Genomic DNA, 47210 nt, shown 5'->3' on the forward strand with positions numbered 1-47210 from the left:
TCGAGACGTTTGTGCTCAGTGCCTATTTACCGCATTACCAGGTGTATAATGCGCATTTCAGCTTTTTGTTTAATTCTTATTACAATGCAGTGGGTAGCCGGGTTATGCGCGACCAGCGCGGTACCTTAACGCGGCCGCCTTTAACCGAAATATATCTGTACCGTCAGTATGTAAACGAAAATATGCAGCGCCTGCTCCAGGATTTTCCGGAGCTGATTACGGAACAAATATGGCCGGTATTAGAATTAGGTTTACAGCACGAGCAGCAACACCAGGAACTGCTGATAACCGATATTAAATATATATTAAGCACCAATCCTTTGTTGCCGGCTTACGCGCCGCCCAAGCCACCTCTGGCTAAAGCGGCAATACCACCTTTAACCTTTTTAGAAGTACCGGCCGGTTTTTACGATATTGGTTTTGCGGGTTCTGGTTTTTGTTTTGATAATGAATTGCAAGCCCACCCCGTTTGGTTACCGGCTTACCAGGTGCAAAATCGTTTAGTAACCAACGCCGAATACCTGGCTTTTATCGAAGATGGCGGCTATACGGATTTCCGGTACTGGTTAGGCGAAGGTTTTGAATTGGCCAAGCAACTTAACTGGGAAGCTCCGTTGTATTGGGTTAAACAAGAAAATAAGTGGTATCGCTATACTTTACACGGCTTAGAACCCTTAAACCTACAGGCACCGGTCTGCCACGTAAGTTTTTACGAAGCAGCCGCTTACGCCCAGTGGGCGGGTAAACGGTTACTTACCGAAATAGAATGGGAAGCGGCAACGCAGGTTTTTAAACCCCAACTGAACGATCGTAGTTTTTTAGAAGCAGAAATCTATGATCCGCAGCCGGTCTTTAGTCAGGACGCTACTATATGCCACCAGTTATTGGGTGAGGTTTGGGAATGGACTTACAGCGCCTACACTCCTTACCCAGGCTTTAAAACGGCACCCGGTGCCCTGGGCGAATACAACGGCAAATTTATGATTAACCAAATGGTTTTGCGGGGTGGTTCCTGTGCCACGCCCATTAGCCACATCCGGACCACTTACCGTAACTTTTTTCACCCGGATAAACGCTGGCAATTTACCGGTATCCGGTTGGCAAATAACTAACGCATATAATATTACACAACTCCATGGTTTATACCCGCACCGAATCGTCGGATCGAGAAAAATTTGCCGCTGATATTATAACCGGCTTGCATAATCAACCCAAAAAGCTTTCATCTAAATATTTTTACGACGGAACCGGCAGCAAACTTTTTCAGAAAATAATGGAGTTGCCTGAGTATTACCTTACCCGGACCGAAACCCAAATTTTCCAAACCCAGCGCCAGGAGATTATCGCAAATTTAGGCAATTCACAGGGCTTTTTTAATTTGGTTGATTTAGGTGCCGGCGATGCTGCCAAAACCAAAATATTGCTCCAAGAACTGCAAAAACAAGCCTATGCCTTTAAATATATTCCGGTAGATATTTCGGCCGATGCCTTACACCAACTTTCCGAAACTTTAACCGCCAAATTACCAGCCATCCAGATCCAAACGGTCTCTTCGGAATATTTTGCCGCCCTTAAATATTTACAAAAGCATAATCCCGAACGGAAAGTAGTTTTATTTTTAGGGTCTAATATTGGCAATTTCGACCCGCCGGCTATCCGGGTATTTGCCCGTAAACTCCGGCGTTATCTCCAACCCACCGATCAGGTTTTAATTGGTTTCGATATCCGGAAAGATCCGCGCCTGATCCGGCAAGCTTACGACGATGCCTCCGGTACTACGGCCGCTTTTAATTTTAACCTGCTGCACCGCATCAATCAGGAATTTAACGGCAACTTTAATCCCGGCCAGTTTACCCATTTTGCGGAGTACAACCCCATTACCGGCGACATGAAAAGTTACTTAATCAGTACCCAGAAGCAAAAGGTGTTTTTAGCTGATTTACAAACCGAAATAGCTTTTGCAGCCTGGGAGCCCATCCATACCGAAACATCGCATAAATTTAACCTGACCGAAATAAAAGAGCTGGCCCAAACAGCCGGTTTAAAAATAAATAAGGTTTTTACCGATGATAAACATTATTTTGCCGATGTTTTATTTGATGTAGTATAAACTAAATGGAAAATATTAGCCTGGCTTCCGGGTCGACTTATTTTAATACGCCAGCACTGGCCAGCGAAGCGGCCATTAAAGCTATTCAGAACAACAAAACTTTTTACGGTGCTACCGAAGGCACATCAACTTTGCGGCAGGCCATTGCCCGACGTTACCAGAAAATAAACCAGACCAATGTAAATCCTGATCATATTTTAATTACTGCCGGTACTAAACAAGCACTTTTTAATATTTTAACCACGGTTCTTAAGCCCGGCGACGAGGTAATTATACCGGTACCCAATTGGTTTGGCCTACAACAAGTTTTAGAAGTAGTACAGGCCAAACTGGTTTTCTGGCCTACCTCGCCGGAGAACAATTATACCTTGCGGCCCACCGATTTAGAAAAACTGATTACACCTAAAACCCGGATGGTACTCCTGAGCAATCCGTGTAACCCAACGGGCCGCATTTACCAGAAAACCGAAATAGAGGCGCTGCTGCAAGTTCTGGCGCATCATCCTAAAATTTATTTCCTTTCCGATGAAATTTACGGATTAGTAACTTATACCCAGCCGGTTCCTTCGCTTACCGAGTTCCCGGACCCCTTCGGCCGGTATATTGTGGTAAATGGTTTTTCCAAAGCATTTGCCATGTCGGGTTGGCGAATTGGGTATATTATTATGCCAGAAGCCTTGTTCAAAGAAAGCCTGCAGTTTCAGCAAGCCACAGTGGCCGGCGTAAGTGAGTTTGTCCAGGATGCTGCGCAAGCTACGCTCGATAATTTAGAAACCGTATTGCCGCCTATGTTGTCCGAATTGCAGGAGCGCCGGGATTTGATGCTAAATTTTTTAAAACAACACCAGGTAACAGTTTTCTCCCCGGAGGCCGCTTATTTTGTTTTTCCGGATTTTACCTCGGTTTTAAACCAAACCGTAGCGACTACGGCAGCGCTTACCCAATATTTAAAAGAAAAACAGGCATTAGAAATATTGCCCGGCGAAAGTTTTGGTGCACCGGGTTTTGCACGGCTCTCTTTTGGCTTATCGGCCGAAAAGCTAAATACAGCCTTGAGTCGCTTGCAAGAAGCTATTCTGACATTAAGAAAGTAATATGCTCTTATATTAAGAACCTGTTTCGTATTTGAAAATGCCATAAACGTTTGCCCTTGCCGCATTTTATCACCGGCAAGTAGTCGGGCTAAAGCTAAAAGATTGGTGGTGATAGCACCAGCAATGGCAGCGGTTAGTCCATTTAGGAAAACACGAAACAAGTTTTAAGCTTATTTAATTACCTATCTAAATTTATTTACGCGAATAACTTGGGCTGAACACCGCCGGTTTTATTTAATTAAAATTAGCAGCATTCGCATTAAAGGTGTTACCTTTGCGGCCCCCAAATAATTCCGTACCATGTTTTCGATTGGCTCCAAAGAAGATTTCCGCGAAAATTTTTTACTTGCTTATCCGGTTGTATTAAGCCAGCTTGGCCACATTATGGTAAGCGTAGCCGATAGCGTAATGGTGGGCCAGATTGGTACGCTGCCCCTGGCTGCCGCTTCGCTGGGCAACAGCTTATTTACCGTTATAATGGTATTCGGGCTTGGCCTGTCGTTTAGTATAACCCCGCTGGTGGCTGGTGCCAATGGCCGTAAAGACAAAAAACGAATTTCTTTAATATTAATTAACGGTGTATTGGTAAGTAGCGGCGCCGGCATTTTGCTTTACCTGGTAGGTTATATAATTACCCCACTGCTGCCCTATTTGCAGCAACCGCAGCCTGTTGTTGTTTTAGCTACGCCCTACCTGCATATTCTTTGCTTTTCTATGGTGCCGCTCATGGTGTTCCAGGGTTTCCGGCAATTTGCCGAAGGGCTTTCTTTAACCCGGCAAGCCATGTATATTTCTGTAATTGCCAACTTACTTAATATTTTAGGCAATTATGTGCTCATTTACGGTAAGTGGGGCGCCCCCGCCTTAGGTTTAAACGGGGCGGCCTGGTCTACCTTAATCTCCCGGATTATTATGGCCTTCTTAATGGCCTATTACATTTTTCGATCAGATTTATTAAAACCTTACCGGCTGCGGTGGCAAAAAAAATTTATTTCTATGCGCCACATGACCCGCATTTTAAAACTAGGCTTGCCTATTTCCATGCAAATGATTTTTGAAGTGGGGGCCTTTAGTTTTTCGGCTTTAATGATTGGCTGGTTAGGTGCCAAAGAACTGGCCGCCCACCAAATTGCGATAAATATTGCCTCAGTAACTTACATGATGGCAGGTGGTATTGCGGCGGCGGCTACTATCCGGGTAGGTAATTTACTTGGCCAGGGAGATTTAATACGCATGCGCACCGCCGGTTTTAACAGCATGTTTATGACGGGTATATTTATGGGAACTGCCGCCTTGTTGCTTATTATTTTTAAATATTACATTCCGCAGTTTTATGTACAAGACCCCGAAGTGATTCAAATAGCCAGCGGCTTACTTTTAATTGCCGCTTTTTTTCAGCTTTCCGATGGCTTGCAAGTAGTAGGTTTAGGAGCTTTACGGGGTTTAGAAGATGTTAAAGTACCGAGTTTAGTTTCTTTACTAGCTTACTGGGTAGTGGCTTTACCCCTGGGCTACGTATTGGGTTTCCATTTTAACTTAGGCGCCAATGGCGTTTGGATTGGCCTGCTGTTTGGTTTAACGATAGCGGCTATATTGCTGTTTTTCCGTTTCCGGAAACTTAGTTTAATAAAATAATTTTTTCTAAATAAATTATTTTTTATCTTAAGGTGTCGAAAACTGAAACCGTGAAGATTGCATGCTGTTATATTTCTTGTCTTTCCTCTTCCTCTTAATTAATCCTGTTTTAACCAATTCTAACCCCCAACCTGCTGCAACCGTTAACGCCGGAGAAGAAGAAGGTATTATTTGGGTTGAAAATCGTCGCCTGACCTGGGACGACTTTAAATCGGAGGCGGATACCGACGAAGAGTTGCACGCCATGACTTCTACGAATATTGCCGTAAAAGCCCAGTGTGTAAACAACCTGATGCGTTTTGATGTGAAGTGTGTTTTTGTAACGAAAGACTCCTGGACCAAAAACCGGGCTTCACAAAGGTTATTAGAACACGAGCAAATGCATTTTGACCTGACCGAAATACATGCCCGCCTGCTCCGGCAAAAACTTAACCAAACCGTAGCTACCTGCGGCAACAACCGGGTTAAACTAGATGCGCTGGTGCAACACGCGTTCGACGAATGGAAAAGAGAACAAGACCAGTACGACCGGGAAACCAACCACGGCTTACTCGACGAAAAACAAAATGCCTGGGCCGAATTAATTTCCAGCCGCTTAGATAAATTAGAGGCTTTTAGCTACCGGACCTTTGCTTTGAAATAATTGCACGCGCTTTAGAAATATTTTATAGTTCAGAGATTTATATAATAAGATGAGCGGCCGCTACGTATTTTTTTAATAATACTTAGCGGCCGCTCATCTTATTATATAGGTAGGCTGAATTTAGCTTACTTAATATCTTTGCTGAGCCCGGTTAGCGCCGGACCGGCAAGTACCTCACCGGTCGCATCGAACCGCGAACCGTGGCACGGACAATCCCAAGACTTTTCTACGTTGTTCCAGTGCACAATACAACCCATGTGCGGGCAAACCGCCGACATCTCGTGTTTATTGCCTTGCAAATCGCAGTAAACGGCTACTTTGGCTAAACCCCGGCGCAACACATTACCGGTACCCGGCGCAACTTCGCCGGCGTCAGAAACCTCGCCGGGCGTAACGTAATCTTTGTATTGCGCCGCAACATTCAGGTTTTCTTTTAAAAACTCTGGTGCCGATTTTACCACAATCCGGCCCGGGTCGTATAAATCAGTCCAGGCGTTGGGCCGGTTCATAATTAAATCAGTTATTAATACACCGGCAATGGTTCCGTGGGTCATGCCCTGGCCTGAGTCGCCGGTAGCAATATATACGGTATCATCGCCGGGGTTGCGGCCAATATAGCCCACGTAATCGGTTGGTTCCATTACCTGCCCCGACCAGCGGTACACCACATCGCCCGCCATCGGGAATTTTTCGCGGACCCATTCTTCCAGGCAAGCCAGGCGCTCCTGCTCACTTTCTTCCTGACCTGTTTTGTGGTCTTCGCCGCCCACAATCATAACATTATACGTATCCTGTTCGGCATTTAAGCTGTCGGGGTGGCGGTCTTTTACCAAACGGATGTAATGATAAGGGTCGGAATTATCCCAGTACAAAGCATTCGGAACGGCATCGGGCATTATTTTTACCCCAATTACATACGTGCGGTAAGGGGCTTGTTTCGTATGGATGGCAACCCGATCGTTTACCGGTGAGTTGGTGGCAACTACCAGGTGGTTGGCGGTAACCACATAACCCGCATTGGTTTTAACCTGGTGTAAATTGTTTTGTTTTGTAAATTCTACAACGTGCGTTTGGGTATAAATGCTGCAATTTTCCTGGTCTAAGATTACCTGACTTAAGCCGGCCAAATAACGCATTGGGTGAAAAATTCCCTGGTTCGGGAAGCTGAGGCATGGCCCCTCCGATAAAGTAGACACCGGACACTTTTGCAACATGGTTAAGTCGTGAAAGCCCAGCTGGCGGGCAGTAGCCAATTCCTGATCTAAATATTCTACCGAATCGCTGGGCTGGGCAAATAAATAACCGGTTACCCGTTCAAAGTCACAGTCAATCTTTTCGTCGTTTACAATATCTTCAATCTTTTTAATGGCAAAGGTGTGGCTTTCGGCAATTAAGCGGGCCTTTTTCTCGCCGTGTAGTTTAGTGGCTACGTAGTAGCGGTCGTCGAATACGTTGGATAAATGAGCGGTGGTACGGCTGGTTTCGCCGCTGCCAATTTCTTTAGACTCTAACACTACTACCGATTTACCTTCTTTGGCCAATAAATAAGCCGTAGTAATGCCGGCCAGGCCCGCTCCTACCACGCATACATCGCAATTGATATTCGTATTAAGCACCGTAGTGGCGGGCATATCTACCCCGTGCATCCAAATAGAATGGGTTTCTCCAGAGTTATTCTTCATGTTTTATTTAGCTTAAGTGTGAGGTTTATGTATGCAGGAAAGCGAATTGTTTATTTTTCAACAGCAATTAACTTTTAAAATTTGCCTTAAACTGTGTAATACTCATTAAATAGGTAATACCAGATTTACCTGATACGGATAATAAGTATATAAACGTTGTGGCAATTTAATGAGGCTAAGAATAGGGCTAATAGTGTTTTTAATCAGAAATAATAAAATAAGCAGCCTGATAATTTAAAACCAACAGGAATTGATATACCATGAATCAATATTTATTGCCGGTAAAACAGGTATAACCCGTTGGTTAAAGGCTATTATGTAAGAGAGAAAAGCTAAACCACAAAACCAGATAAGGTAAAAGTAACTTTTAAACAAAGCTTTCTTTTAATTTTAAGCCCGTTAATAAAAAAGTAAAACAATGATGGATAATATTGAATGGGCAGATTTCGAGCAAGTAGAAATTCGGGTGGGTACTATTGTGGAAGTAAATATATTTGCCGAAGCCCGCAAACCCGCTTATAAAGTTAAAGTTGATTTTGGTCCGGAATTAGGTATTAAAAAATCGAGCGCGCAGCTAACCGCTAATTATACGCCCGAAAGTTTATTGGGGCAGCAGGTAATTTGTGTTACCAATTTTAAGCCTAAGCAAATTGCCAATTTTATTTCGGAGGTACTAATTACCGGTTTTCCGGATGCTGCCGGTAACGTAGTGCTGGCCCAACCCGGAAAACCAGTACCCAATGGTGCCCGGCTATTCTGATAATTTTAAAGAATCTTTCGACTTGTCAAATCCTATTTCCCGGGCCGATAAGCTGTCGATTACTATTTCGTATATTTTGTCGAGCTCACTTACGTTGCGTAAATAATAGTCGTAGCTTTTATAAAAGTCTTTTTCTTTTAATTTGTGCTTTTTAAAAACGGCTTTTTGTAAATCTTTATAATAAATAGCCGCCGAATCGGTTGTAATACCTAAACGCTCTGCCTGGGCTTCGGCCACGTGTAAGTCTATTAAAATCGAAACCATTTTCTGGTTGGGCAGCAAATCGGGTGGCGGCGGACTAAGCGGCGAAGTACAAGTATAAAACAGTAAGCTGGCCAGCAGCAGGAAGAAAGCATTTTTCACGGAGGAAATTTATCTATTTCTTTTTAATTTTAAAACATAACGCCGGATTACCCGCTTTTATGAAAGAGTTAGTTAAAAAATTGCAGAAATATGAAATCCGCATCCGCAAAGCTATTAACGACCAAATGCACGGCGATTTTCATTCGGTATTTAAAGGCACCGGACTGGAGTTCGACGATGTGCGTTCTTACCAGTACGGCGATGATGTACGGGCTATTGACTGGAACGTATCGGCGAAAGGCCACGGCACGTTTGTAAAAACCTACAAAGAAGAAAAAGAACAATCGGTTTTTTTAATTCTGGATGTAAGTGCCTCGCAGGCTATTGGCACCACCGGGCAACAAAAAATACACGTGGGTAAAGAAATTTGCGGCGTGTTGGCGCTGGCCGCTGCCCGGCAAACCAGCCAGATAGGCATGCTGTGCATTAGCGACCAGCGTGAAAAATATATTAAGCCGGGCCGCGGTACAGAACACGCCTATTCTTTGATAAAGGCTATGTTTGAATTAAATCCGGTTTCGGGTAAGACCAATCTGGCCGCCGGTATTAAAACGGCTTTAAGCCTGGTTAAACGGCGTAGTTTAATTTTATTAATTTCAGATTTTATAGATTTAAATTACGAACGCGAAATGAGCATGCTGGCGCGTAAGCACGATTTGGTGGTGGTACAACTGATGGATAAACGGGAAAAAAAATTACCAGCCATGGGTATTATTCCTTTGCTCGATAAAGAAACCGGCCGCACGGTCTGGGTAAATACCTCTTCGGCACAATTTCAGGAAGCTTACCAGGCTACCAATGAACTGAACCAGGAAAAGATTATGAAAATATGCCGGAAAAATAAAGCCAACTACCTAACCATTTATACCAACGACGACTACGTACCGCAATTAATTAACCTTTTCCGGCTCCGAAATAAATCAAGAAAAAGTGCTTAAATATTTCTTTTCTATATTTTACCTGCTTCTGGTTGGGTTTTCGGCGCAAAGCCAGGCCCCAAACCCAACCCAGCCGCAAGGAAAATTTTTAACAGATTCGGTAAAAATTGGTCAGCCGCTGCTTTTTTCTTTTTACTACCAGCACCCCGCCACCGAAGAAGTAATATTTCCGGATTCTACTTACGATTTTTCGCCGTTTGAATACATAAACCGCAGCTATTTTGCTACGCGCACGCACAACGGAATAAGCCTGGATAGCGTGGTATACACCTTGCGCACGTTTAAAATTACGCCGGCGCAATATTTAAGCCTGCCGGTTTATAAGCTACACCAATCCGATACCGTAAAAATCAATTCGGCTCCGGCTGTTATCTACCTGAAACAACTGGTACCGGGGCAGGCAAATATTTCTGATTTAAAAGCTCAAACTAAACTATTGCCCGTGCCGGAACGCTTTAACTTTGCTTATTGGCTTATTGGTACCGGTATAGTAGTTTTGTTACTGGTATTTATCTGGATGCTGTTTGGTAAAAAAATTATAATCCGGTACCGTTTGTATATTTTACAGAAAACACACAATAGTTTTATAAATAAATTTAATGGCCATATCGAAAAGTTTAATAAATCAGAATCGTTGCCGATTGTAGAACAAGCCATTACCCTTTGGAAAAACTATTTAACCAACCTGGAGGGTAACGCCATCAACAGCTTTACCACCAAAGAAATTGCCGCCTTTTACAACGACGATGAAGATGTAACTACAGCATTACGCTTGTTTGATAAAGCTATCTACGGCAATATTGTTTCGGATAAATCTTCTGAAACCATTATTGCTTTTTTTCTGCTCCACCACTTTGCCGACCGCCGGTACGAGTACATAAAAGATAAAACTAAAAATGCCGCAATCGCTCAAAACCTGGCTCAATTGGCTTAACCTCGATTGGTTCCGGGCCAGTACGTTCCGGTCTTTCGATTGGCAAGAGCCTTTATTTTTATATTTTATTTTAGTTATACCGTTTTTGTATCTTTTGCGGTGGCTTATCCGGAGCCAATCGCGCAAAAAACTGGAAGTTGCTTTTTTTAAAGGTGAAGTAATCTGGCATTGGAGCAGTTTACTAAGAATTGTGCCGGATCTGTATTTTATTCTCTTCCTGGTGCTGATTTTAATAGCGCTGGCCCGGCCACAGCGTACCGACGAACGCGTTACCCAATATTCCGAAGGTATTGATATTATGCTGGTACTGGATACCTCCGGCTCAATGGAATTGCAGGATTTAAAACCTAACCGGCTCGAATCGGCGAAAGAAGTAGCTTTAGATTTTATTCAGGGGCGCACCCACGACCGCATTGGCCTGGTTGTTTTTGCGGGCGACGCTTACTCTCTTACGCCGCTTACCTCCGATTACCATTTGTTGCGGGAAAATATCAAGGATATAAAATTAAAATTAATTCCGAACGACGGTACCGCTATTGGCAGTGCTTTGGGCGTAGCCATTAACCGGATGCGCGAATCGCCGACTAAATCTAAAGTTTGTATTTTAATCAGCGACGGCGAAAACACTTCCGGCAATATTGATCCGGTAATGGCCGCCAAACTGGCTATGGGTTTTAACATTAAGATTTACACCATCGGCATCGGTCAGGACGGCCTGGTACCATATCCCGGCGAAAATGGCCAAACCAGCTTTATTCAAACCCGCCTCGACGAAACCACCTTGCGCGACATTGCGCAAACCGCGAACGGCAGATTTTACCGTGCCTCCGATAAAAATACCCTGGACGAAATATTCCGGAATATTAATCGCCTCGAAAAAGCCGAAATTAAAGAAACCCGTTTTCGCGACACCAAAGATTATTACCAGATTTATTTAAAATGGGCCATTCTGGTATTTTTAATCTGGTTATTTTTTAAAAACACCTTTTTATCTAATGCCCTTGAAGATTAAACGCTTATATTTTAACCTTTTATTTAGGTCCACAATGCTGTTACTATTAACCTGTTTATATTCTTTGTGGCCTTTATTCATTTTTAAAGGCGCTTATCAGCATTATTAAACCTGGCTAAAGCCCATCAGTTTAAAATCTGCCAAGGCACATTTTAAATAAAAAGTAGACTTAGCTCCAAAAGGAGCGTAAATTGCCGGCGAATTTAAAACAGATTGATTATGGCTATTGCGCAACAGATTGCTTATTTCCAGGAACAACTAAAAGGTACCAATTGTAAGCTCATTGCGGTTTCTAAAACCCATCCGCCCGAAGCAATTCTGGAAGCTTACCAGGCTGGCCAGCGTATTTTCGGCGAAAACAAAGTGCAGGAAATGACCGCCAAACAAGAGGTTTTGCCGGCCGATATTGGATGGCATTTAATTGGCCATTTACAAACAAATAAAGTTAAATACATTGCGCCCTTTGTAGATACCATCCAATCGGTAGATAGTTTAAAACTGTTGCAAGAAATAGATAAGCAAGCTGGTAAGCACAACCGGGTAATTAACTGCCTGCTGCAAATTTACATTGCCACCGAAGAAACCAAGTTTGGTTTATCGCCCGAAGAGGCAAAAGAAATATTAGCTTCCGAAGCTTTTAAAAACCTGCAATACGTGCGCATAACCGGGGTAATGGGCATTGCCACCAATATCTCTTCTACCCAAAAACTTACCAGCGAATTTAAATTACTAAAAAGTGTTTTTGATGATTTAAAAACAACTTTCTTCACTGAAAACCCGGCCTTTACTGAGGTATCGATGGGCATGAGTTCGGATTATCCGCTGGCGATTGCCGAAGGCAGCACCATGATTCGGGTAGGAAGTGCTATCTTTGGTGCCAGAAGTTACTTAAAACAATAAGCAATGTCGCAGAAAGGAATATTGATTGCCGGAGCTTTGTTGGGCGCTTTAGGGGTAATGATTGGAGCCTTTGGGGCCCACGGCTTAGCCGAATTATTAGCCGCTAACCAACGCACCGATACTTTTGAAACCGCCGTAAAATACCACATGTACCATGCCTTGGCTATGCTCTTAACCGGGGCTTTGTATTTTCATGTTCCGGCGCGGCCCTTGCGGTTGGCGGGGTTATTTTTTTTAATTGGCGTCATTATTTTTTCCGGCTCGTTGTATACTCTTTGCCTGACTAATATTGGTTGGTTAGGGGCCATAACGCCTATTGGTGGTTTGTTTATGATTGCCGGCTGGTTAAGTTTAGGGCACGGTTTGTTTCATTCCTGGCCGGCTCATAAAATTTAAAACCATAAAAAAGGCATTGGTTTAACCACCAATGCCTTTTTCTTTAGTTATCAATGGAAAATAATTAGCTTTTATCCTGGCGGGCAAATACCCGGCGCAGCAATTGCGTGGTGCGGGCAATAGGGTTTTCCCGGATATTGGCTTCTTCCTGAGCCACTAAAACAAACAATCCGTCAATGGCTTTTTGGGTGGTATAATTCGTTAAATCGGGGTTTACTTTTTGCACCAAAGGCAACTGGTTATAGCGGCCAATCACATCGTCGTAATATTTGGTGGCGTTTACCTTTTCTAAAGAAGCCTGAATTTTGGGGGTAAACGCAGCCGTTAACTGCTCGTTGGTAGTACGTTTTAAATATTGGGTAGCCGCATCTTTTCCGCCGGTTAATATGCCCCAAACATCTTTAATGGTTAAACTTTTAATGGCACTTATAAATATGGGTTTGGCACTTTGGGCGGCATCTTCGGCCGCCCGGTTCAACGACAAAACAAAATCATCTACCAGTTTGCCCATACCCAAAGCCCGCAAGCGGGTTTCCACTTTTTGTACATCCGTCGGAAAAGCAATCCGGATTAAGGAATTTTTATAATAGCCATCGGTTTGCGCAGCGGTGTTGGCCCCGTTAGAAATGCCAATGGTTAAAGCCTCTTTTAAGCCGCCCGAAACTTCTGCCTCGGTTAATGGTTTGTTATTTAAAATGGCATCGCTCACACCCGACGGAATATTCAGGCCCGTACCCGTAGTGGCACAGGAAAAAACACCAAAAGAAATAATAAGCAAAGCCAGTAATTGATACGCTCTCATAAAACAGAAATCTTAATTTTGAGTACAGATATAACTTGTTTGCATAAATCGAACCAAAAATAAAAATATGCTTGCTGACATCATTACCATAGGCGACGAGATTCTCTATGGGCAAATAATAGATACCAATTCGGCCTGGATGGGCACCGAACTGGCCAAAATAGGTATTAAAGTACGGCAAATCACTTCTATCTCAGATAACCCGGACCATATCATTCAAACGTTAGATGAGGTAAAAAAGCTAACCGATATTATTTTAATTACCGGTGGTTTAGGCCCCACCAAAGACGATTTAACGAAACATACGCTGTGCCGGTACTTTAAAACCGAACTGGTACTGGATCCAGAATCATTGGAGCAAGTAACCTCTATTTTCCGATCTAGGGGCCGCGAACTAACCGAACTTAACCGGCAACAGGCTTTTTTACCCGCCAATTGCCGGCCAGTAAAAAATGTTTTGGGCACTGCCCCGGGCATGTGGTTCGAAGAAGCTGGTAAAATAATGGTATCAATGCCGGGCGTTCCTTTCGAAATGAAAAGAATCATGACCGATACCGTACTGCCGGAATTACAAACAAGGGCCGCCGGTAACCAAATAATTCATAAAGTGGTGCAAACCGCCGGCATCGGCGAATCTTTTTTAGCCGATAAAATAGCCGCTTGGGAAGATTCCCTGCCTACTCACATTAAACTGGCTTATTTGCCCTCGCTTACCGGTGTACGTTTGCGCCTAACCGGCCAAGGCTTTAACCTACCCGATTTAGATAACCAATTAGAAGCCCAGGTAACTCAATTGCAGGGGATTATTCCGGAATATATCTTTGCTATCGGCGAGATAAAGTTAGAAGAAGCCATTGGCGCCCTGCTAAAAGAAAAAGGCTATACCGTTGCTACTGCCGAAAGCTGTACCGGCGGTCATTTAGCGCATAAAATTACCAGCGTGGCTGGTTCTTCCGAATATTTTATGGGTAGTATTCTGGCTTATCACAACCATGTAAAAATTAACCAACTGGGCGTAAGTGCCGATGATTTGGCGCAACACGGGGCTGTAAGCGAAGCAGTGGTTAGCCAGATGGCCGCCAATGTGCGTAAAATATTAAATACTGATATTGGTTTGGCTACCAGCGGCATTGCGGGTCCGGGTGGTGGCACGCCCGAAAAGCCCGTAGGTACCATTTGGGTGGCTTACGCCGATGCCGAAAAAACCGTTGCCCGCCAGATTTTTTATCAGAAAGATCGGTTACTTAATATAGAATATACCACGTATACCGCTTTAAATCTGCTGCGGCAACAGCTAAACTAAATGCAGGTATATTTAAATTTTTATACCTTTGGTTTTTCTGAACGATAGTTTCGGCCTTTTTTTATTTGGAAACCCGACAGAAAAGACAATATTATTCAATCAGAAAAGACTCCCTTCCCAGGTTTTGGGAAGGCCGGAAGTAGTTGTTTTACAAGAATAAATAAGGAAAGCTTTGTTTATTATTGGCTTTAAACATTCCGGCAAATTTTAGCTTTAAAAAATCTAAACGAAACCGCATGGCACTGGTAGAAATGTTGATGCCCAAAATGGGTGAAAGTATAATGGAGGGCACTGTTTTAAAATGGCTGAAAAACGTAGGCGACCGCATTGAAGAAGATGAATCGGTACTGGAAGTAGCTACCGACAAGGTTGATACCGAAGTACCGGCTGTACACGGCGGCGTGTTGCGCGAAATATTGGCCAAAGAAGGCGATGTGGTGCCCATAGGTAAAGCTATTGCCATTATTGACACCGAAAATTCCGCCGCAGATATCAATGCTGCGCCTATATCGCAGGCCATAATAGAGCATCCCATTGTACCGGCTCCTGCCGAACCAGAAGAAACAAAAACCGAAAACCCAATCAATAATAATTCTGCTACTGAAAACGAAACTTCTACTCCTATGCAGGCACCTTCGGTAACCGAAGGCCGTTTTTATTCGCCGCTGGTAATGAATATTGCCCGGCAGGAAGGTATTTCGATGCGCGAACTAGACCAGGTGCCCGGTACGGGACTGGAAGGAAGAGTAACGAAAAAAGATATTATGACCTACCTAGAAAACCGGGTAGCACCTGCTCCTAAAGCAACAACTGACAACGTTACGCCAACCGAAACAAATATTCCTGAAAAAGCAGCTGAACCAGAAAAAACAGTTGCACCGGCTCCGGAACCAACCTCAGCATCAACCGTTGATACGCCGACGGCCAAACCAGCGGTTTCGGTTAGTGGTGGCCAGGAAATTATTCAAATGGACCGGATGCGCAAAATGATTGCCCAACGAATGGTTGAAAGCAAACAAATTTCGGCGCACGTAACCTCGTTTGTAGAGGCCGATGTAACCAACCTGGTTTTATGGCGAAACAAAAACAAAGACCACTACCAAAAACGAGAAGGTGAAAAATTAACTTTTACCCCCATTATGATCGAGGCGGTAGCCAAAGCCATCCGGGATTTCCCAATGATTAATGTTTCGGTAGCCGGCGACACCATTATTAAAAAGCGCGATGTGAATATTGGTATGGCCGTGGCTTTGCCTTCGGGAAATTTAATTGTGCCGGTTATTAAAAAAGCCGACCAAATGAACCTGAACGGGCTTACTAAAAAAGTAAACGACCTGGCAAACCGTGCCCGGTTAAACAAACTTACCCCCGACGATTTAACCGATGGAACGTACACCATTTCGAACGTGGGTACTTTTGGTAATGTAATGGGTACACCCATTATTGTGCAGCCGCAGGTAGCTATACTGGCTTTAGGCGCTATCAAGAAAAAACCGGCCGTCATCGAAACGCCCGAAGGCGACTTAATAGGTATCCGGCATTTTATGTTTTTGTCGCACTCTTACGACCACCGGGTGGTAGATGGCGCTTTGGGCGGAATGTTTGTGCAACGGGTAGCGCATTACCTGGAAAACTTTGATGTTAATACGCTTATCTAAAATGGATTATTAAACATTAAAAGCCTGTTTTGTTGCCAAAGCAGGCTTTTTTTCTGATTTTAAAATATACTCCAGATGAAGAATATTTTGTTTTTGCTGTTTTGTGCCTTTAGTTTATTTATGGCCATTTACTTTTACCGGCAATACCAAAACACCCAGGCCAAATTAGAATTAGCTAACCGGCAGGTGCTGGACCGCGATACCATGATTTACCAGCTTCAGAAAAAAGTAACGGCCGGCATGGCCCCCACTTCCCCGATAGATACTACCGTAACAGTTAGCCCCAGCAGTTTAGGCAAACTAAGTGCCCCCGAAATAAACCGGCTCCGCCAAAAAGGTCTGCGCAACCCCGAAGCCGATCTGAAAGCCGATTTAACCACCAACCAGGCCCAGGTACTGCAACAGCAAAAAGGAATTTTGGGCGGCAAAATGGCTTTCCGGGATATTCAGATTTTAACTGAACATTACGCGCTGGCTTATTTTGAAGATGGCCACCAAGGCGGCTATTCCATCCTGCGCTACGAAGTACAAACCAATGGCCGGATTACCTGGCAGGTTCTGGATACTTACCAGATATAATGTATTTCGCTAACTATTAACAGGAAAAATAAATCTTCCGGAAGCAAATAATTTAAAGCATGCTGGCTTTTAAACATTCTATAGAAGAACGTATCTGCTTATAAGTAGCATTTTCAACTGCTTTATAGTAAGCTGCGCGGGAATATTCAGTAACCGGCCGGTTTTCAGGTATAACCATTTTTTCTAAAGGCAAATTATTATTCGGTATTTTACCACCTCCTGCAGCTTGCTTTAACCATTTTTGTATATAAAAGTCTGTCAGGCTATACCAGTACCGGTCATCTTCCATTTCCAGCTTTAAGGTGCAGTTTAAGCGCATATTATGCACATTGCTGCCCTCCTTTACCGTAAAAACCACACTTTTCTGCCCGATTAATAATCCATTCGCCAAATCGTCTTTTTGTAGCATTGCTTTATTCTCCGGAGCAGCAAACCATGCCTTGGCCCGGTTATACAAATCGAGTTGAGGGCCATCTTTTACCAGCACTTCTTCGGCAAAATATATCTTCCCGGTTACCGCATCTACCGGGAAAGTTTGAGCAGCAGTACAATAGGGGAATAATAAAATAAGCCCTAGAAGTTTAATCAGCCTAAAATTAGATATCCTTCTTTTTGCAAGTCTTTTTGCATGATGCTGCATAACAGTTTCTATATATTCTTTCTTAATATTATCAATCGCAAAGACTATTATCCGGTACTAATCTAACACCTATAAAAGCCAAACCATAAACCTCAGCCCTTCATTAATTTGTAAAAAAGTGTTGTCGGTTCTGAACCGGTTTGTCAGAATCTTAGCTTAAAAACTCATAAAATAATTTCCTCAGCGTGTATAGTCAAAACTGGCAATCTTAAATATTTCTATTTTATTAGTTTTAATTCAGCAGAAAACGTTGCCAATATAAAATTATTTAAAGGGACCTGCCTAATTAAAATACATTTACTAATTCTGTTACTTAAGCAGGATAGCGCAGGATAGTTAACAGAGCGTTACCGGCTAATTTTGAAAATTCAGGTTGATTTATACCAGCAGTTATAGCGGCCATTCACTGTAATAATGAGTTACCATAAAATATTTCATTTGAGTTTATTTACCATTAAACGTCACTAGTTATGAAAGAATATTTACACCGAATTATTAACCTGAATTTTACTTCTATTCATCCGGTCTACCTAAATTAAAGCCTTGTTCCGGCCCAACTGGAAAAAGCCAAGCCTAATAATTTTCAGGTTTCCTTTGCTAGTATTGGCACCACCAGATCTTAGGCAGCATACCAGATATTACATTACAGGTTTATTTTTTATTTTAGACGAACTTCCATAACTTAAACAGTTCGGAAACAGCAGTAATTTACGTGGCAATTGCCGTAGTAGCCTTTGCTATTTTACACAACCCAATTAAATTGTTTTGGCAGCTTTTAGAATTTTTCACCAGTTCAGTTAAAAGCTTATTACCAAAATATTTTGTGATTAAAGAATGCATTTACCTGATTTAATGATATTTAAATTACAATCCTAATTACTTAAACCCATGCGGTATATTGTTAAAATCTTTTTGGTTATTTTAATTCTGACGGGTTGTAAATCCGTGTCCACCAGTTTAACCGAAAGTAATCCCAATGCCTTGAAATTCAAGAAAGGCGCGCATATTGTTTTAATTGGTAATAATTTGGGTTCCCGGATGCTGAATTACGACCACTTTGAAACCGAAATGCACCTGCGCTACCCAGACAGCCTGCTTTATATCCGCAATATGTGCGATCCGGGTAATACGCCTGGCTTCCGGCCGCATGCGAGCCGCAATTCGCCGTGGGCTTTTCCGGGAGCCGAAAGATTTCAAACCGAACTGGCGCAGAACTCCGGCAGTGAAGGCCATTTCGACACCGAAGATCAGTGGCTTACCCGCCTGAAAGCCGATGTAATTATTGCCTTCTTCGGCTACAACGAGTCGTTTCAGGGCGAAGAAGGTCTGCAAAATTATAAAGCTGAGTTAGATGCGTTTGTGCAGCATACTTTAAACCAGAAATACAACGGCACGGCGGCTCCCCAACTGGCGCTGGTATCGCCTATTGCTTTCGAGGATCTTTCTAAACAAAATGATTTACCTAATGGCAAAAAAGAAAACGCCAACCTGGCGCTGTATACCGAAGCCATGAAAGAAATTGCCGCCCGGCATAAAATTCATTTTATCGATGCCTTTACGCCTACCAAAGAATGGTTCGAAAATACCGATAAACCGCTTACCATCGACGGTTCGCAACTATCCGATGCGGGTTACGCCAGATTCTCGAAATTATTGGCCGACGAGACGTTTGGTAAAGCGGCTCCTAAAGCCGAAAAGAACCGGGCGCTGGTGCATGCCGCCGTAATGGAGAAAAACTGGATGTGGCACCATGATATTAAAATACCCAATGGTGTGCACGCTTACGGCCGGCGCTACAACCCGTTCGGGCCAGACAACTATCCCGCCGAAATACAGAAAATCCGGGAAATGACTGACATTAGAGACCAGGCCATTTGGCAGGCAGTTAAAGGCGAAAAAATGGATGTGGCCGCCGCCGATAAAAATACCACGCCGCTGCCGCCGGTAAAAACCAACTTTAATCCGGAAAAAAATGGCAGTCTGGAATACCTGTACGGGCAAGATGCGTTAAATAAAATAAAAGTGGCACCGGGGTATAAAATAGAATTATTTGCCTCGGAAAAAGAATTTGCCGATTTAGCCAATCCGGTTCAGCTCTCTTTCGATAACAAAGGACGCCTGTGGATTGCTACTATGCCCAGCTACCCGCACTACAAACCCGGCGATACCAAGCCCAACGATAAAATAATAATATTAGAAGACACGAATAACGACGGCAAAGCCGACAAGCAAACCATATTTGCCGAAGGCCTGCACTTGCCGGTTGGCTTCGAACTGGCCCCCGAAGGGGTTTACGTGTCGCAAGGAACCAACTTGGTACTCCTGACCGATACAAACGGCGACGACAAGGCGGACAAAAAGGAAATACTTTTAAGCGGCTTCGACGACCACGATACCCACCACGCGCACAGCGCTTATGCCGCCGACCCATCGGGGGCGATTTACATGGGCGAAGGTGTTTTCCTGCATACCAACGTCGAAACTCCTTACGGCCCGGTAAGAGCTACCAACGGTGGGTTTTACCGGTATAATCCGCAACGCCACCATCTCGAACGTACGGCTCAGCTTTCCATCCCAAATCCCTGGGGCATTGCCTTTGATGAGTGGGGCCAGAACTTTTTTGCTGAAACTTCCAGCCCGGACGTGCGATGGATGATGCCCGGCTCTGTTAAATCGCGTTATGGGATAGCTACCCACAAATCCGTTCAGTTAATTGAAGAAAAGCACCGGGTACGCCCTACTTCTGGTCTCGAATTTGTTTCTAGCCGGCACTTCCCGGACAATGTGCAAGGCGATTTCCTGATTAACAACACCATTGGCTTTTTAGGCACCAAACAACACCGGCTGGTAGACGATGGCACCGGCTATAAGAGCACCCATCGCCAGGATCTGGTACAGTCCGACGACCGTAACTTCCGCCCCGTAGATATGGAGTTTGCCCCGGATGGTTCGCTTTACCTCATCGACTGGCATAATATTCTGATTGGCCACATGCAGCACAATGCCCGCGATCCGCTCCGCGACCACGTACACGGACGGGTTTACCGCATCACCTATCCTTCCCGCCCGCTAATTACGCCCGCTAAAGTAGCCGGCGCCAGCATTGATGAGTTACTGGATAATTTAAAACTGCCCGAATTCCGGACCCGTTACCGGACCCGCCGGGAGCTACGGGGGCGTAAACCTGCCGAAGTGCTTCCCCGCCTGACAGCCTGGACGGCTAACCTGGATAAAAATGATCCGAAGTACGAACACCATTTGCTGGAAGGCTTATGGGTAAGCTGGGGGCTAAATCAAGTAGATCAGAACCTACTGAAGCAATTATTAGCAGCCAAAGATTACCGGGCCCGCGCCGCTGCTGTACGGGTGCTGCGTTATACCGGTCACCAGGTAAACGACCAGGCCGACCTGCTGATGCAGGCTGCCCGTGATGAACACGGCCGCGTGCGTCTGGAAGCAATCGTGGCCGCTTCCTGGCTCGACAAAGAAAAAGGTTTGGCTATTGAAAACGAAGCCGCCAAAAAACCTTTAGATGATTGGATGATACATGCCCATGAAACCGCCGTAGCCCACCTGAACGGCCGGGCCGTGGAAACCAAAAAACCCGAAGCCGTTGCCACCAATTTAAAAGGAGCCGAACGTGACCTTTTTGTTAAAGGCAAAGCTATTTATGGCCAGGAAGGTTTCTGCGGTACCTGTCACCAACCCGATGGCAAAGGCTTAACAGCATCCGGGTTCCCGCCGCTTTCCGGTACGCCTTGGGTAACCGGCAACGACGAGCGCCTGATAAAGATTGTTTTAAAAGGACTGCATGGCCCTATTGAGGTAGCCGGTCAGAAATACCCCGGACAAGTACCCATGACGCCGTTTGGCGGTATGCTGAAGGACGAGGACGTAGCCGCTGTGTTAACTTATGTGCGCAATTCCTTCGGCAACAAAGCCCCGGCCGTTTCGCCGGATAAGGTTAAAGAAGTGCGGGCGGCTACCAAAAACAAAACTGGCTTTTACGCTCCTTCCGAATTGCTTAAACTACACCCCATGGAAACGGGTGTTCAGTAATCTGCATGAAAATTCTGATTTGATTATTTATTCTTTTATTACCCTATGAAAAAAATAAAAAATATAAAGTACCTGTTCTTATTATCTCTCTTGCTGATGAGCGCATTCTATGTTAGCGCCCAATCCAAAGCAAAAACCAGCACTAAAAAGCCCTTAATAGTTTTTGTGGCCGGCGACCACGAATACAGCGGCGAAGGCACTTTGCCGCTGCTGGCCGCTGAATTAGAGAAGAACTACGGTTTCAGAACCAAGGTATTAAAAGCTTACCCCGACCATAATGCCGAGGAAAATATTCCGGGTTTAGAAGCCTTAAAAGAGGCCGACTTAGCGGTGTTTTTCCTGCGCTGGCGGCGGTTGCCCGCCGACCAGGTAAAGCACATAGAAGATTATTTAAAAACCGGCAAACCGGTAGTGGGCTTCCGGACCACGACCCACGCGTTTAACTACCCCAAAGGCCACGAACTGGAAAAATGGAATAGTTTCGGTGAAATGGCTTTTAATGCTCCTCCGGGCTGGGGTGGCAAAGCCAATCATACCCACTACGGTCACGAATCCAGCACCGATGTAACCATTATACCCGAAGCCGCAAAAAACCCGATTTTAACCGGGGTGAGCAATAAATTTCATGCGCGTTCCTGGTTATACAAAGTTTTGCCCGATTATCCCACCAAGGGCTCTACCTGGTTATTAATGGGGCATGCTGTAAACCCGAACAAAAAAGATGCCCCGGACAACCCCGTAGCCTGGACCGGCAAAAATACCTACGGCGGCAAATTTTTCATGACCACCCTGGGCCACCCCGAAGATTTTGATTTAGAGCCTTTCCAAAGGTTAGTAATAAATGGTATTCATTGGGCAGCCGGCAAACCGGTGCCTAAAAAATGGGCCGGCAAAATAACCATGAATGTTCCGTATCACGGCATTCAAACGAGTAAATAAAACTGGTTTGTTATTGCTGGGCAGTCAATCAAAAAATTGCTTCATAATTTATTTTTTCAGATAGTTATTTAAGCCTTTAATAAATTAAAGTTTTACTAAAGGCCGAAACTGAATTATTTAAATTTAATCAACTCCACCATAAACTATGAATAAAATTGGATTCAACGTGCTAGCCTGGTCGGCAGTAATTTCGGATGACCTTAACCCAATTGTAGAACGGTTAAAAACGATGGGTTATGACGGTGTCGAATTTTTGCTGGGTTCGCCGGATGTGCCGGCTTATAAGAATTTGGGTAAGTTTACCCAGGATTTGGGGTTGGAAGTTACGACCGTTTTTGTGGTTGGTAAAGACGAAAACCCGATTAGCCCCGAAGCAGCCATCCGGGCCAATGCTTTAGACCGGATTAAATGGGCCATCGACCGTGCCCACGATTTAAATTCCAAAATTATTTGCGGGCCATTTCATTCGGCGCACAGTTATTTTGTACAACGGGAACCCCAAGACCAGGAATATGGCTGGGGAGCTGAGGTTTTGCGCGCAGCCGGTGAGTATGCGGCCCAGGCAAATATTATTCTGGCTTTAGAAGCCCTAAACCGGTTCGAGAGTTACTTGTGCAATACCATGGAGCAATTAACCCGGTTGGTACAAGCAACAGATCACCCCAATGTTAGGGCCATGTTTGATACGCACCACGCCAACATTGAAGAGAAAAAGTTTAGCCAAGCCATTCAAACCATTGCCCCTATTCTGGCCCATGTTCATATTAGCGAAAATGACCGCGGCACGCCCGGCGATGGCCATATAGATTTTGACGAAGCTTTTGCGGCTTTAGCCGGAATAAACTATAAAGGCTGGCTTACCATAGAAGCATTTTCGCGCAACGACCCGGCTTTTGCCAATTCTATTGGGGTTTGGAGGGAATATTCTAAACCCTGGGATATTGCCGAAAAAGGATTAGCTTTCATTAAAGAAAAATGCCGGCAACATCAATTATAATATTTATGCCCAATTGCTAACCTTGCAACGCTACTGCAATACTGCATAAAAAATAAAAAGCCGCTTCTAAAAAGAAGCGGCTTTTTACTCACTAAACAATAAACAATCATTAATGCGTTTTATCTTCTAAATCTTCGGCGTGGTCCAGGTGCATGCGCAACACCGGTAAAGTTTTATCTACAAATGCTTGTACATCTGCATCCGAAATATCGCGGTCAGCTTTTTGAAATAATTCAACGGCATCTTCATGTGCGTCTACTTGAATCGACGAAAACTCTTTATCAAAAGCTGTTCCGGATAAACCTTGTAAGCGCATAACTTTTTCATTTTTATCCGCTGGCATGGTGGTTGGCAAAGTAACTTTTTTAAGCGAAGCCAAAGTCTTTAATTCAGTGCTGGAGGTAGTATGATCGTCTATTAACTTCTGGCCAAATGCTTTCACATCTGCTGTGGTGCCTTTGGTAACGGCCATATTGCCGGTCGAAAGTTCAAACATATCGCTGGCAGCAGCTTGCTGCATAAAAGTTTCTACAGTCAGGGCCGGGCCATCATCATCATCGTCGTCGCAAGCAGAAACACAAACCAGGGTTACCAGCATTAACAAGAAAATTTTTCCTTTGAGCATAATTTTATTCATCTTACAAAAACTTAAATTTTAGTACTTCATTCATTTTTATCCAATTCTCCTTTGCTAAACGACTTATAAATAGATCTCGTTGTAAATATTTATTACGTATTAACCCTGAATTTTCACTCTGATTACGCAAAAACAATTAGGTATTTATGGCAATTAACCTGATTTTTAATTCTAGAGTATATTATTGGCTTAAAAGGATGGCAAGAAATAAGGCAGTATTGGAAAAATGAATTATACCTCTATATTAAATAATTTATATTAAGTATAGGGCTTAATTTATTTGACATAACATTATTGTTAGGCATACTACTCAAACAAATTTTGGTAGTAATTATAAAATAAAAAAGGACGACCAGAAGCGCCGTCCTTAATTGAATATCAAATCTAATTATTTAACCAGTTAAGTGTTTAAGAACAAGGTTAAACAGCGGCCCCTTCCGGGCATTTTCATGGTTAAAAAAAAAGGTACACTGATTACACCTCCTCTGCCCCGTTAATTGCCTTTAAACGATTACACTAAAAAGATTTACTATATGGTGGTTTAAAACCGGAAAATATTACATCAGGTTCTTAAGTTTGCTTAATGCTTTTGATATAATATTATAGGCAGCCGGTACCGAAATGGTCATTTGGGAAGCAATTTCGGTATACGATAAATCCTGGTAAAACTTGAACTGAATAGCCTGCGTTTCCCGCTTGGTTAATGCCCGACAAGCATACTGCAATTTCTTTTGTAGCTGCTCTGCTTGTTGCAATTGAATAATTTGCTGTTCGGCGGGTTTTTCCGGTTCTACTCTTTTAATTATTACGTCCTTATCTAACAGAATATTTTTATCGGCTTTTAACTGCAAATCGTAAAGCTTTCTTTTTAAAGATTTCATTAAATAAGGTTTAATATTATCGAGGTTGGCTAAGTTTTGCCGGCTCTTCCAGATCTGAATAAACAAATCCTGGATAACATCTTTAATACGTTCCCGGTCGGACGTAATTTTTAACCCGTAGGTATACAAGTCAAAAAAATACCGCTGGTAAATTAACCTATAAGAATCGCTACAACCCAACCGGAAAGCATTCCAAAGTTCACAATCTGTTTGTGGGCTTTGTACCGAAATAAGCATTTCCTTCTCTGGGGTTGTAACTAGCTTCATCATTTTAGATTAAATTTTTAAAGTGAAATACATAATATATTAACTCTATAAGATTAATAGACAAATAAAGATTGAAAAATTATGAAAGCCAAAACTTTTCTTCTCTTTTTTGAATTTATACTTTAAAATGTGATTATATTATCCATACCCCTAAGATTATAAAACCAACTGCTTATACCAATGGTGTAAAACAACTTACCCAAACCTTGTTCTAACTGGCCTAGTTAAAGCTATTTCCCGGTAGATAAACGACTTTTTAAGCAAAAAAAAGGAATTTTTATTTTTATGATGGGTAAACTAAATACAAATATTATATGTTTGTCCTGAGATGATAATGCCAACCATCTGAATTGCTGCTGAATCTAAATGAAAAAAGTTGACTGGATTTTACTTATAGAGGATAATAAAACTACTTCTTATATAAACGAACGTGTAATTAGTAAATTAAATATTGCCCAAAAAGTACAAGTAGCCGAAAATGGCCGCGCGGCTTTACAGTCGTTAGAGCTAGATTGTCAGAATGGCCATGCTGTTCCGGATTTAATATTGCTGGACCACAAAATGCCGGTTATGGATGGCTTTGAGTTTTTTCAGGAGTATAGTAAATTACCATTACCGGGCAAAAAATCTATTTTGGTAATGCTAACTACCTCTATGCACCAGCAATTGGTAAACGATGCTAAAAATGTTGGCCTACACGAAGTATTGGCCAAACCCCTTACCCCCGATAAACTAGCATCTATTTGGCAAAAATATTTTCCGGTTGAAGAAGAAAATATTGCCGGCTAAACGGCTATTTACTTTTAAATAAGCTTAACAAAAGTTGATTTTATTTATACTCAGCTTATTTAAACTATTACTGCCCCCTACCCGGATTGAACCTGTTTTATGAACTGTTTTTTAACTTTAGAAAACGCTTACCAAGTACTCCAAAATATTCGGCAAGCTGGTTTACCTTTTATTTATGATTACGAAAAACACCGGTTAATTATTACTGACGGCGCACACCAGGAACACCTGTATTTCCGGCTGCCCCTGCCAATGCCAGCCCCAGATACAAATTTGTTCACGGCAACCCAAGATATACATTATGTTGTTGTTTTAATTCAATCTGGTAGTTGTGCTTTGGGTTATTTTGAGAATGGCGTTAACCGCGATCACAAAGTTTTCCGGTCTTATATGGTGCGCATGAAACAAGGTAAAAGCCAGGTAAAATATCTTAAAACCAAAGGCAAATCCCGGGCTGGTTCGCGGGTGCGGCTCGCCGAAACAGTAGAGTTTTTCGAAAATATCAATCAGCGTTTACAGGAATATTTTGCCAACCACCAGGTGCACCGCATTGCCCTGAGCTGCTCCAAAATATTAATTCCTTATCTGTTCAATTCAAAAGTTGCTACCCCATTCGATAAAAGAGACCAACGCATTTACCGGATTCCCCAGCACATTCATACCCCCATTTACGAAGTACTTCTAGACACCAATAAATTTTTATGCCGAGGCGAACTTATTTATGAGCCCGCGCAACAATCATTGGCAAATACCCTGTTGGAGCCAATCCGCGGCTAATATTAAGGTTTTTCAAGGTCAGTATATTTCCTGATTCTACTTCTTTTGGGCATTTACTATAGCCAATTATTTTAGGCAAATGCATAAAACACTCAGGCTTAATTCTAAAAAAGGCGGGAGTTTAGGTTATATTATCCAACTGGATTTTCGCCCTAAACTCCCGCTAACTGTACTTTATCTTAGATTCTGCCTGATAAACTACCCAGGCAATATTTTAATTTAACCAGACTAAAACCTGTACCTGAATTTACTTTTTTAACCGGGATGCGGCAGCTTCATCTACAAACCAAACTACTTCGCCGGTAGTCGGCTTAACCAGTTGAGCCGGGTACATATCGGGCTGATAACTTCCTTCTAATATTTCACTTAGCGCCGAAGCTTTCTTTTCACCGAAGGTTAAAAACAATATTTTTTTAGCTTCATTTAAAACCGGTGCGGTTAAGGTAACCCGGTGCATTTGCTGCGGTTCTAAATAATATGCGCTCACTATTCGTTCTTTTTCCTGCAGCACTTGGGTATGCGGGAACAGCGAAGCCGTATGCCCGTCGTCGCCGAGACCCAGTAGAATTAAATCAAAAGCCGGTACCGATTGGTTAAAATGCTGCTGCAGCCGGTTTTGATACAATTGGGCAAACGTTTCGGGATTTTCTTTTCCCCACATCGGAAAAATCTGATCGCGGGGAACCGGCACCTGGTTCAGAAATAATTCAAAAGCCATTTTGGCATTACTCTTATCGTCGGTTAAAGGCACCCACCGTTCATCGCCCCAAAAAATATAGGTTTGTGCCCACGGCACTTGCTCTTTGTACGGTGCCTGGGCCAACAAGCGGTACATTTCGGCGGGTGAGGAACCGCCGGTGAGCGCAACGTTAAACTTACCTGTTTTCTGTACTGCTTTTTGAGCTGTTTGCAGAAATAATTCGGCAGCTGCTTTACTTAACTCCCCAGTATTTTTAAAAATCTGAATCATCTTTTACTTTGTAGAATTTTGGTAATGGGTGGTAACCGACCATGTATGTCCTTCCCGGGCAATTAAAGCTTCGGCATTTTCAGGACCCCACATGCCCGCCGAATAATTGGGAAATTCCAACGAAGGCCTCGATTCCCAGATCTCCAGAATGGGCATAATTACTTCCCAGGCGGTTTCTACCTGGTCGGAGCGCATAAACAAAGTGGCATCTCCCTGTAAAGCATCCAGCAATAAAGTTTCGTAAGCTTCTGGCGATTGCGTAGAACAATTATCGTAGTCGAATACCATTTCGGCCGGACTCAGGTCCATTTCCAAGCCGGGCCGCTTGGAGGTAAACCGAAGCCGGATATCCATCTGGGGCTGAATATTTATGGTAAGCCGGTTGGGCAATAAATTTTCGGAGAAGGAAGCCGAAAAAGTGGAGTGCGGCACCGGCCTAAACTGCACCGTAATAGATGATGTTTTCTCTTGCAGTCTTTTACCGGTACGCAAATAAAAAGGTACGCCCTGCCACCGCCAGTTATCGAGGTAAAATTTAACCGCTGCATACGTTTCCGTGTTAGATACCGGATTAACATTAGCTTCCTGGCGGTAGCCCAGTACTTTTTCGCCTTGCAGCCAACCAGGTCCGTATTGGCCCCTAACCGCCGATTTACTTACCTGTTCGGGCGTTAAACGCCTGATGGCCCGCAAAACATCTACTTTCCGGTTACGAATTTCTTCGGCTTCGAAAGATACGGGCGGCTCCATGGCAATCATGCACAATAACTGCAGCAAATGGTTCTGAATCATGTCGCGCAGCGCACCTGCCGTTTCGTAATAACCACCCCGGTCTTCTACGCCAACCTGCTCGGCCACGGTAATCTGCACAAAATCAATATAATTGCGGTTCCAAAGCGGTTCAAAAAGGGCATTGGCAAACCGGAAAGCCAAAATATTCTGTACGGTTTCTTTACCCAAATAATGATCGATACGGTAAATCTGGCTTTCTTTAAAGGTTTGGGTAAGTAATTTATTCAGGCTTCGGGCGGTAGCTAAATCTTTACCAAATGGCTTTTCTACAATTATGCGATCGCAGTTTACATTGGCCGCCAGTTCGGTTTCGTGCAGGTGTTCGGTTACAGCCTGAATAAATTGCGGCGCAATAGATAAATAAAACAGCCGGTTAGCCCGGGTACCCCAGGCCTCATCAAAAGCGTTTAACTTTTCGGCTAATTGAATATAAGCGGCTTTGTCGTTTATATCGGATGTGAGATAAGATATTTTTTCTTCAAATACCGCCCATTTATCTTCTTTAGGGGTACCGCTCCGCGAAAACTCCGTTAACCCCTGATGCAACCGGTTCTGGTAATCGGGATCAGATAATTTGGTGCGGCCTAAACCAATTACCGCAAAGTGTTCGGGAAGCCAACCATGTAAAATAAATTATAAAATGCCGGAATTAATTTGCGCTTGGTTAAGTCGCCGGTTCCGCCAAATATTACTACTACCGTAGGCTTAACCTCAATGCCTTTTTTCATGCTGTTTAAATCTTGTAATCTTAAAATAATTGCTGCTTAGTTCCATTGGGTATGGAAAATACCAGCCTGATCGATGCGCTCGTAGGTATGTGCACCAAAGTAATCGCGCTGCGCCTGAATTAAATTGGTTGGTAAAGTTTCGCTGCGGTATGCATCAAAGTAAGCCAAAGCACTCATAAAGGCGGGTACCGGTATGCTTTTATCAACGGCTAACTTTATAATGGCGCGCAAGTCATTTTCGCGCGACAACAGCTGACTACCTATTTGGGCATCAAGTAATAAATTGGGCAAAGCCGGATTAGTAACAAAGGCCTGCCGGATATCCTGGAGGCAAGCCGCCCGGATAATGCAGCCGCCCCGCCAGATTTTAGCTACTTCAGATAGTTCTAAACCATACTGGTACGCCTCAGAAGCTACCCGCAGCTGAACCAAACCCTGGGCATAGGTGGCGAGCATGGCAAAATAAAAAGCCGCCCGCAATTGTTCTTCTATATTATCCTGCTCCGCATTTATGTTCTGCTGCGCAATATTCTTACCTAAGAGTTGCGCCGCTTGTACCCGTTCGGTTTTAAACGCCGACATGTCGCGCATGCCTACAGCCACATCTATGGTAGGCAGCGGCACTTGTAAGTCCATGGCATTTTGTGAGGTCCATTTGCCGGTGCCTTTAGAACGGGCTTGGTCTAATATTACATTTACCAGGCGCTGGCCCGTAATGTCATCGGATTTACCCAAGATCTCGCCGGTTATCTCAATTAAAAAAGATTGTACTTCGGTATTATTCCATTCCTGGAAAATGCGTTGGAGTTCATCGTCGGTGCGGCCCAATCCTCTTTTCAGAAAATCGTAGGTTTCGGAAATAAGTTGCATAATGCCATATTCAATGCCGTTGTGCACCATTTTTACGTAATTACCCGCCGAGCCATTACCCAAATAAGTAACGCAAGGCTCGCCGTTTACTTTAGCGGCCACGGCTTCAAAAATCGGCCGCAATCTTTCATAAGCCTGGCGGTCGCCGCCGGGCATCATGCTGGGGCCAAACCGCGCACCTTTTTCGCCGCCCGATATACCCATGCCAAAGAAATGGATTCCCTGTTGCGATAAAGATGCAAACCGCCTATCTGTATCCGGGAAATAAGAATTACCGCCATCAATCACAATGTCGCCGGCTTCCAGGAAAGGAAGCAAACTGGCAATTGCCGCATCTACAGGTTTTCCCGCCGGCACCAACAGCATAACTGCCCGTGGCTTGCTTAATAAGCCGATAAATTCCTCGGCCGAGGTGGTGCCTTTTACTAATTTACCTTGTTCGGCTTCATTTTCCAGCGCTGCTGCCTTTTGGGGATCTAAATCCAGACCAGCCACGGCAAAACCATGATCGGCCATGTTTAAAAGTAAGTTACGGCCCATAACGCCTAAACCCACCATCCCAAAATCGAATGTATTTTGAGTCATAATATTCTATATAAAATTGAAATCCGGATAAATACTGACAGTTACTTTATAATCGTCAGTAATTTTGGATGCCAAAGGTATAATTTCGTTTTAAAACCCAACCTTTTCTTTAAACTATTTTTATTCTAGTCTGGAAATTATTTTATTTAAGTAGTTCTTTGCTTAGATGCAGGAAAATTATCAGTCTTTGACTTTTGTGCTTGATTGTAAATAGATTATAAATAAATATAAAGCTAATTACCCGGTATTTACTTCATGAGGGGCTAGTGCTTTCTCTGCTTGATAAATATATAAGCTGGTACTGGTTAAGAAGTGGCGGAAGCAGCAGATTGATCGGCTTCGAGTTTTAGAACTTTCTGTAAGCGGCGCTGAAACCGTTCTTCGGGGAGAAAACGGGCATTGATAAAAGCTTGCACCAATTCCCAGATAAGCATGGGGCCAATTACCCGGCCACCGAGACAAATTAAATTTAAATCGTCGTGTTCTACGCCCTGGTGCGCCGAATACGTATCGGTAATAAGAGCGGCCCGTACCCCGGCAATTTTATTTGCCGCAATAGACACTCCTACCCCGCTGCCGCAAACCGCAATGCCGCGTGTTACTTCGCCGCGGCTAACAGCCTGCGCCAAAGGCACAATTATATCGGGGTAATCGTCGGTGGCATTATACTGGTAGGCGCCATAATCCTGCACATCATATCCGGCTTCCTGCAGTTTCTGAATTAATTCTTTTTTCTGTTCAAAGCCGGCATGATCCGCCGCAAGACCAATTTTCATAGCATTAATATTTATACCCGGATTATTTTTTTATTAGAGCGCGAGCTTTCTGCACCACATTCTCTACGGTAAAGCCTAAAGCCTCCATTACTTCTTCGCCCGGCCCCGATTCGCCAAATCTATCAATACCTAGTACATCGCCGTCGGTGGTTACATAGCGGTGCCAAGCCAAGGTAATACCAGCTTCTACGGCTAGTCTTTTGCGCAGCTGCGGTGGTAACACCTGGTCGCGGTAACTTTGGTCTTGGGCATCGAATAATTCCCAGGAAGGCATACTCACCACCCGGGTATTAATACCCTCTTTTTCCAGGGTTTCCTGCGCTTTTAAAATTAAGCTTACTTCAGAGCCGGTACCTATTAAAATTAAATCGGGTGTGCCCTGCGCTTCACTCAGAATATAAGCGCCTTTTTCGAGGTTAATAGCAGGGGCATATCGTTCCTGATCAATAGTAGGTAACTTTTGCCGGGTTAATATTAAAGCAACGGGTCCTTTCATGCGGGTCATGGCTACGCGCCAGGCGGCCACCGTTTCGTTGGCATCGGCGGGCCTAATTACCGCTAAGTTGGGAATGGTACGCAAGGCCGTTACGTGCTCAACGGGTTGGTGGGTAGGTCCATCTTCGCCCAAAGCAATGCTATCGTGGGTAAATACATAGGTAATGGGAGCTTCGGTAAGTGCGGCTAACCTGATGGCACCCCGCATATAATCAGAAAATGTTAAAAAAGTACCGCCATAAACCCGCACGCCCCGGTGCGAAGCCATACCGTTTAAAATGGCTCCCATGCCGTGTTCGCGTACACCAAACCAAATATTGGTATGCTGGTATTGGCCCGGCTGAAAACTAAGCTCGCCTTTGGTTTGCATTTCGTTGGAACTGGCCAAATCGGCGGAGCCGCCAATTAACCAAGGCACCTGTTTTTTGATGGCTTCTAAGGCTTTACCGGAAGCCTGCCGGGTGGCCAAAGATTCGCCGGCTGCATAAACCGGCAAATCTTTATCCCAGCCAACCGGTAATTCCCCGGCATACGTCTGGCGTAGTTGTTCGCCTTCGGTGGGGTAAGCTTTATTATATTCTTCAAACCAGCTTTGCCATTCAGTTTGTAACTGCGCACCCTTTTTACCCGCTTGAGTTAAATGTGCTTGTACTTCAGCCGGAATATAAAAAGTTTTGTCGGCATCCCAGCCCAAAGTTTCTTTAGCTTTCCGGAGGTTTTCTTCGCCTAAAGGATTGCCATGCACTTTGCTGGTACCTTGTAGCGGGCTACCGTAGCCAATAATGGTTTTAACTGAAATTAAAGTTGGTCGCTCGGCATCGCTTTGGGCCTCAGATATGGCTGCGTCAATGGCTTCAATGTCGTTGCCATCAGACACCTGTAAGGTTTGCCAGCCGTACGCATTAAAACGGGCCAACACTTGCTCGGTAAAAGCCAGGTTTGTGGGTCCGTCCAAAGAAATATCGTTATCGTCGTAAAGTAAAATGAGCTTACCCAGTTTCAGGTGGCCGGCCAAAGAAGCGGCTTCGGCCGCAACGCCCTCCATTAAATCACCGTCGCTTACCAAACCGTATGTAAAGTGATCGATTAATTTAAAATCTGGTCGATTATAAGTGGCGGCTAAAAAAGCTTCGGCCAGCGCAATACCTACGGCGTTACCAAAACCTTGCCCCAATGGGCCAGTGGTTACCTCTACTCCCGGCGTCAGCATCGACTCAGGATGCCCGGGTGTTTTGGAGCCAGTTTGCCGGAAATTCTTTATTTCGGCCAGCGGCAAATCGTAGCCATACAAATGCAATAAACTATACAATAAAGCCGAACCGTGACCAGCCGATAAAATAAACCGGTCGCGGTTGGGCCAGTGCGGGTCTTGCGGGTTAAATCTTAAAAATTGCGACCACAGCACATACGCCATAGGCGCCGCTCCCAATGGTAAACCTGGGTGGCCGGAATTAGCTTTTTGCACGGCATCGGCCGAAAGAAAACGAATGGTATTTATGCTCAGGTCATCGATGGAACTGGTTACGGAAGAGGTATTTTGCGCAGCCATTTTAGTTTATTAGCATTTAAAACAAAATCGTTAAGTTTTAAACGCTAAGCAAGGCGCAAAGGATTAATCTATTTAAAGAGAAATATTTATACTGTCTGATTAAATGCAAGCTCTTCTAAAACAGTAGGTATTTTATTTTAAACGTTTAAAAGCTATACTTTAATTAAATATTAAAACAACGACTTTAAACAGTAAAAATATTCGGGTTACTACTAATCAATATTTTAAATCACCTAATCCTTGATTATATATCCTGATTTATTTCTCTAAATTACTTGCGGCTAATTTCTTTACCACCTGCTTTTAGTCTTTGGGTTTTCTGGTCCAGGTACAGCGATTGCGGAAATAATGTCTGGCCTTTGCCTAAGCCTTCTACATGATCTTCGGGGTCGGTAATAATTTCAGTTCCGGGTTGCCAAACCTTGGTGCTTACTTCTGGTTTATTTCCCGAGGTGCCAATAACATACCCATAACGACCTTGCTGGGTTTGGACAGCCTGGGCTTGCGTGCCATTGCTGCTCAGGTTCCAATACACACTGTGGGCAGCCGTTAGGCCATGAATGGTAGAACCGCCCCATTTGCGCCAACCGGCCGCAAAAAAGCTGTTTTCTACGGTACATTGGTCAAATAAATTAGAATGGCTAAAGTGCATGTGGTGGTCGCTGCCGCTGCCGCTGGTTTTTTCGTTGCCGGTTAAGCCGGTTTGCCGGCCAGTATCTTTGTCGAGGCAACGCCGGAATACATTGCCCGATGCAGTCATGTGCGACATTACAAAACCATGGCGGTTAAAATCGGCTACACAATCCTGCAGCAAGGTTTCGTTACCCATAATCCGGTACATATAACCATTACCGCCGCCGCCGCCAAACTGGGGCTTTTTAAAATCGCAGTTTAATATACTTACGTTTTTGGTTTGATAAACTTTAAGCCCGTTAGAGAGTAAATGCGCCTGCGCAGTGTTGCCCGCCAGCGAGTAAGAAGCTACATTTTTCACCCACCCATTGTACACTTGGGCTAACGCTATGGCAAAAGAATCGTGGCTTTCGTAAGAGCCATTGGCGGCTTTGTTATAAGATTCTTCAGACCAATCAGTAGCGGCAAAACTTTGCCGGTTGCCAATCGATAATTGCTCTACCCCTACTTCGGTAAGCATGGCGGGTGCTTTGTAAACAGCTGCCCCGTGCGTTGTTTCCAGGGCGTACCTAATAGGAATATCTATTGTAATTTCCTGGGTTTTGGTATTAATGCTTTTTATTTCCCGGCAATACATTTGTCCGCCTAAATTATTCCCTTTGTCTTGCCAATATTCCAGCATTTTATGTTTGGCTATCCAATCATTATCGATGTAATTACGCACTATAATTAAATCGCCTACTTTATAGCCAGCGGTACGTTGTACCGGAATAATATTAGTGGGTTGCAGCAAATCTTTAGTAATAAGCACTTTATTGGCACCGGTTCTGGACCAGGAACTGCCGTTATCGATTTTTATAATGGCTTTACTCCGCATCTGGTCGCTGGCATTAAATAAAAAGGTTGCTCCGGGACCGGCCCCTCTTAAAACCACACCCGAATGATCTATAAGTAAACAATAATTTTTGTCTGTAACCGGGTTTACCTGGTACGTACCTTTCGGTAAAAAAACCACGCCGCCGCCTTTGCTACCGGCGTCTTCTATCGCTTTCTGCAAAATACTTGTAACATCTTTCTGCCCGGTATTATCGGCTAGGTAAGGTGCTTTGGTTACATCCAACACATTTTTAGTAAGGTTGGGTACCTCTTTTTCACCGCGGTGGTAACCGGCAAACGAAAAATCCTGAAGAAGTTTATCGGTATAAAAATTAGCAACTTTCGCGTTAGGCTGCTTTTCCGGATAAAGCACACTGCGCCATTGTTGGGCCTTGGTACTCGCGATAAAACTTAAATAAATAAACCCAATTAGAATAATTTTTTTCTTCATTAGTTAGTCGTGGTGGATTATGCCGGATAATAGATCTAAAAATTTACCTAAAATAGGCAGATAGAGCTAAAATAAGGCCACTTGCCAGAAATAAATTTTTTGTTTTACCGCCTGAGCTAGCCACAAAATTGAATAAGATAATTATTTGGTTCAGGAAGCAGATGTGATGCCCAAATCAGAACATTCAAACATTTTGTGTTAGCCTAATTTTTATAAAATAGAAATTACTTGCTTGTAAATAAAACGGTAAAAAAGTGTCATCAATCCGGGATTGGTCGTATAGCCAACAGAAATAAATATTGGCAATGGAAAAGAATCATATCAATCCAAATTTTAAAGCCCTGGGGCTAGGTTTTATCTCGGGTATGCGGAGTATGTCGGCACCGGCTTTAACCAGTCATTTTCTGACCCAGGTACCCGCCCAGAGATTAGAAAACTCGCCGTGGCGATTTATGCAAAGCCCAGCCGTAGCCTTGGGTTTAAAAGTACTGGCCGCAACCGAAATAGTTGGCGATAAAATACCCGGTGCTCCCGACCGCATTTCGCCACCGGTTTTATTGTCCAGGGTGGCTGCCGGTGCTTTGGTGGGCGTAACTTGCAACCAGGCTAATAATAAATCCGAATGGGTGGGAGCCATATTAGGCGGAGCGGGTGCTTTGGTTGCTTCATACGCGTTTTATTATTTACGCAAAAATTTTGCCCGGAAAACCGGCTTACCCGATTGGGTGGGTGCTATTATTGAAGATACTTTGGTGCTAAGTGCTGGCATTACCCTGGCCAAAGCACCACCCACCCACAACAGCTAAAATCCATTATAAGCAATATTCAAAAACATAAAAGCCCGGTAATATACCGGGCTTTTATGTTTAAAATTAGTTTTGCTTTTTGTTTAAGGGCTGGTTTTCCGGTTCTTCTTCAAACAACATCCGCACCGAAGGGGTGTAATCATCTTCGTATTGACCAGACTTTACGGCCCATAAAAAAGAACTTAAAAATAGAATAGCTACGGTTAAGCTAATGCCAATTAATAAATATATAATGGTCATGCGTTTACTGTTTTAGGAGTTTGTTTTAATTTATTTTGCGGCCGGTTTAATCCCATTTTCCAGGCTAACAACCGCACGCCCAACACGGCAGCCAACACCACACTGGTAGAACTAATGGGCATTAGAATGGCCGAAATTACCGGCGTAAATTTACCCATTACGGCTAAGGTTAAACCAATAATATTGTACACAAAAGAAACGCCAAAGCTGAACAATATTACCTGCAAACTTTTTTGGGCAAACTGTAAAAACCGGCTTAACTGCGCAAAACTTTCGGCATCCAGAATGGCATCGCAGCTCGGCGAAAAACCCGATACCGTATCGGTTATGGCAATACCGGCATCACTCATTTTTAAAGCGCCGGCATCGTTCAGGCCGTCACCTACCATTATTACCCGCCGGTTTTGCTTTTTCAGGTTTTCGATGTAACGCAGTTTGTCGGCCGGCGACTGGTTAAAATGCAGTTCAGCATCTTCGCCGAATAATAATTGTAAATTGCCCTTTTCGGCGTCGTTGTCACCGGATAAAACGGCTAATTTTTTGGTCTGGCGCAACTCCCGGATTAAAGCTTTCAGGCCAGGCCGGTAGTGGTTATGAAAAACAAAATATCCGGGTTGACTTTCGCCTATGCTCACAAAAACGCAGGTTTCCTGAAATTCTAATTCTTTTACGCCTAAGCGGGCACCGGTAAAATGCGCCGAACCCACCCGGATTAAAACGCCATTGACCCGGCCTTCTATTCCTTTACCCGGTAATTCTACAAAGTTAGTTACCGGTAATATCGGATTATCTAAAAAGGAATAAATGCGTTGGCTAAGCGGATGCGTAGAGTGCTGTAATACCGACCGGACCTGGCTTTTTTGCTCTTCGGTTAACGGCTGGCCGCTGTACATTACTTCGGTTTGGGTACTTACCGTTAAGGTCCCGGTTTTATCAAACACAATGGTATCGGCTTTGGCCAGGGTTTCGGCTACTTCGCCGTTTTTAAGGTAAAATTTATGTTTACCAAAAATGCGGAGCACATTAGATAATGTAAACGGCGTAGACAAAGACAAAGCACATGGGCAAGCAATTACCAATACCGACGTAAAGGCTTTAATAGCCATATCCTGGTCGCGCGGCACCCAATAAATTAAGGCACCAATAGCAATAAGCAAGGTTACAGTAATAAAATATTTGCCAACGTTGTGGGCGTATGTACCAAAACTGGCAAAGCCTTTTTCTTTCTGAAATATATCGTTGTTCCAGAGTTGGGTAAGATAACTTTGCGATACATCTTTTATAACTTCCAACTCTATACTTTCGCCGGTTTGCCGGCCACCCGCATAAATAATTTCGCCGGCTACTTTGGGCACCGGCACCGATTCGCCGGAAACAAAGCTATAATCGATAAAAGCGTTGCCCCGCAGCAAAATAGCATCGGCGGGTACCAGTTCCTGGTTACGGATCCGAATGCGTTTGCCCGGTTTTAATTCCTTAACGGCGGTAATTTTCTCCACGCCTTTTTCCAGCACGGCTACCGAAATCGGGAAATAAGATTTGTAATCCCGGTCAAAAGCCAGGGCATCGTAGGTACGCTGTTGCACGTATTTACCAATCAGCATAAAAAATACCAGACCGGTAAACGAATCGAGGTAACCGGGCCCGTTAGTGGTAAAAATATCGTACAAGCTTACAAAAAATAATGAGAGCAAACCCACGCTAATGGGCACATCGAGGTTTATGTGTTTTTGTTTTAAACCTTGCCAGGCCGATTTAAAAAATACCGGCGCACCGTATAAAAACACCGGCAAGGTGAGCAGAATATTTAAATACCCGAAAAATGAGCCAAACTCGCGGTTTACTTCATCGGCCAACGAAAAGTAATCCGGAAAGCTAAGTAACATAATGTTACCGAAGCAAAAACCGGTTAAGCCCAACCGAATGTAAATGCTGTAATCTTTTTTCTTTTTCTTACCCGATAAATTTTCGAGGTTTAAAGTGGGGGCATAACCAATTTTGTGCAGCAGGGTTACTACGGCACTTAATTTGGTTTTTTGCGGATTATAAGAAATAGAAATTTCTTTTTTAGGAAAATTCACCCGCGATTGTATTACGCCGGCATCTAGCTTAAACAAATTTTCGAGTAAATAAATACAAGAGCTGCAATGCATACCGGGAATCTGAAACAGAACTTTGTGCAGGGTTTCGCTCTGGAAATTTAATAACTGCCCCAGCACGGCCGGTTCGTCTAAATAAGAGAATTTGTTTATATCAACCTCTTCCTGGTTTATGGTAACACCGGGTTTTTCGCCGGCTTCCAGGTTATAATAAGTACATAAATTATTCGCGTATAATAACTCGTACACCGATTTACAACCAGTACAGCAAAATGTTTTTTCCTGGGCAATGATAGGCGTAGTAGTACAGGCATCACCACAATGGTAGCAGTGCGCGGTAACCGGAGGAGTTGCTGTAGAATTCATAAAATCATTCGCTTTTTGGCAACACAATATTAGCCAATAGCGCTCCCCTCCCCGATGAGCAAAATCAGTCTCAAAAATGACATTACTCATGCCCCGCAGCTGGTATTTAAATGATATTTGTACCGCATTTATTAGAAAAGTGGCGGTAATTGGGTATTTTAATCAGGTAAAATTTCTACAAATGAAAAAGCAATACATAACCTTGGTAGTAGTACTGGTACTTTTTGTATGGGCAGGTATGGTGGCCGGCATTTCCTTTTTAGAGGCTCCGGTAAAATTTACGGCACCCAATATTACGCTGGCCCTGGGTTTAGGCATTGGGCGGTTGGTATTTGGCTACTTAAATAAAATAGAGATCTTGTGGTGCAGCGTGGTACTACTGGGTTGTTTTGTAAACCGTACGGTATTAAAAAGCTGGGCATCTGTGGGCTTGTTGGCCCTTATTTTACTTGTACAAACTTTCTGGTTGCTGCCTGCCTTAGATTTGCGGGCCATAACTATTATGGCCGGTGGCAACCCGCCGGCCAGTTCGCTGCACTTTATTTATGTAGCCTTAGAAATATTTAAATTAGGCTTACTCCTGGGCACCGGCGTTGCTTTTTACCGGCAACAACTCAAAGCTACCGTTTTAGAGGCAACCCAAACGTACCAGCGGCATCAACTAATATTTAAATAATTTTTTACCTTTTACCTAATTAATCATCCATGTCAGCTAAATCTTTATTGCAACTTTGTAATGAAATATCTTTAATAACCGAAAACATAAAAGAACACTACCCAGAGCTGTACCAGCAACTAGAAGAAAGTTTAATAACACCGGCCATTAACCCCAAAGCTGACCACCTAAATAAAGAAGATTTTCAAGAATACCTGCGCAACTTAAAGCAAACGTTAAGAATGCAAATAGATCAATTACACCCGCAAAATGGACCTTTGGTTAACTTAACCGATAGCCTGGAGTACGATGCCCATAAATTTGCGAAAAAGGTTGTTCTGGAACGCAATGGCCAAAAAACCATTATGTTTGCTTTTACCCAAAACCAGGAGCTTAAAACCCACAGCGCGCCGCACGATGTAATTTTAACGGTACTGGAAGGTATAGGAACCATAACCCTGGACACGCAAGAACCACAACTTTTACACCCGGGTGAGGTAATAATTATACCGGAGAAAGTAAAACATAGCTTGAAAGCTTTAAGTGATTTTAAAATCTTAGTTCAGCTTTAACATGATACCCGATATAAATAACCGACAGGAAGTAGAAAAACTGGTTAATATTTTTTACGACCAGGTAAACGCCGACCCGGAATTAGGAAAAATATTTAACGAACAAGCCCACGTAAATTGGGCCAGCCATTTACCCCAGATGTATGATTTCTGGGAAACTTTATTATTTGGCAAAGTAAACTACAAAGGCCAGCCTTTTCCCAAACACATACCGTTGGGATTAAACGCACAACATTTCGATAAATGGCTTACCTTATTTTTTAATACCGTTGATTCTAATTTTGCCGGACCAATGGCCCAGGAGGCCAAAAGCCGGGCTTTGAATATTGCTTCGGTTTTTCAGGTACGCTTAGGCATTAAACCCGCAAAAATAACCAGTATTTAATTCATTCAGTAGCTAAATGCAAACCCTTAGTTATGCCTTTTTATAGGTTTAACTAAGGGTTCTTTTTTAAGTTACTAAAAGAATAATCTGCTTTCTATTTGTTTTTAAAATCAAATGTGTAAATAAAAGCTGCCCCAATGGTAGCCTGTGATTTTTTTAAATTGCCATTGGTATCTTCAAAGAAATTGTCTTTGGCCGTATCTATCCGCAGCTCTGGTTTCATGTTAAAATGACCATTGGCTAATTTAATATCGGCGGTTAACGTAAAGCCGTTGCCTTCGAAGGGGCCAAAGTACCGCACGCCTTTGGGGTCAGAGAAGCGCTCGGCGCGTAAGCCTAAACCAAAATTATCGGTAGCGGCAAAATTCAGGTAAAGCGCGGCACCTTTCCAGTTAGCATCGGCGCTATACGGATCGGTTTCGTCGGTGTTAGCCGCCCCAGATTTGTAGGAACCATAAGCCGCGTTTAAACCAATTTTAAACTTATCCGAAGCTTCAAAAGAGGTGGTTAAATCGTAGAGGTTGGTTTTAGAACCTTTAATGTCGCCAAACGCAGAAACCCCGTCGTGCTCATCGCCGCCAATCCAGTTTGCATAAATATTAAAACCTTCAATCGGGGTTAAATGCACCTGCGCGGTCAGTGATTTTTGTTTATTCATATCCTGAAGCATGTCCCAGCCATTTACCACCCCTAACATTAAACCAACTTTGTTATTCAGGGCATAATCTAGCTTGGCCCCGGTATGGTAAAACGGACCGTTCCCGAATAAATAAGAAAGACTGTAGTTAAAGTTTAACGGGGCATCAATTAACTCATACCCAATATGGGTGCCATATTGCCCAATGGTAAAAGCCAGTTTATCGGTAATGTTGTAGTTGAGGTAAGCTTGCTTAATGGCTACAGAGGTACCAACATTCCCGAAGTTACCTAATTCGGCGTTGGGTCCGTACACCAAATCGGCTACTACTTTAGACTTGCCATACGTGTAAGTAAGCATGGTTTGCACCAGGCCCAGCGAGAAAGAATTGTCGCGCACATCAAAAATCCGGCCCTGGTTAGTTCCACTTTGTGAATTGTTCAAATTCCGGAAATAATAAGTATCCACATAACCATTAACGGAGAAAACACCATCAGTGTCGGCTGAGGGATCGGTAGCGGTGGCCACGGTAGCTGTTTGGGTTGTTACATTTGTTGAATCGGTTTTTTGAGCAAAAGCCGAAATCGTTAAAGCGGAAAAGAGAAGAGATGTGAGTAGGGGTTTCTTTTTCATGATTATAATTATATAGTTAAGGGGTAATCTCTAAGTATTTGCTCCTTTCCCAACTTACCGGTCTATAAGCGTGTATAATGCTTACCTTTAAAAAACATATAACATTTTAAATTTGATGTGTAAATTTATTAATATGCTTTAATTTTGAGGCATACATTTAAAAATTTAGTTAATTTTCAGATTTACACCTTAAAATTTAAGACTATTTTTCAAAATACATGTAATTTATACTAATTGCTGCATAATTTTTAATCAACAGATATACAAAAGTTATAATGTGATTATTTACCATTATTTTTTAATGCACTTTGCCAAAAAAATTAAACATAATACTAAAAGCCTGTTCTTTTTAAGGCATGATTAATCAAAATGAATTTAAAATACCAGATTAAACTTCAACAATATTGTAAATGGTTAAAATCAGAAGTAAAGACTAGATGGGCTACTATTAAAAAAGGAGTATTACAAGAATCAATTAGGAAGGCAACTATTGATTAAAGAAAGTGAGTACTTAAAAACAAAGTCCACGTAAAGGCATTAGTTAAACTACTTAATAAAGCTTAAAATTTTTGGTAAGGATTGGCTGAGTATTTATAGAGGACTAATTATGGAACAATCTTAAATTTAATAAGGTCAATCCGGCAATTTGATTTCATCTTTATAGTTTTTTGCCTAATTTCGCTGCCAATAGAAAATCTGATTTGTTCATAACACATAATATATTATATGTCTGACACTGCTGAACTAATTATTGAAGGTAAATCCATCTCACTGCCCATAGTAGTAGGAACTGAAAATGAAAAAGCCGTTGATATATCGTCATTGCGGGGTACAACTGGTTTTGTTACCCTAGATTCGGGATATAAAAACACCGGTGCTACTACCAGTGCTATTACTTTTCTGGATGGCGAAGAAGGAATTTTGCATTACCGGGGTTATCCCATTGAGCAACTGGCCGAGCAATCATCCTTTATTGAAGTAGCTTACTTACTTATTTATGGCCAGCTTCCTACCCAAGCCGAATTAGATACTTTCAGTAAAGAAATTAGTCAGCATACGGAACTACCAGAAGGCATGCGCAAAATTCTGGAAGGATTTCCAACAACGGCGCACCCCATGGGCGTTTTATCAGCTTTGGTAAGTTCTTTAACGGCTTTTTACCCAGAGTCGATTGAACCTAACCAAACACCCGAAGAAAACAACCGCAACATTATCCGGTTAATTGCGCAAATTTCTACTATTGCCACCTGGGTTTACAAGCACGGCAACGGCCAACCAATTAATGCCCCGCAAACAGATTTAGACTATTGCAGCAATTTCCTGCAAATGATGTTCTCTAAACCCGGCGAAAAGTACGAGGCCAACCCAGTAGTAGTAGCTGCCCTAAATACATTATTGATTTTACACGCCGACCATGAGCAGAACTGCTCTACCTCTACTGTTCGGTTAGTAGGTTCTTCACACGCCAGCTTGTATTCTTCTATTTCGGCGGGCATCAATGCTTTGTGGGGACCTTTACATGGTGGTGCTAACCAGGAAGTAATTGAAATGCTGGAAGCCATTCACGCCGATGGCGGTAATTCGCAAAAGTGGCTAGAAAAAGCAAAAGACAAAAACGACCCGTTCCGGTTAATGGGCTTTGGTCACCGGGTTTACAAGAATTTTGATCCCCGGGCTAAAATTATTAAATCGGCTTGCGATAATATTCTGAACAATTTAGGTATAAACGACCCTACTTTAAATATTGCCAAAGAATTAGAAGCGGCCGCTTTACAAGACCCATACTTTGTAGATCGCAAGCTTTACCCGAACGTAGACTTTTATTCTGGTATAATTTATAAAGCGATTGGTTTACCAAACCAAATGTTTACCGTTATGTTTGCCATAGGCCGCATGCCTGGCTGGATTGCGCAATGGAAAGAAATGCGGGAAAATAAAGAACCGATTGGTCGTCCGCGGCAAATTTATACCGGTGCCACCGAACGTAACTATACGGCCATAAATAATCGCTAAACTTAATGCGTCTTTAAATAATATATTCAAAAGACGTAATCAGACAGCTATAAAAAAGAGAAGCCGGCTTATGCCGGCTTTTCAGTAATTTAACCAACTAAAATTTTTAAATTAATATATCTTTTATTTTTGGCGGTTGTAGCTTAGTTGGCTAAGCTCATTATCTAATAATAACCTGTATACCCGGGTAATTAGTAATATTCCCGTTTTTACCGCTCAAAATAATTTTCTCTTTTCTACAAGCTGTTGCAGCCAACTATCTGGCTAAAGCTGTTAAATACTCTCCTTTTACCCAAACTCATTTTAACTTAGTTTGCCTGGTTTTGGCGCCTGCGCGTCTTTTATAATATTTGCCAAAGATGCGCAGGTCGCAAACCGGTCGGAAAATTATTTTTACTTAACCATAGGCCTTTTTCAAAATAGTTTCCTGGATGTTTTTGTTTTAGGTGCAGGGCTTATTTATGATTCAAATATATAATCTTCCTATTTTACCAGGGAAATTATTCGTTGAACTGATGTGAATTATAGCCAAACTGGTATATAAGCACGATAAATAAAATTTGACTTAATCTAATAATTACCAAGCAGGCTTAAATATTGGTTTTATTCACCCTGAATTAATAGGGCACTTAAATATTCAGGCACAACCAAGAATCTGATTCATCGGGCACTTTCTTCTATTATTTACACTTTATTTCCGTTTTAAAATAAAAAACACCTGATTTAGGTATGTGTTTAGCCCCACTTACATTAGCTAAATTATGTTTTTCACAAAGTACAGAATGTAAGTTTTTAAGCTTGTTTTAAAATCGTTAATAATTCATCAGCTTAAAGCAAAACACAAGCACATATTATACTTTTACCAGGCATTAACATGTAGCCGCTTACCCATACAAGCCCGTTAAATTATAAATTTTTAAACCTTACTATTCTTTCTTCGTAAAATGCGCATTACCATATATAATAATTTACTATAAAACTATGAAAAGCGCTAAGATATATATAACCGCAGTATTTGCATTATTTTTATTGGGCAGCAATTCAGTACAGGCTCAAACCACGCAAGATAATGGTGAAAAGAAAGGCTGGAGTAAAAAAGCGAAAGGTGCTGTAATTGGTGGTGCTACTGGTGCCGCCGCTGGCCGGGTAGTAGCCGGTAAAAATGGTGGTACCAGAGGTGCTATTGTTGGTGGTGTAGCTGGTGCAGCCGCAGGTGGTGCCATTGGCCGGAAAAAAGACCGGAAGAAAGATCCGGCTCGTTATGAACAATACGCTGATAAAAAGAAAAACCAATAATTTAATTTTTTCCTGTTTATTAAAAAGGCCAGCTAATTGCTGGCCTTTTTGGTTTTATAAATAAGATCAAAAACATTGAATTAAAATATTACAAAATCTTTAGTTCTATTCGACGGTTTAACTGGCGGTTTTCTTCGGTATCGTTTTTAGCCACCGGCTTGGTTTCGCCGTAACCGGCTGCCACAATTCGGTTTAAAGGTATTCCGTGCTGACTCAGATAATCTACCACCGATTGCGCGCGCTTTTTAGATAACGTTAAATTGGCAGCTTGCTCCCCTACATTATCGGTATGGCCTGAAATTTCGATTTTTACCTGTTTGTGCTGGTTTAAAAATTGCACCAGTTTGTTTAGTTCAGTTTTAGAATTAGGTTCCAGGGTGTATTTCTTCGTCGGGAAAAATAAATTATTTAATACTATAGCGGCCCCACTGCTGATAGGATCTAGGTAAACATCTAGGGTAAGCGGATTAAATTCTTTTTTGTTCTGGTAATCGAAACTTAAACTCCGGAGCAGGTAATTTTTAGCCGATACGTATAAGGCGTACTGTTTGCCCTCGTTCAGCACAATGGTATAATCGCCCAGCACCGCATCGCTTTGCACCTGTTGCACAAGTTTATCGGCGGTAACATCGTATAACTGCACTACAGCACCCAGCGGCTTTTTAGTTTTGGCATCAAATACATTGCCTTGAGCAAAAGTACTTTCGTCTTTACTTTTCCAGGCGGCGGGTACCTCAAACTGGTATAACTCAATGGAATTAGGCCCATTGGGGTTGGTTCTCTGGCGCGAATAATAACCGGCTTTGTTATCGGTGGTAATAAATATTGAATTTTCGTTTTCAAACGTATTTAGCGGATAGCCTAAGTTCTGTGGGATTTGCCAATTGCCTTTAGAATCGGTAGTTACCCTAAAAATATCAGTGCCGCCCAAGCCGGTGAGCCCATCGCTGGCATAAAACAAGGTGGTGCCGCTCGAATGAATAAACGGCGAATTTTCATTACCGGCGGTATTAATATTACTACCCAGGTTTACCGGGGCCGACCAGGTTTGTTCTTCCTGCAAAGTTGTTACCCAAATATCTTCGCGACCCAAGCCCCCCGGCCGGATAGAAGAAAAATATAGAGTGCGGCCATCGGCCGATAAGCATGGCTGGGAGTCCCAACCAGCCGAGTTTACCGGTTTACCTAAATTCACGGGCTTCGACCAGTTTTCGCCGGTCCGGTAAGAGATATACAAATCGCAGTTGCCGTAAGAATCAGGCCGGTCGCAGGAGGCAAAAACCAAAGTCTTACCATCACCCGAAATACTACCGGTTCCTTCGTTGTACCGGGTGTTAATATTAGGCGAAATAGAAACCGGTTCGCTCCAACCTTCGGCACGTCGCGCCGAAACAAATAAATTTTCGTCGTTCTCGGGTTTAACGCCGGCACGGGCCGTAAATAAAATATGCTGTTGATTAGCGGTTAGAGCCGGAAAATATTGCAAAGCAAAACTATTGAAAGGCATCGCCAAACGCGTTGGTGAAAAATTGACCGGGTTACGCATGGCCGTTTCGGCAAAAGCAATATTCTTTAATTGGGCCTGGGCATAATTAGCGGCTTTGGTGGCCTTGGGTGAAGCCTGCAAAAATTTTTCAAAATTGGCTTTAGCCAAGCCGTACTGCCCATTCGCTAAACTTAAATCGGCAAAGGCATAATATTCCTGCATTAAAGCCGGCGTAAACGGCAATAAACGCAACGCACTTTTGTAATTTTCAAAAGATGCTTTTTTTTCGCCCATTACTTTATGCAACCCGGCGGCTTTTAAGTAGGCTTCACCAAAAGTAGTATCCCGCTTCTTGGCTTCGTTCAGGGCTTCTAACGCTTTCGGAAAATTACGCGCCCGCACGTATTCTTCGGCTTTCTGGAATTGCTCAGCCGCTTTTTTATTAGTGGTAGATAATTTACCTTGTTGGGCAAAACTTACCGAATAATAGAAGCAAAAAAGA

40 protein-coding genes and 1 pseudogene are annotated in these 47210 nt (G+C 43.1%); 25 read left to right on the plus strand and 16 right to left on the minus strand.

Annotated elements, in window-relative coordinates; translation table 11 throughout:
* The 5 genes from egtB to ACO1R6_RS02890 form a co-directional block, all read left to right on the plus strand.
* The coding region (gene egtB, locus ACO1R6_RS02870) for an ergothioneine biosynthesis protein EgtB (RefSeq protein ID WP_486262018.1) at positions 1-1112 on the plus strand (1112 nt) is incomplete at its 5' end.
* A 23-nt stretch (positions 1113-1135) separates the two neighbouring features.
* Entirely contained in the window at positions 1136-2110 is a 975-nt protein-coding gene (gene egtD / locus ACO1R6_RS02875) for an L-histidine N(alpha)-methyltransferase (RefSeq protein WP_486262019.1), read from the plus strand.
* A 5-nt stretch (positions 2111-2115) separates the two neighbouring features.
* The gene (locus ACO1R6_RS02880) at positions 2116-3204 is read left to right on the plus strand and encodes a pyridoxal phosphate-dependent aminotransferase (RefSeq protein WP_486262021.1); all 1089 of its coding nucleotides are present in this window, start codon (positions 2116-2118) and stop codon (positions 3202-3204) included.
* Between the two features lie 300 nt (positions 3205-3504).
* The gene (locus tag ACO1R6_RS02885; protein WP_486262023.1) at positions 3505-4839 is read left to right on the plus strand and encodes an MATE family efflux transporter; all 1335 of its coding nucleotides are present in this window, start codon (positions 3505-3507) and stop codon (positions 4837-4839) included.
* A 61-nt stretch (positions 4840-4900) separates the two neighbouring features.
* Entirely contained in the window at positions 4901-5482 is a 582-nt protein-coding gene (locus tag ACO1R6_RS02890) for a DUF922 domain-containing protein (protein WP_486262024.1), read from the plus strand.
* Between the two features lie 125 nt (positions 5483-5607).
* Here the strand turns inward: ACO1R6_RS02890 and ACO1R6_RS02895 are convergent, their stop codons facing one another.
* Positions 5608-7164, minus strand: a complete 1557-nt coding sequence (locus ACO1R6_RS02895; protein ID WP_486262026.1) for an FAD-dependent oxidoreductase — start codon at positions 7162-7164, stop codon at positions 5608-5610.
* A 421-nt stretch (positions 7165-7585) separates the two neighbouring features.
* Here ACO1R6_RS02895 and ACO1R6_RS02900 point away from each other — a divergent pair, with 421 nt between their 5' ends.
* Positions 7586-7924: a tRNA-binding protein gene (locus tag ACO1R6_RS02900; RefSeq protein WP_486262084.1), complete on the plus strand. Its 339-nt coding sequence runs from the start codon at positions 7586-7588 to the stop codon at positions 7922-7924.
* Here ACO1R6_RS02900 and ACO1R6_RS02905 read toward each other — a convergent pair.
* Positions 7916-8287: a DUF4296 domain-containing protein gene (locus ACO1R6_RS02905; RefSeq protein WP_486262028.1), complete on the minus strand. Its 372-nt coding sequence runs from the start codon at positions 8285-8287 to the stop codon at positions 7916-7918. The genes ACO1R6_RS02900 and ACO1R6_RS02905 overlap by 9 nt on opposite strands.
* A 59-nt stretch (positions 8288-8346) precedes the next feature.
* Between ACO1R6_RS02905 and ACO1R6_RS02910 the strand changes: the two genes are divergently transcribed.
* From ACO1R6_RS02910 to ACO1R6_RS02930, 5 genes are all read left to right on the plus strand, one after another.
* Positions 8347-9225, plus strand: a complete 879-nt coding sequence (locus ACO1R6_RS02910) for a DUF58 domain-containing protein (RefSeq protein WP_486262029.1) — start codon at positions 8347-8349, stop codon at positions 9223-9225.
* Positions 9218-10159 carry a hypothetical protein gene (locus ACO1R6_RS02915; RefSeq protein WP_486262031.1) on the plus strand — a complete coding sequence of 314 codons (942 nt, stop codon included), beginning with the start codon at positions 9218-9220 and terminating at the stop codon, positions 10157-10159. Before ACO1R6_RS02910 ends, ACO1R6_RS02915 begins: the two co-directional genes overlap by 8 nt.
* Positions 10122-11171: a vWA domain-containing protein gene (locus ACO1R6_RS02920; RefSeq protein WP_486262033.1), complete on the plus strand. Its 1050-nt coding sequence runs from the start codon at positions 10122-10124 to the stop codon at positions 11169-11171. Before ACO1R6_RS02915 ends, ACO1R6_RS02920 begins: the two co-directional genes overlap by 38 nt.
* 219 nt (positions 11172-11390) lie before the next feature.
* Positions 11391-12071, plus strand: a complete 681-nt coding sequence (locus ACO1R6_RS02925; protein WP_486262035.1) for a YggS family pyridoxal phosphate-dependent enzyme — start codon at positions 11391-11393, stop codon at positions 12069-12071.
* Positions 12072-12074: 3 nt separating this feature from the next.
* A complete protein-coding gene (locus ACO1R6_RS02930) occupies positions 12075-12467 on the plus strand; it encodes a DUF423 domain-containing protein (protein WP_486262036.1) in 393 nt (130 codons plus the stop codon).
* Positions 12468-12531: 64 nt separating this feature from the next.
* Here ACO1R6_RS02930 and ACO1R6_RS02935 read toward each other — a convergent pair whose 3' ends face one another.
* Positions 12532-13269 (minus strand): DUF4197 domain-containing protein, encoded by a 738-nt coding sequence (locus ACO1R6_RS02935; RefSeq protein WP_486262037.1) that lies wholly within the window; start codon positions 13267-13269, stop codon positions 12532-12534.
* Positions 13270-13336: 67 nt separating this feature from the next.
* Here ACO1R6_RS02935 and ACO1R6_RS02940 point away from each other — a divergent pair, with 67 nt between their 5' ends.
* From ACO1R6_RS02940 to ACO1R6_RS02950, 3 genes are all read left to right on the plus strand, one after another.
* Complete coding sequence (locus tag ACO1R6_RS02940; RefSeq protein ID WP_486262039.1) at positions 13337-14572, plus strand: competence/damage-inducible protein A; 1236 nt, start codon at positions 13337-13339, stop codon at positions 14570-14572.
* 236 nt (positions 14573-14808) lie between these two features.
* Positions 14809-16230, plus strand: a complete 1422-nt coding sequence (locus ACO1R6_RS02945) for a dihydrolipoamide acetyltransferase family protein (RefSeq protein WP_486262041.1) — start codon at positions 14809-14811, stop codon at positions 16228-16230.
* Positions 16231-16305: 75 nt separating this feature from the next.
* A complete protein-coding gene (locus tag ACO1R6_RS02950; RefSeq protein WP_486262042.1) occupies positions 16306-16809 on the plus strand; it encodes a hypothetical protein in 504 nt (167 codons plus the stop codon).
* 52 nt (positions 16810-16861) lie between these two features.
* Here the strand turns inward: ACO1R6_RS02950 and ACO1R6_RS02955 are convergent, their stop codons facing one another.
* Positions 16862-17449 carry a DUF4468 domain-containing protein gene (locus tag ACO1R6_RS02955; RefSeq protein ID WP_486262044.1) on the minus strand — a complete coding sequence of 196 codons (588 nt, stop codon included), beginning with the start codon at positions 17447-17449 and terminating at the stop codon, positions 16862-16864.
* Positions 17450-18337: 888 nt separating this feature from the next.
* Between ACO1R6_RS02955 and ACO1R6_RS02960 the strand changes: the two genes are divergently transcribed.
* The 3 genes from ACO1R6_RS02960 to ACO1R6_RS02970 all read left to right on the plus strand — a co-directional run bounded on the left by ACO1R6_RS02960 (position 18338) and on the right by ACO1R6_RS02970 (position 23444).
* A complete protein-coding gene (locus ACO1R6_RS02960; protein ID WP_486262045.1) occupies positions 18338-21508 on the plus strand; it encodes a PVC-type heme-binding CxxCH protein in 3171 nt (1056 codons plus the stop codon).
* 96 nt (positions 21509-21604) lie between these two features.
* Positions 21605-22447 (plus strand): ThuA domain-containing protein, encoded by an 843-nt coding sequence (locus tag ACO1R6_RS02965; protein ID WP_486262047.1) that lies wholly within the window; start codon positions 21605-21607, stop codon positions 22445-22447.
* Between the two features lie 145 nt (positions 22448-22592).
* On the plus strand, positions 22593-23444 hold the full coding sequence (locus ACO1R6_RS02970; RefSeq protein WP_486262049.1) for a sugar phosphate isomerase/epimerase family protein: 852 nt from the start codon (positions 22593-22595) through the stop codon (positions 23442-23444).
* A 109-nt stretch (positions 23445-23553) separates the two neighbouring features.
* Here ACO1R6_RS02970 and ACO1R6_RS02975 read toward each other — a convergent pair whose 3' ends face one another.
* Positions 23554-24081 carry a DUF4142 domain-containing protein gene (locus tag ACO1R6_RS02975; RefSeq protein ID WP_486262051.1) on the minus strand — a complete coding sequence of 176 codons (528 nt, stop codon included), beginning with the start codon at positions 24079-24081 and terminating at the stop codon, positions 23554-23556.
* A 557-nt stretch (positions 24082-24638) separates the two neighbouring features.
* Positions 24639-25232, minus strand: a complete 594-nt coding sequence (locus ACO1R6_RS02980) for an RNA polymerase sigma factor (protein WP_486262053.1) — start codon at positions 25230-25232, stop codon at positions 24639-24641.
* Positions 25233-25595: 363 nt separating this feature from the next.
* On the opposite strand from ACO1R6_RS02980, the gene ACO1R6_RS02985 reads away from it, so the two are divergent.
* Positions 25596-26018 carry a response regulator gene (locus tag ACO1R6_RS02985; RefSeq protein WP_486262055.1) on the plus strand — a complete coding sequence of 141 codons (423 nt, stop codon included), beginning with the start codon at positions 25596-25598 and terminating at the stop codon, positions 26016-26018.
* A gap of 99 nt (positions 26019-26117) precedes the next feature.
* Positions 26118-26795, plus strand: coding sequence for a hypothetical protein (locus ACO1R6_RS02990; RefSeq protein ID WP_486262056.1), 678 nt, complete (start codon positions 26118-26120; stop codon positions 26793-26795).
* A gap of 247 nt (positions 26796-27042) precedes the next feature.
* Here ACO1R6_RS02990 and pgl read toward each other — a convergent pair whose 3' ends face one another.
* The 6 genes and pseudogenes from pgl to ACO1R6_RS03020 form a co-directional block, all read right to left on the minus strand.
* Positions 27043-27765 carry a 6-phosphogluconolactonase gene (gene pgl / locus ACO1R6_RS02995; RefSeq protein ID WP_486262058.1) on the minus strand — a complete coding sequence of 241 codons (723 nt, stop codon included), beginning with the start codon at positions 27763-27765 and terminating at the stop codon, positions 27043-27045.
* Positions 27766-27768: 3 nt separating this feature from the next.
* Positions 27769-29285 (minus strand): annotated as a pseudogene (zwf, locus tag ACO1R6_RS03000) (glucose-6-phosphate dehydrogenase).
* 36 nt (positions 29286-29321) lie between these two features.
* Entirely contained in the window at positions 29322-30740 is a 1419-nt protein-coding gene (gene gndA / locus ACO1R6_RS03005; protein ID WP_486262060.1) for an NADP-dependent phosphogluconate dehydrogenase, read from the minus strand.
* 305 nt (positions 30741-31045) lie between these two features.
* Positions 31046-31516, minus strand: coding sequence for an RpiB/LacA/LacB family sugar-phosphate isomerase (locus ACO1R6_RS03010; protein WP_486262062.1), 471 nt, complete (start codon positions 31514-31516; stop codon positions 31046-31048).
* Positions 31517-31538: 22 nt separating this feature from the next.
* Positions 31539-33560: a transketolase gene (tkt, locus tag ACO1R6_RS03015; protein WP_486262063.1), complete on the minus strand. Its 2022-nt coding sequence runs from the start codon at positions 33558-33560 to the stop codon at positions 31539-31541.
* A 271-nt stretch (positions 33561-33831) separates the two neighbouring features.
* Positions 33832-35520, minus strand: coding sequence for a glycosyl hydrolase family 28-related protein (locus ACO1R6_RS03020; RefSeq protein WP_486262065.1), 1689 nt, complete (start codon positions 35518-35520; stop codon positions 33832-33834).
* A 305-nt stretch (positions 35521-35825) separates the two neighbouring features.
* Between ACO1R6_RS03020 and ACO1R6_RS03025 the strand changes: the two genes are divergently transcribed.
* Positions 35826-36326, plus strand: a complete 501-nt coding sequence (locus ACO1R6_RS03025) for a DUF4126 family protein (RefSeq protein ID WP_486262066.1) — start codon at positions 35826-35828, stop codon at positions 36324-36326.
* 66 nt (positions 36327-36392) lie between these two features.
* On the opposite strand, the gene ccoS is transcribed toward ACO1R6_RS03025, so the two are convergent.
* Together ccoS and ACO1R6_RS03035 are read right to left on the minus strand one after the other, a co-directional pair.
* Positions 36393-36566, minus strand: a complete 174-nt coding sequence (ccoS, locus tag ACO1R6_RS03030) for a cbb3-type cytochrome oxidase assembly protein CcoS (RefSeq protein WP_486262068.1) — start codon at positions 36564-36566, stop codon at positions 36393-36395.
* Positions 36563-39031 (minus strand): heavy metal translocating P-type ATPase, encoded by a 2469-nt coding sequence (locus tag ACO1R6_RS03035; protein ID WP_486262069.1) that lies wholly within the window; start codon positions 39029-39031, stop codon positions 36563-36565. The genes ccoS and ACO1R6_RS03035 overlap by 4 nt, the downstream gene beginning before the upstream one ends.
* Before the next feature lie 181 nt (positions 39032-39212).
* On the opposite strand from ACO1R6_RS03035, the gene ACO1R6_RS03040 reads away from it, so the two are divergent.
* From ACO1R6_RS03040 to ACO1R6_RS03050, 3 genes are read left to right on the plus strand one after another with little or no spacing between them, the layout of a single operon-like run.
* Positions 39213-39707, plus strand: a complete 495-nt coding sequence (locus tag ACO1R6_RS03040) for a hypothetical protein (protein ID WP_486262071.1) — start codon at positions 39213-39215, stop codon at positions 39705-39707.
* A gap of 29 nt (positions 39708-39736) precedes the next feature.
* On the plus strand, positions 39737-40258 hold the full coding sequence (locus tag ACO1R6_RS03045; protein ID WP_486262073.1) for a cupin domain-containing protein: 522 nt from the start codon (positions 39737-39739) through the stop codon (positions 40256-40258).
* Position 40259: 1 nt separating this feature from the next.
* A complete protein-coding gene (locus ACO1R6_RS03050) occupies positions 40260-40643 on the plus strand; it encodes a group III truncated hemoglobin (RefSeq protein WP_486262075.1) in 384 nt (127 codons plus the stop codon).
* A 94-nt stretch (positions 40644-40737) separates the two neighbouring features.
* Here ACO1R6_RS03050 and ACO1R6_RS03055 read toward each other — a convergent pair whose 3' ends face one another.
* The gene (locus ACO1R6_RS03055) at positions 40738-41913 is read right to left on the minus strand and encodes a porin (protein WP_486262077.1); all 1176 of its coding nucleotides are present in this window, start codon (positions 41911-41913) and stop codon (positions 40738-40740) included.
* A gap of 726 nt (positions 41914-42639) precedes the next feature.
* On the opposite strand from ACO1R6_RS03055, the gene ACO1R6_RS03060 reads away from it, so the two are divergent.
* Both ACO1R6_RS03060 and ACO1R6_RS03065 read left to right on the plus strand, forming a co-directional pair.
* A complete protein-coding gene (locus ACO1R6_RS03060; RefSeq protein ID WP_486262079.1) occupies positions 42640-43926 on the plus strand; it encodes a citrate synthase in 1287 nt (428 codons plus the stop codon).
* A gap of 981 nt (positions 43927-44907) precedes the next feature.
* Positions 44908-45222, plus strand: a complete 315-nt coding sequence (locus ACO1R6_RS03065; protein ID WP_486262081.1) for a glycine zipper domain-containing protein — start codon at positions 44908-44910, stop codon at positions 45220-45222.
* An 88-nt stretch (positions 45223-45310) separates the two neighbouring features.
* Here the strand turns inward: ACO1R6_RS03065 and ACO1R6_RS03070 are convergent.
* Positions 45311-47210: OmpA family protein (locus ACO1R6_RS03070; protein WP_486262082.1), on the minus strand; the 1900-nt coding region annotated here is incomplete at its 5' end.

The sequence above is a fragment of the Adhaeribacter sp. genome, from assembly GCF_057359045.1.

Coding starts and splice junctions, on each gene's coding strand:
- egtD (WP_486262019.1), top strand. CDS start 1,136: ATGGTTTATACCCGCACCGAATCGTCGGATCGAGAAAAATTTGCCGCT.
- ACO1R6_RS02880 (WP_486262021.1), top strand. CDS start 2,116: ATGGAAAATATTAGCCTGGCTTCCGGGTCGACTTATTTTAATACGCCA.
- ACO1R6_RS02885 (WP_486262023.1), top strand. CDS start 3,505: ATGTTTTCGATTGGCTCCAAAGAAGATTTCCGCGAAAATTTTTTACTT.
- ACO1R6_RS02890 (WP_486262024.1), top strand. CDS start 4,901: ATGCTGTTATATTTCTTGTCTTTCCTCTTCCTCTTAATTAATCCTGTT.
- ACO1R6_RS02895 (WP_486262026.1), bottom strand. CDS start 7,164: ATGAAGAATAACTCTGGAGAAACCCATTCTATTTGGATGCACGGGGTA.
- ACO1R6_RS02900 (WP_486262084.1), top strand. CDS start 7,586: ATGGATAATATTGAATGGGCAGATTTCGAGCAAGTAGAAATTCGGGTG.
- ACO1R6_RS02910 (WP_486262029.1), top strand. CDS start 8,347: ATGAAAGAGTTAGTTAAAAAATTGCAGAAATATGAAATCCGCATCCGC.
- ACO1R6_RS02920 (WP_486262033.1), top strand. CDS start 10,122: ATGCCGCAATCGCTCAAAACCTGGCTCAATTGGCTTAACCTCGATTGG.
- ACO1R6_RS02925 (WP_486262035.1), top strand. CDS start 11,391: ATGGCTATTGCGCAACAGATTGCTTATTTCCAGGAACAACTAAAAGGT.
- ACO1R6_RS02930 (WP_486262036.1), top strand. CDS start 12,075: ATGTCGCAGAAAGGAATATTGATTGCCGGAGCTTTGTTGGGCGCTTTA.
- ACO1R6_RS02935 (WP_486262037.1), bottom strand. CDS start 13,269: ATGAGAGCGTATCAATTACTGGCTTTGCTTATTATTTCTTTTGGTGTT.
- ACO1R6_RS02940 (WP_486262039.1), top strand. CDS start 13,337: ATGCTTGCTGACATCATTACCATAGGCGACGAGATTCTCTATGGGCAA.
- ACO1R6_RS02945 (WP_486262041.1), top strand. CDS start 14,809: ATGGCACTGGTAGAAATGTTGATGCCCAAAATGGGTGAAAGTATAATG.
- ACO1R6_RS02950 (WP_486262042.1), top strand. CDS start 16,306: ATGAAGAATATTTTGTTTTTGCTGTTTTGTGCCTTTAGTTTATTTATG.
- ACO1R6_RS02955 (WP_486262044.1), bottom strand. CDS start 17,449: ATGCAGCATCATGCAAAAAGACTTGCAAAAAGAAGGATATCTAATTTT.
- ACO1R6_RS02960 (WP_486262045.1), top strand. CDS start 18,338: ATGCGGTATATTGTTAAAATCTTTTTGGTTATTTTAATTCTGACGGGT.
- ACO1R6_RS02965 (WP_486262047.1), top strand. CDS start 21,605: ATGAGCGCATTCTATGTTAGCGCCCAATCCAAAGCAAAAACCAGCACT.
- ACO1R6_RS02970 (WP_486262049.1), top strand. CDS start 22,593: ATGAATAAAATTGGATTCAACGTGCTAGCCTGGTCGGCAGTAATTTCG.
- ACO1R6_RS02975 (WP_486262051.1), bottom strand. CDS start 24,081: ATGAATAAAATTATGCTCAAAGGAAAAATTTTCTTGTTAATGCTGGTA.
- ACO1R6_RS02980 (WP_486262053.1), bottom strand. CDS start 25,232: ATGATGAAGCTAGTTACAACCCCAGAGAAGGAAATGCTTATTTCGGTA.
- ACO1R6_RS02985 (WP_486262055.1), top strand. CDS start 25,596: ATGAAAAAAGTTGACTGGATTTTACTTATAGAGGATAATAAAACTACT.
- ACO1R6_RS02990 (WP_486262056.1), top strand. CDS start 26,118: ATGAACTGTTTTTTAACTTTAGAAAACGCTTACCAAGTACTCCAAAAT.
- pgl (WP_486262058.1), bottom strand. CDS start 27,765: ATGATTCAGATTTTTAAAAATACTGGGGAGTTAAGTAAAGCAGCTGCC.
- gndA (WP_486262060.1), bottom strand. CDS start 30,740: ATGACTCAAAATACATTCGATTTTGGGATGGTGGGTTTAGGCGTTATG.
- ACO1R6_RS03010 (WP_486262062.1), bottom strand. CDS start 31,516: ATGAAAATTGGTCTTGCGGCGGATCATGCCGGCTTTGAACAGAAAAAA.
- tkt (WP_486262063.1), bottom strand. CDS start 33,560: ATGGCTGCGCAAAATACCTCTTCCGTAACCAGTTCCATCGATGACCTG.
- ACO1R6_RS03020 (WP_486262065.1), bottom strand. CDS start 35,520: ATGAAGAAAAAAATTATTCTAATTGGGTTTATTTATTTAAGTTTTATC.
- ACO1R6_RS03025 (WP_486262066.1), top strand. CDS start 35,826: ATGGAAAAGAATCATATCAATCCAAATTTTAAAGCCCTGGGGCTAGGT.
- ccoS (WP_486262068.1), bottom strand. CDS start 36,566: ATGACCATTATATATTTATTAATTGGCATTAGCTTAACCGTAGCTATT.
- ACO1R6_RS03035 (WP_486262069.1), bottom strand. CDS start 39,031: ATGAATTCTACAGCAACTCCTCCGGTTACCGCGCACTGCTACCATTGT.
- ACO1R6_RS03040 (WP_486262071.1), top strand. CDS start 39,213: ATGAAAAAGCAATACATAACCTTGGTAGTAGTACTGGTACTTTTTGTA.
- ACO1R6_RS03045 (WP_486262073.1), top strand. CDS start 39,737: ATGTCAGCTAAATCTTTATTGCAACTTTGTAATGAAATATCTTTAATA.
- ACO1R6_RS03050 (WP_486262075.1), top strand. CDS start 40,260: ATGATACCCGATATAAATAACCGACAGGAAGTAGAAAAACTGGTTAAT.
- ACO1R6_RS03055 (WP_486262077.1), bottom strand. CDS start 41,913: ATGAAAAAGAAACCCCTACTCACATCTCTTCTCTTTTCCGCTTTAACG.
- ACO1R6_RS03060 (WP_486262079.1), top strand. CDS start 42,640: ATGTCTGACACTGCTGAACTAATTATTGAAGGTAAATCCATCTCACTG.
- ACO1R6_RS03065 (WP_486262081.1), top strand. CDS start 44,908: ATGAAAAGCGCTAAGATATATATAACCGCAGTATTTGCATTATTTTTA.